This is a genomic window from Arthrobacter sp. R4-81 (genome assembly GCF_054792365.1).
Map to the genome: position 1 here is coordinate 2577685 of NZ_CP096445.1, position 57671 is coordinate 2635355.

Below are 57671 nucleotides of genomic sequence, written 5' to 3' on the forward strand. Positions count from 1 at the left end.
TCTGTTTCCTTGGCCGCGCAAGTAGCCGGCCAACTGCGTGCCGCCATCCTCAACGGAATCCTCCAACCCGACCACACCCTTCCTGCTACCCGCAGGATGGCTTCAGAATTGGGCATTTCACGGGGTGTGGTGGTCCGGGCATTCGAGCAGCTGTCCGGGGAAGGGTTCCTCGAGAGCAGCGGAGCAGGCGGGACCACGGTGGCCGTCCGGCCCGACATCCAACGACCCCCAAAAAAGGAGCAGCATCCCAGCCGTGGCCCCGAGACGGCTGACCTGATAGATCTGACTCCCGGGCGGCCATCAGGGTCACCGTTCAAGGACCGCGAATGGCGCAATGCCTGGAAAAAGGCGTTATCGGAACAGGGAAACACCCACCTGCCGCCGGCACTTGGAACGGTCGCGCTGAGGAAAGCTGTCGCAGGGCATCTGGCGGTGTCACGGGGCCTCGCCGTCGAACCTGAAGATGTCATTATCACTGGCGGAACCAGTGATGCCCTGCACCTGATTGTGTCCATGCTGCGCACCCGCGGAGCTGATCCGCGCATCCTGCTGGAGGATCCCGGCTACCCAAGAGCCCGCTGCGTCATGAGAGCCGCTGGCGCTCAGCTGCAGACTGTTCCGGTGGACGAAGACGGTCTGCGAACTTCACAGCTGGCCGCACTCACGGACATTCCGGACGCGGTTCTCATAACGCCCAGCCACCAGTATCCACTCGGGGGCCGAATGGCTGTCCAGGAACGGCTGGGGCTCCTGAAATGGGCCGACCAACACAATGTGCTCGTTCTGGAAGATGACTACGACAGCGAATTCCGTCACAGCAGAATGCCCCTTCCTGCCGTTTCCTCACTTCCCACAAATGCTGAAGTAGTACTTTTGGGAACGTTTTCCAAGAACCTGAGCCCCTGGCTGCGTTGCGGTTACCTCGTGGTTCGCGGCGAATCGGGCCGCGGGCTGAAAGCACTACGTGAAGCCCTGGACACGCCTGTGGCAGGAGTGCTGCAATCAGCCCTGGCGCATTACATCCAAGGGGGAGGACTTTCACGCCACGTCACGCGCGCGCGTCGGGAGTACTCGCACCGCCGTGCCCTGCTTATCGACCGCCTCGGGGCCCGCGAAGACTTGGAGCTCGGCGCTCTTGAGGGAGGGCTCCATGCTGTTATCCGTTTCCAGGAACCCAAGGCTACAGCTGTGGCTGCGAAAGCTCTCGAGCAGGGCATCCGAGTGGTGCCCCTGGCTGACTACTACGCCGACCGGCCCCCAATGAACGGCCTGGTCATAGGGTATGGCGCAGTCACCGACCTCCAGCTGTCCGAAGCTCTCAACCTCCTGGGAAGCCTTCTCGACGCGGACCCAGTAGCGGAAGATTAGCTGCCGTCGTCGTCAATCCAGAAAGGTGGTTACAACATCCCGCACCAGTTCGGTCCTTGCCAGTCCGAAGAAATGTGTTGTGCCGGGAAACACTGCGAGCTGCGAAGCGGGCACTCCTTCAAAGTCGCCGTTCACATCTCCCCCGCGCAGCTGAAGGAAACGCACCGCATGCTCGAGCTTGACCATGTCGCAATCACCGACGGTGATCAGTGTGGGCGCGGCAATGCCGCGGATCTTGTCGTCACTCCAGCCTGTGGCACCCGCATCGTAGCCTCCGAGCTTGTCCAAGAGCGCCTGGAGATGCTCGTGGTCCGGGTGCGGCGAAACAGCCAGATAGCGCTCTTCCATTGGGGTACCGGCAATCATATCGACTGTCATCGCAGCAACCGCTTCGGCGTTTCCGCCCCGGTCGCCGTCGGGGCGAAATGACACCGACGAGACAATGAGTTTGCGCACAAGGTCCGGACGGTTGACGGCAAGATGCAGTGCAACCGCGCCGCCGACGCTGAATCCGAACACATCGACCTCCCGGACCTGCAGATGGGCAAGGAGCCCGACGACGTCGGAGGCCAGGTCGGGGGTGTTCAGTGGACGGTCGATGTCGTTGGTTCGGCCGTGACCTTGAAAGTCCGTGGCGATGACCTTGCGTCCGGCCGACAAGCTTGGGATCAATGCCCCAAACTGCTGCTGGATATCGAACAGCCCGCCATGCAGGAGCAAGAGCGGTGTGCCGCCGGCACCATGCAGCTCGTAGTACATCTGCATTCCGTTGACTGGGGCATACCCGCTTCCGGGACCTTCGGTCACATCCGGGTGCATCGCCGCGTCCTCCACTCCCCGTCCACCGCTTCGTTTCGGGCTATCCTAGTCCGGATGCTGTCTCGGCAGCAGGGCAATCAGACGCCCCCTGCGAAGCCCCTGCTCCCTCACTTCCAGGTCCTGCAACAAACTCACCCGAAGCTGGGCACTCCTGAGTCTAGGAACTTAGGTGGAGCGCCGATTCGAGTCCCAGCCCCCGGCTTCCGCCAACCGCCCCTGTCAGTGTCCAGGACGCAGGGGTGCCGCTCAATGCAGGCATTACCTCTCCCCTGATGATGAACCTCGCGTCGCCCGGATCACCACTAGCCGACCACCAGCCGGTTGTTGGGCAGTGATGACCAGTGCGTGATGGTTCCTCGAGAATGAGAGTCGAAGCAGCGGGACGACGTTTCTTCATGACATTCCTTTATTAAGAGGCCGGACGGGTACCGTCCTCGGTTGGTAATGCACATGGTCAGTCTAGCCGATTGTCAACAATCCACAATAGGTTCGGAGGGTTGGTTTTCGCGTTTTTGTTGACAGTTGAACAGTGGGCATTTAGATTCATAGTGAATGAAATAACCGCAACTCAGCTCGAACCGATGCACTGGGCTCCGAACTGGACCCGCTAGCACCAAGGAGAAATCATGAGCAATAACCCCCAGACCATCCGGAAGCCGTCCCGGGCCATGATCAACGGCTTTGATCCGAACCGCCTCGGTGAGCTACCGGCTCAGATGCAGAAGAACATCCGACGCCGTGACCAGAGCCTCGGGCCGAGTTACCGGCTCTTCTACGACACCCCCCTGGAAATCGTTCGTGGCCAGGGCGTCATCCTGTTTGATCAGGAAGGCAATGACTACCTCGACGTTTACAACAACGTTCCCTCGGTCGGGCACGCCCACCCGAAAGTCATCGCAGCTGTCCACGAACAGATGCAGATACTGAACACCAACACCCGCTACGTCCAGGAATCGATCCTGGACTACTCGGAGCAACTGCTCTCCACGTTCCCCGCAGAACTTGGCCACGTCATGTTCACCTGCACCGGCTCCGAAGCCAACGACCTCGCCATGCGCGTAGCCAAATACGCCACCGGCAACCAAGGCATCATCGTCACCTCCGGCGCCTACCACGGCCTGACAGCCGAGGTAGCATCATTCTCCCCCTCCCTGGGCGCAGGCGTGCCCCTGGGCGCAAACGTCCGCGTCATCGACGCCCCCGACGCCCTGCGCTTCTCCTCCGATCAAGGATCCCTCGAAGACCACCTGCGCAACCAGGTCCGCGCCGCCATCGCAGACCTCCACCGGCACGGCATCGGACTCGCCGCCTTCATCGCCGACAGCATCTTCTCCTCCGACGGCGTCTTCGCCGGCCCCACAGGGTTCCTCAACCCCATCATCGAAGAAGTCCACGCCGCCGGCGGCCTCTACATCGCAGACGAAGTCCAACCAGGCTTCGGCCGCACCGGTGAGCAGTGGTGGGGCTTCCAACGCCACGGAATCGTCCCGGACATCGTCACCATCGGCAAACCCATGGGCAACGGCATCCCCGTCGCGGCAGCCATCTTCAAACCCGAACTCCTCGTAGAGTTCGGCAAGAACATCCGCTACTTCAACACCTTCGGCGGAAACTCCGTAGCCATCGCCGCCGCCCAAGCCGTCCTGGACGTCATCCGCGAGGAATCACTGATAGAAAACGCCCTCAAAGTCGGCGAAAAAATCATCACCGGACTCAAAGACCTCAGCCAAGGCCTGGACCAGGTCGCCGAAGTCCGCGGAAGCGGCTTCTTCATCGGCGTCGACCTCGTCACCGACCGAACCACACTCACCCCCAACGGCGACGCCGCCGCCACCATCGTCAACACCCTCCGCGAAGACCGCATCCTCATCTCCGCCTGCGGCGCCCAAGGCAACGTCCTCAAACTCCGCCCCCCAATGCCCTTCTCCACCACCGACGCCGACCGCCTCCTCGACGGAATAAGCCGCGCCTTCAAAACACTGCACTAAACCCGAACAGACTGGCCGTGCAGACTCACTTAAGGTTGGGCTATGAGTAGCAACCCCTCGGCACGTGACTACAGCAAGGCGTCGGTTCTTGACGCGGTTCTTTCAGAGGCGCCTTTGACTCGTAGCAGGCTTATCGAATTGACGCATTTGAGCCAGCCGACTGTGTCCCGGAAGGTGGATGAGCTTCTTCTTGACGGTTTTGTCGTCGAGCAGGGAGTGGATGCGGTAGTGCGGCGCGGCCGGCGCTCAATTTATTTGGATGTACCCGGTACAGCAGGGCACATTGTCGGCATCGCTTTCGGAGCGCGCACCACTTGTGTCCTGGTAACAGATCTGAGAGGTCGCGAGGTGAGGCACGTGATCGTTCCCAGCCTCGAGGGGAAAGATGGCGCGATCACTGCCCAGTGGCTGGTGGACTTGATTGTGGAGACAAGTGATTCCGCCGAGGGGCCTTTGCGCCAAATTGTTGCCGCACTGCCCGGCCGTTTTGTCAGTGGCAGCAACTCGTCGGCAGGATCAGAATCAAGCAAGATCTTGATGAATTCGCTGCTCCAGAAGTCGCTTGAAGACCGATTGAGAGCTCCGGTGGTCCTTGAGAGCGATGCCAGTGCGTCCCTACGCGAAATCCTGAAGGATGACTCGAGCATCGGGAATGCAGCTTTGTTCATGCTTAGTACTGTGCTGAGCTTCGCCAGTTGCAGGGATCATGAGATCGCGCAGGGGCGGACACCCGCTTTCGGTAATCTGGGCGCTGTCCTCTTTTCCGGCGTCGGCAACGAAACCCTCGATGGGCTCTTGAGCACGAAGGGGCTCCTCCGATTCGCCAAGGGTCGGGGACTGGGCCTGGCGGGCATCGAAGCGCTCTGGGCCCAACCGCACGAAGTGCAGTCCCGCGCGGAAGTGGTGGAGGCGTTTACGACGGCGATCGTGACCGCCGTCGGTGCCGTTGCAGTTACCCTGGACCCGGAATCCGTGTATTTTGTGGGGCGCTTAAGTCCGCTCGTGGACGAAGTGCTCCCCGAGGCGCGCGGGCGACTCGCGCGAAGCCTTCCCGTCGTCCCGGAGATCAGGGTCGTATCCCAAGTGGCCGGACTATCGGTGGCCCGGGGAGCAGCGTATGCGGGACTGGCTCTGGCCCAGTCCCGGCTCAGGGAATTGATGCTGACCAGCTCTTGAATTAGTCGTTTTATCGAGCACATCTAAAGCTGCAATAGTAGTACTGTTCAACAGTTGAGACATTTACTGTTCAACTGTTGACATTGAACGAAAAGCAGGGTTTTATTGCTTTACGGAACGAGAGCTGAGTCACAGCTCACATGAAGCATTAGTTACATCGCCGCCCCTCGCACATTGCATGATGACGCCGAGCGGCAGGCATTGGAAAGACTGCACCTTCGGCCGGCACTTGCCGCTGAACCCATTGAAGGGAAGCACCATGAAGACCAGAAACACGATCCAGACCGCGGCCGCAGGACTTGCTGTGCTGCTGGCCCTGACTGCCTGTGGCGGCGCGGCCACCGGCACCCAGGCCACGGACCTGCCCAAGACACAGAACACCCGTGACATCTCAGAAGGCGTCCAGCCCGACGCCGCCGCGGTCGCACTGCTGCCCGAGTCCTTCAAAACCAAGGGCGAAATCACCGTCGCGATGGACCTCAGCTCCCCGCCGATGACCTTCCTGGCGGAAGACAACTCCACCCCGATCGGACTCAACCCCGACCTCGCCCGCCTCGTCGCCAAAAAACTCGGCCTGAAGCTGAAGTTCGAAAACACCGCCTTCGACACCATCATTCCCGGCATCGACGGCGGACGCTACGACTTCACCGCCACCACCATGTCCGCCACCGAAGAACGCCTCAAGGTCCTGGACATGATCAACTACCTCAAAGGCGGCTCGGCCGTGGCAGTACCCCATGGCAACCCGCTCAAACTGACCAACGAGACGCTCTGCGGCAAGAACATCGGCGTCACCAAGGGCTCCACCCAGCAACTCAAGCACCTGCCCAACGTCTCCAAATGGACCTGCGAGGAAAAGGGCCAGCCCGCCATCAACGGCATCACCCTGCCCAACGTCCAGGAAGCCCTCACCCAGCTCGACTCCAAGCGCATCGACGGCGTCTTCTACGACGCCAGCGCCCTGGCCTGGGCCAACGAGCAGCAGCCCAACCACTTCCACATCCTCGAACCCCGCATGGACACCCGCACCAACACCAACGTCGCCATGGGCCTGAAGAAGGGCTCCCCGTTGACACCGGCCCTGCAAAAAGCCATCCAGTCGGTACTCGAAACCCCCGAATACAAAGAAGCCCTCGAGCACTGGGGCCTCAGCGAATCAGCCATCACCGAAGCCGCAATCCGCTAGTGGGTGACCCTATGTTGAAAACGATTCCCCAAGGAAGCGGAACCATAATGACCGGGACGGATTCAGCGCTCAAGCCAAGGCTCAAGCGGCGCAGCACCTTCGAGTACGTCGCCTGGGTGGTGTGCAGCCTGATCGGCATCGGCATCCTGGCTTCGGTTTCGACGAATCCGAACTTCAGGTGGGGCATTGTCGCCCAGTACTTCACCCACGACACAATCATCCGCGGGCTGATGCTCACACTCTTCCTGACCTTTGCCAGCATGGCCCTCGGAACGCTCCTGGGGCTGGGCCTGGCAATCATGAGGGGCTCGAAAATCAAGCCGATCGCGGCCACCGCGAATGTCTACATCACCCTGTTCCGCGGCACGCCGGTCCTGGTGCAGCTGATCTTCTGGTTCAACGTCTCCGCGTTGTACCCGGACCTGAGCATCGGCATCCCGTTCACCGACATCGGCACCAAAATTGACACGAACGCCCTGATGGCGCCCATCACCGCAGCATTGGTCGGCCTGACCCTGAACGAAGCCGCCTACATGGCCGAGATCATCCGTGGCGGGTTCTCCTCGGTGGGCAAGGGCCAGATCGAAGCCGCCGACTCCCTCGGCATGAGCGGTGCGATGAAGATGCGCAAGGTCATCATCCCCCAGGCCATGCCCTCCATCATCCCGGCCACCGGCAACCAGGTGATCGGCATGTTCAAGGGAACCTCCCTCGTCAGTGTCCTGGGCGTCGCGGAACTGCTCCAAAGCGCCCAGCTCATCTACGCCCGCACCTACGAAACTATCCCGCTGCTTATCGTGGCCAGCCTCTGGTACCTCGTGATGACGCTGCTGCTGAGCTACCCGCAGTCCAAGCTCGAACAGAAATACTCCCGCGCAACCTCCAGGCTCCCCCGGAAGGCCAAGAAAGTTGTTGTGTTGGACGAACCGGAAGAAGGTAACCTCCGATGAGCACCGACGGAACGATTCTTGCCCAGAAAATCCGGAAGTCTTTCGGACCCAAAACAGTCCTCAAAGACATCAACCTGGAAATCGCCAGCGGAGAGATCTGCTGCATCATCGGCCCCAGCGGCTCGGGGAAGTCCACCGTCCTGCGCTGCATCAACGGCCTGGAGACCGTCGACTCGGGTGTGCTGAAAGTCAACGGCGAGGACTTCGGCTACTACGAGACCGCGCACGCCTACCACGCACACAGTCCCAAGAAGCTCGCCGAGCAGCGCACCAGGGTGGGGATGGTGTTCCAGTCGTTCAACCTGTTTCCGAACATGACCGCCCTGGAAAACGTCATGTCCGGACCTGTCCTGGTCAAGGGCGCAGCTAAGAAACAGGCGGCCAAGCGGGCGCACGAACTGCTCGCCAGCGTTGGTCTGGCCGGGTTCGGGGACTACTACCCGGCCCAGCTCTCCGGCGGGCAGCAGCAGCGCGTCGCGATCGCCCGGTCCCTTGCGATGGATCCGGAGATCATGCTCTTTGACGAACCCACCTCCGCACTGGACCCGGAAAAGGTCGGCGAAGTCCTGGCCGTCATGAAGGACCTCGCGAAGAAGGGCGTGACCATGGTGGTGGTCACCCATGAGATGGGCTTCGCCCGCGAAGTGGCCGACTCCCTGGTCTTCATGGACGACGGCTACGTCGTCGAACGCGGCGACGCCCGCGAAGTCCTCTCCAACCCACAGGAACCCCGCACCCAGGCCTTCCTGGAACAGGTGCTCTAACCGTGGATGGAAAACTCGCCGTCATCGGCCTGGGCAGCATCGGTTCCATGGCGCTCTGGCAGGCCTCCCGGCTGTCCGACTCCGTGACGGGATTCGAAGCCCATGCTCCCGCCCATGGCCGCAGCGCCGTGGGCGGGGACACCAGGCTCTTCCGTATGCTGTACCGCGGACTGCCTGACTTCTACCCCATCCTCGAACGCTCCCGCGAACTCTGGACCGATCTCGAAGCTGAAACAGGCCAGAACATCCTCACACGCTGTGGGGGGCTTTCGATCGGAACCGCGGACGGGCCCTACATCGCGGCCTTGCTGGAGACCACCAGGGCGAACGGCGCCGAGCACCAGATCCTCAGCCGCGAAGAGATGGCCGAACGCTACCCCCAGCACAACCTCCGCCCGGATGACGTCGCCGTCTATGACCCCAACGGCGGCGCCCTGCGCACCGACCGTGCGGTCACGGCGGCAGTTGCTGCGGCCCAGGCCAACGGCGCGACAGTCCACAGCAACACCCCGATCGACAGCATCACCGAAACCGCCGACGGCGTCGTCATCACCTCAGGCGGGAAGTCCTGGACCTTCGAGAACGTCATCGTCTCCTCCGGCGGCTGGTCCCAGCGCCTGATGCCCGATTACCTGAAGGCGGCAACCCAGACCAAGCGCGTCTTCCTGACCTGGTTCGTCGCCAAAGACGGAGCCGAATTCACCCCCGAGAACTTCCCCGTCTTCATCCGGATCTACGAGGACCGCTCCATGTATGGGGCGCCCGCCGTGGATGGGGTTACGGTCAAGGCAACCCTGGACGGCCGCGGAGGACCGACGCCGGACGCCGACGCCGTGCCCAGAGAACTGTCTCCCGCAGAAATTATCGAGACCACCGAAACCGTCACCGAGTTTTTCCCCGGTCTGCTTCCCAACATCGTTCGGTCGGACGCCTTTCCAGACCTTTTCACCACGGACGGTCACCCCCTGCTCGGTAGGGTCAAAGAAGGAAGCAGGATCTACTGTGCCACAGGCTTCTCCGGTGGCGGCTTCAAAAATGCCACAGGATTCGGCGAAATCGCTGCACACGAAGCCCTCGGCAAACGATCTTTCGACGGCCTGGAGTTTGTGCGTCCCCAACGATTCAAAACCAGCTGACCTGGTAGCCCTTTCCCTTCCATCATTGAAAGCGTGACATGAGCACTTCATTTGATTCCAGTACCCTCTACACCGACCTGTTCATAGATGGCGTCTGGCAGAAGGCCAGCAGCGGGGCGACGTTCCCTGTTGAGAATCCGGCCACAAATGAAGTCATTGCCCACGTCGCCGATGGTGGTCCCGAAGATGCTGCCCTGGCCATCCAGGCAGCGGGCCGCGCCCAGGCAGCGTGGGGCAAGTCCACGCCGCGGGAACGGGCGGACATCCTGCGCCGCGCCTTTGAGCTGGTCATTGCCAACGCCGACCACCTCGCTGCGATCATGACCGCTGAGATGGGCAAGCCGCTGGCCGAGGCGAAGGGTGAGGTGGTGTACGGGGCCGAGATGCTCCGCTGGTTCTCCGAAGAGGCCGTCCGGATCGGCGGGGACAACACCACCTCGGTGGACGGCAACACCCGGATCATGATCACCAAGGAACCCGTGGGTCCCTCGGTGCTGGTGACCCCGTGGAACTTCCCGCTGGCCATGGGGGCGCGCAAGATCGCCCCCGCGGTCGCGGCCGGCTGCACCATGGTCTTCAAACCGGCCGAACTGACCCCGCTGACTTCCCTTGCCCTGGTGGACATTTTCCGCCAGGCGGGCCTTCCTGACGGTGTGCTGAACGTCGTGACCACCGCCAGCGCCGCGCCCGTGGTGGAGAACTGGACCGCCAGCGGCATCGCCCGCAAGATCAGCTTCACCGGCTCCACCGGGGTGGGGAAGATCCTGCTGAAGCAGGCTGCGGAGAACGTGATGCGTTCCTCGATGGAACTGGGCGGCAACGCCCCGTTCATCGTCCTGGCCGACGCCGACATCGAGAAGGCCGTCGACGGGGCCATGAAGGCCAAGATGCGGAACATGGGTGAAGCGTGCACCGCAGCGAACCGCTTCTTCGTGCACCGCTCAGTGGTCACCGAATTCAGCGAGAAGTTCGCCAAGAAAATGTCCGAACTGCAGGTCGGCAACGGCGCCCTGGCCGGAACCGACGTCGGTCCCCTGATCGAGCAGAAGGGCCTGGACAAGGTCGAAAGCCTCGTCGCCGACGCCCTCGCCAAGGGCGCCAGCGTCCTCACCGGCGGAAACCGTCCCGAAGGTCCCGGCTACTTCTACACCCCCACCGTCCTGACCGAGGTGAGCCTGGACGCGGACCTGATGAACACTGAGATCTTCGGGCCCGTAGCCGCGATCACCACCTTCGATAGCGAAGACGAGGTGCTGCGCGTGGCCAACGACACCGAATGGGGCCTGGTGGGCTATGTGTTCACCGAAAGCACCGCCAAGGCCCTGCGGTTCTCCGCCGAACTCGAAGTCGGAATGGTCGGCATCAACACCGGCCTCGTCTCCAACCCGATCGCCCCCTTCGGCGGCATCAAACAATCCGGACTCGGACGCGAAGGCGGAAAGATCGGCATCGAGGAATTCCTTGAATACAAATACACCGCAATAGCAATCTAGAGACCTCAGTTCAGATGAGAGGATCACTAGCAGCCAAAGGCCTGTTCAGCTTGGAGGGAAGGCCCACAGCGCAGCTGATCGCAGATCAGCTGCGCGAACAAATCATTCAGGGGGTGTTCCGCCCCGGAGAACAGATCAATGAATCCTTTCTGGCCGTCCAGTTGAACACGTCCCGGAGCCCCGTCCGGGAAGCCGTGCAGCGGCTGTGCCAGGAAGGCATCCTCACCAACCGGCGTAACCACGGCGTCTGCGTGCTCGAACTAACGGCCCAGGACAGCAAGGAAATCTACGCCGTGCGTGAGGCAGTGGAAACCAACGCTGCCGATAACCTGCTCAGCAGCAGTCCCAAGCACATCAAGGCCACCTGCCAGGCCCTGAGAACAATTCTCCGGAACATGAAAAGGCGAGTTGACGCAAACAATTGGAAAGCGGTGGCCCAACTGGACATGCAGTTCCACACCACCCTCGTCGCGGCTGCCGGTAACAGCAGAATGACGCGAATCTACAAAACCTTGGCCGCGGAATCAACCATGTGCATCCTTAACCTGGAAATCGCCTACCCACAGGCTCAGACCCTGATCCAGGAACACGAGAACATCCTCTACCTGCTCGACACCGGCAGTAGGGAAGAACTTAATAAAGCCCTCAGGCAACATATGCAAAAAGCCGTTCACGACCTCAGCACCAAGGAGAAACAAGCCGTGGCCAGCACATCTCAGGTGAACTAACGGCAAAAGAAGGTCCTGCCCTATGGGGTGGTCTACTGCACTACAGTTGACCACGCATGTAGGATGAAGGCATGGTTGAGCAGATTAAGATAGTCCATTCATCTACCGTGCAACAGGTCGCGGATGGTCTCACAGCCATGATTCTTAGTGGAGGACTCAAGCCAGGCGAACGTCTGAGGGAGAGTCTCCTCGCGGACAACCTTGGACTTTCCAGGAACACTATCCGTGAAGCCGTCCGCATAGTTCAAGCGGGCGGCCTCATTCGTCATCGCGCAAATCAGGGCGCCATCGTTTGGGACCCCACCGACGCGGAGATCATGGACGTCTACAACGCGCGATACCATCTGGAGACCACAGCCGCACGGAGTATCTCCGAAAGCACCTCGATGGACGAGGTTCACGCCGCCATGGAGGAGTTCCGGGCAGTTTTGAAGAGTGGAGACCCATTCAAGATTGTCGAGAAGGACCTTGCGGTTCACAGCGCGATAGTCGGACTCCTCGGAAGCCAGAAATTGCGGACCTTCTATCAGCAATTGGTGACTGAGCTGAGGTACTTCATGTTTGTGCTTTCTATCGAGCATCACGAGTACGAGGACCCGGATACGCTCGAATCTGAGCACCAAAACATTGTTGACGCACTTGACTCACGTGACCCAGTACTGGCGGAGAAGGTCATTTCAGACACGATCATCCAGTATCGGGAATCCATCCGAGGCATTATCGCCGAGAGGCATAAAGCAAAGTAAGTTCTGACGCGCAGCGCCGGTTAGGGTGCGGGGACGAATCCGAGTTGTTTGTCTACGATGTTTTCGAGTGGTTCGTTGTTGCAGTAGCGTTTGAGGTTGTCGACGAAGAGTTTGCCGAGGTCGTCGAGGTAGTCTTCGGTGTCGCCGCTCATGTGCGGGGTGATGATGACGTTCTCCATGCTCCAGAGCGGATGTCCGGCGGGGAGCGGTTCGGGGTCCACAACGTCCAGGGCGGCGCCGGCGATCGAGCCGGTGGCCAGCGCGTGGGTCAGGGCTGCGGTGTCCACGAGCTGGCCGCGGCCTACGTTGATGAGCCGGGCTGAGGGTTTCATCGCTGCGAGCACGTCGGCGCCTGCGAGGCCGGTGGTGTCGGCGGTCAGCGGCGCGGCGAGGACGAGGTAGTCGTAGTCTCCTGCGACGCGGGCCAGGTCCCGGGAGGAGTGGATGACGTCGAAGTCCGCGTCTCCTGGCCGGGTTGTTCTTCCGGCTCCGCTGACTTCCATGCCGACGGCGCGGAAGAGGCGGGCGATTTCGCGGCCGATGGATCCTGTGCCGACCACGAGGGCGGTTTGGCCCTGGATTTTGCGGGTGATCCGGTGCTGCCAGCGCTGTTCCTGCTGGAGACGGTAGGACCCGTGGGAGTCCTTGGCCATGTCCAGGACGAAGCCCAGGGCGAACTCGGCGATGGCCCGGCTGAGCACTCCGCGGGAGTTGGTGTAGACGACGTTGCTGTGGACGAGTTCGTCGAAGAGGAGCTGGCTGACGCCGGCGGCGGAGACGTGGATCCATTCCAGCGTGGACGCGGCGGCCCAGTTCTCCTTCAGCGCGGGTGAGAAGGAGTGCCACTGGTAGAGCACGTCCGCGCCGTCCATGGCTTCGGCGAGTCCGTCGGCTTTGGTGAGGCGGACCTCTGCGAGTTCCTGGACTTCGGCGATGCGTGGCGGGAGGGCCTCGCGGTAGAGGGCCGCGACGACCGGCCGCCTGGGCACGGGGCTCATGCTGTTACCTCGGCGCTAGTGTAGTTAGTCATGGTGTGGTCCTTTCGGTCAGGCCGCCGAGGACCTGCCAGCGGGCCTGTGACTCGCCGAGGTTGATGATGGTGTTTTTCGGTTCTGTCATTTCGCGGACCGCGTGGCGGACCCCTTCACGGCCTACCCCTGATTTTTTGAACCCGCCAAAGGGCATGGAGTCGATCCGGACGTCGGACGTCTCGTTGATGACCACGGCGCCGACGTGGAGTTTCTCCGCTACCGCCAGGGCCAGGTCGATGGACCGGGTGAAGACCCCGGCCTGGAGGCCGAACTCGGTGTTGTTCGCTTCGAACACGGCGTCCCGGACCTCGATGAACGGCAGGATGCTGACCGCCGGGCCGAAGACCTCGTCCCGGATGACCCGGGCGTCGGAGGGGACATCGGTCAGGACGGTCGGTTCGTAGTAGGCGTTCCGGCGGATCCCGCCGGTGTGGACGGTTGCCCCGGCGGCCGTGGCTTCGTCCACCCATTCCTCTACCCGCCGGGCTTCGGCTTCGGAGATGAGCGGGCCAACGTCGGTGGACCGGTCAAGCTTCGGCCCCGTGCGCAGCTCCCTCGTCCCGGCCGTGACCAGCTCCAGGACCGTATCGAACAAGGAAGTGTGGACGTAAACGCGCTGCACGGACAGGCAGTTCTGCCCCGCCACTCCGAACGCGCCGGCCACGATGGCCTTCGCCGCGGCCTGCGCGTCAGCGTCCGCGCACACGATCGTGGCGTTGTTCCCGCCGAGTTCGGAGAGGATCTTTTTCGCCCCGGCCGCGGCGGCGATCCGTTCGGCCGTCGCGGGGCCGCCGGTGAAGGAAATCAGGTCCACCCGCGGGTCAGTGACAACAGCCTCGGACACCCCGGGGCCGGTGACGATCGCGGCGATCCGTCCCGACGGGACACCCGCCTCCAGCAGCAGCTGGACAAAAGCCAGCCCGACCAAAGGGGTGCGGGTGGAGGGCTTCAGCAGGACCCCGTTGCCGCCGATGATGGCCGGGCCCAGCTTGTGCGCCACGAGGTTCAGCGGATCATTGAACGGCGTGATCGCCGCGACAATCCCCACCGGCTTCCGGTTGTACCAGCCGATCTTGCCAGCCCCGGCCATACTGTCCTCAAAACTCAGGGTCTCCCCCGCGAGCTCCTCAGAAGCAGCGGCGGAAAGCCGCAAGGTCTCGGCGCAACGCCGCACCTCACGCTCCGCCTCGGTGATGGTCTTGCTGCTCTCAGCGGCAATGATGTTGGCGAACCGCTCAGCCTGCTCCCCCAACAACACCACCGCCCGCTCCAGCGCCTCCCGGCGCAAACGGAGCGGCCACTCGTCCGCCTGAAGGTGGCGGTGGATGTGAGCCGTTGCCCGGCCCACATCCGCCGCCGTCGAACTGCACGCCAGCCCCAAAAGGAACCCATCCTCAGGATCCCGCACCTCCAGGGTCAACTCCGAGGTCTGCCACTGACCTTCGAAGAAGGCACCGCCCGGAAGTTGTATGACCTCTGCCCGCCCGTCTGCGGTTCCGGTGATTCCGGCTGATTCCTGGCCCGCGTCAAGAGCGTTTATGGATGGAAGCATGGGATTTCCTTCGTGGGCCTAGCTGAACCGGTCGATGATTTTTGCGGCTCCGCCGATGAAGGGCAGGAACCACGGCGGGCCGAAGTGGCCCGGCACCGGAGGATTCTTCAGGTCTTCCCACACATTCGAGGACTTATCGCCGGCCATGTAATGGGCCATCCGCTTACCCATGTGCGCAGCCATCTGCACGCCATGCCCGCTGTACGCCAAGGAATAGTAAAGCCCGTCGTGGATACCGGCGTGAACCATCTGGTCCATGGACAGGTCCACCAGTCCGCCCCAGATGTAGTCCACCTTGGCGTTGGAGAGGTACGGGAAGAGTTCGAGCATGGCCTTGCGGAGGATCTCCGCGCTCTTAACGTCCGAATCCGGGCTGGACAGAGCAAACCGGGCACGGCCACCGAACAGCAACCTGTTATCCGGGGTGATCCGGAAGTAGTAACAGAGCATCTTGCTGTCCGACGCCATGCGCCGGTTCGGCAGGATACGGTTGACCACGTCTTCGGGCAAAGGCTCGGTGCAGATGATGAAGCTTCCCACCGGAATCAGACGGCGCTGCAGCCAAGGCGTCACGTTGCCCGTGTAGCCGCTGGTGGCCACCAGCACCTGCTTGGCGCGGGTAATGCCCCGGGTGGTGTGCACGTCATGCACAGTCCCGGAGACCTTCTTCAGCTCGGTCACCGCAGCGTTCTCGCAAATATCAGCTCCGGCTGCAACAGCCACTCCGGCCAGGCCGTGCACGAACTTGCCCACATGCAAGCCTGCTCCCAGTGGGTCAAGCATGGCCCCCTGGTAGAAGTCGGTTCCGATTTCACTGTGGATCTCGGACTTCGGGATAACAGTGACATGGTGGTCGGCCAGGGAGGCCATCTTCTCCTGCGACCTCAGGAAGCCCTCATAGTGGGACTTATGGAAGGCCAGCGAGAGCTTCCCGTGGCGTTCGTAGTCACAGTCGATGCCATTGTCATGCACCAGCTTCTCGATGCTGTCGATGGCGTCGTTGTATTCCTGGAACATCTCCACGGCACGCGTGCTTCCATACCGCTTCACGGCCGTGCCGAAACCGATGGCCAACCCGGTAGTCGCCATTCCCCCGTTGCGTCCCGACGCGCCCCAACCCACGGTGTGGCGTTCGAAAACGGCAACGCTCGCGCCTTGCTTGGCAAATTCCAGAGCCGCTGACAGTCCGGTAAAGCCAGCGCCGATGATGGCGACGTCGACATTCTCCAGTACCGGCGTTCGCCGGTAGTCCCCGGATGGTTCGGCAGTGTCCAGCCAATAGGGGTTAAGTTTCACGGGTTGGCCTTTCGCCTCGAAGCCGGTTTAGAGACCGAGGTGCTTGTTGATCTCGTCCAGGGACTTAACTGCGTTGTAGTCATAGCCCCCGGTGATCGGGTCATAGCCACGGTCCAGCACCCAGAGGTTACGGAAGCCCATGTCATGCATCGGATGCATGTCGTAGCGGGTGTGCGAGGCGATGTGCAGGAAGTCCTCCGGCTTGGCGTTCAGGGTATCGAGCATGTACTCGAAGGCCTGGTACCGCGGCTTGTAGGCCTGCGCCTGCTCAGCGGTCAACACAGCGTGGAACTCAGCACCGAGCTTCGGAATGCTGATCTCCAGGAAGCTGTCGTCGGCGTTGGACAGAGCCACCAGCTTGTAGTTGTCGCCCATGAGCTTCAGCGGAGCCGGCACGTCATCGTGGGCACCAAAACTGCGAACAGCATCAGCGAACTCTGCGCCCGCACCAGGGGTAGGCCCAATGCCAAAAAACTTGCATACCCGGTCAAAGGAGTTCTGAAGGATCTCCTCGTAAGGCTTGTAGTCACCCAGGACCTCGTCGAACCGGTAACCGCGGAAGACCTTCTTGAAAGCAGGCCACTGCTCTTCGGGCAGACGGCCCGCGAGAAGCCGGAGGGTAGTGGAATCAGTATTCCAGTTGATCAGTGTGCCGTAGATATCAAAAGAGATGTACTTCGGCCGGTTGGAGTCTGCCATGATTCGTCCGTTCATTGAAGGTTGAGAGGCCTGCATGTGGCCTTCCGCTTTTATGAGGTGTCTGGGCTCCACGGCTTCCTTGAGTGAAGACCGGCCGCCCAACACGTCGACTCTAAATCCCCACTTCAGTTTCTGTCAACAGTTGAACAGTTGACACGAGTGCGAGGGCGATCTCACCCTAAAGCGAGACCACACGGCCATCCGCTGCGCAGTTCGAATCCTTGCGAGATCGATTGGCGTCATGTCATACTCGCTGTAGAACTGTTGAACAGTTATGCAGCTAGACATCAATCCCTACCGGCAGGAGCCCACGACATGAACGTCAGTACCGACTCCGAATTTATCGATGCCGTGGCATCGGAGAGTGGTCTCCTGGCGGAGCAGTCTCAACTCGCCGACTCGACTGTTTTTGAGCTCCTTGAACAGTCCTACGGGCTGAAAGGGACCCTTGTTCGGATCCCCACCGAGAAAGACGACACTTTCCGGCTCCGGGACGGAGAAGAAACCTATCTGGTTAAGGTGTCGCCACCTGATGAGGATCCGGTGATCGTCCACCTGCAGACGGCATGCATGGAGCATCTGGAACGGACTGCCCCCGAACTGCCGGTCCAGCGTCTTATCAGGAGCCTCGCCGGAGACCCGCAAGTCCTCATCCCCGCGCCTGGTGGACCCTTTGACCGGGTACTCCGGGTTATGCGCTTCATGCCTGGAAATTTGCTCGCCACCAACGAGGCCACAGCGGGTCAGCTTGAGTTGGTCGGCTCTAGCCTTGCCCGTCTGGGCGTTGCTTTGCAGGACTTCGATCACCCTCGTGCGGACCGATTGCTCCTGTGGGACCTCAAGCACTTTCACCGGATGCGTCCGCTGCTTGACTACGTTGATGATGAGCACAAACGCTCCCTGGCCGAAGACATCTTCGATCAGTTCGACCAGAAGGTGGTTCCGCTTCTCGACACCCTCACCTCCCAGGTTGTCCATGGGGATTTCAGCCCGTTCAATGTCCTTGTTGACCCGGACGGACTGGACTACGTGATAGGGATTATCGACTTCGGCGACGTGGTGCGAACCCCCGTGATCTTCGACATCAGCGTCACCATGGCCAACCTCCTCGGAACAAACCCGGCCAATCCATGGGAACAGGCACTTCGCATCGTGGATGGCTACCTGAGCATTCGTCCGTTGCCCGACCATGAGCTGGAGGCCCTTATCGTCTCAGCCCCGGCCCGGCTCCTCCTGCGGGCACTAATAACACAATGGCGGGCAAGTCAATTGCCTCAAAGGCGCGATTATCTCCTCTCCCACTCAAAGCCGGACTGGGACCGACTCGCCGCCACAGCCACAGCCCAGGCGCCAACCCTGCCTCTCACGCTCAACCAGACCCGCTAGCCACCAAGGAGAAATCATGGACAACTCTTCCCAGATCATCCGCAAGCCCTCCAAACCCATGGTCAACGGGTTTGATCCCAACCGCCTCGGTGAACTACCGGCTCAGATGCAAAAGAACATCCGACGCCGTGACCAGAGCCTGGGACCCGGCTACCGGCTCTTCTATGACACCCCGTTGGAAGTCGTCCGCGGCAAAGGCGTCACGCTGTTTGACCGTGACGGGAACGAGTACCTCGACGTTTACAACAACGTTCCCTCGGTCGGGCACGCCCACCCGAAAGTCATCGCAGCTGTCCACGAACAGATGCAGATACTGAACACCAACACCCGCTACGTCCAGGAATCGATCCTGGACTACTCGGAGCAACTGCTCTCCACGTTCCCCGCAGAACTTGGCCACGTCATGTTTACCTGCACCGGCTCCGAAGCCAACGACCTCGCCATGCGCGTAGCCAAATACGCCACCGGCAACCAAGGCATCATCGTCACCTCCGGCGCCTACCACGGCCTCACCACCGAAGTAGCATCATTCTCCCCCTCCCTGGGCGCAGGCGTGCCCCTGGGCGCAAACGTCCGCGTCATCGACGCCCCCGACGCCCTGCGCTTCTCCTCCGATCAAGGATCCCTCGAAGACCACCTGCGCAACCAGGTCCGCGCCGCCATCGCAGACCTCCACCGGCACGGCATCGGACTCGCCGCCTTCATCGCCGACAGCATCTTCTCCTCCGACGGCGTCTTCGCCGGCCCCACAGGGTTCCTCAACCCCATCATCGAAGAAGTCCACGCCGCCGGCGGCCTCTACATCGCAGACGAAGTCCAACCAGGCTTCGGCCGCACCGGTGCCCAATGGTGGGGCTTCCAACGCCACGGAATCGTCCCGGACATCGTCACCATCGGCAAACCCATGGGCAACGGCATCCCCGTCGCGGCAGCCATCTTCAAACCCGAACTCCTCGTAGAGTTCGGCAAGAACATCCGCTACTTCAACACCTTCGGCGGAAACTCCGTAGCCATCGCCGCCGCCCAAGCCGTCCTGGACGTCATCCGCGAGGAATCACTGATAGAAAACGCCCTCAAAGTCGGCGAAAAAATCATCACCGAACTGAAGCACCTCACCCAGGGTCTGGACCAGGTTGCCGAAGTCCGCGGAAGCGGCTTATTCGTAGGAGTCGATATGGTGACCGATCGCTCCACGCTGACCCCTGATGGCGATACAGCCGCCGGGATCGTGAATAAGCTCAGGGAAGAACGGATCCTCATCTCCGCCTGTGGCGCTCAAGGCAATGTTCTGAAACTCCGCCCCCCGCTGCCGTTCTCCAGCAGCGACGCCGACCGCCTCCTCGAAGCACTGGGACGGGCCTTCAAAACACTGCGCTAGGGGCGGGCTCCCAGGGCTCAGGCCTAAAGTTTGATAGCCCAGAAGGGGTGCCCTCCAATTGGAAGGCACCCCTTCTTTCAACAAGTGCTGCCCTCCACCGAAGCCGGGCTTGTTTTTCATCCACGATTGTTGGTTCACCACAAGGAGAATCTTGAACACCTTCTTTTCCACTACGGGCAGCAAGCGCGTCAAGCGCGGTATGGCTGAGATGCTCAAGGGAGGCGTCATTATGGACGTCGTTAACGTCGAGCAGGCCCGCATCGCCGAAGACGCCGGTGCCGTTGCAGTTATGGCGCTCGAACGCGTTCCGGCCGATATCCGTGCCCAGGGCGGCGTGTCCCGCATGTCCGATCCTGACATGATCGACAAGATCATCGAAGCGGTGTCCGTGCCGGTCATGGCCAAGGCCCGCATCGGCCACTTTGTGGAGGCGCAGGTCCTGCAGTCCCTCGGAGTGGACTACATTGACGAGTCCGAGGTCCTGACCCCGGCGGACTACACCAACCACATCGACAAGTGGGAATTCACTGTTCCCTTCGTCTGCGGTGCCACCAACCTCGGTGAGGCGCTGCGGCGCATCAACGAGGGCGCGGCGATGATCCGGTCCAAGGGCGAGGCCGGCACCGGCGACGTTTCCAACGCCACCACCCACATGCGCCAGATCCGTGCCGAGCTCCGCCGGCTCTCCTCGCTGCCCGAGGATGAGCTGTACGTGGCCGCCAAGGAACTGCAGGCACCGTACGAACTGGTCAAGGAAGTAGCGCTTTCGGGCAAGCTTCCTGTGGCCCTGTTCACCGCCGGTGGCATCGCCACCCCCGCTGACGCGGCCATGATGATGCAGCTTGGCGCCGACGGCGTGTTCGTCGGCTCGGGTATCTTCAAGTCCGGGAACCCGGCCCAGCGCGCCGCGGCCGTCGTGAAGGCCACCACCTTCTTCGACGACCCGGACGTCATCGCCAAGGCCTCCCGCGGCCTGGGCGAGGCAATGGTCGGCATCAACGTGGACGAGATCCCGCAGCCGCACCGCCTCGCCGAACGCGGCTGGTAGCGTTCGGGCGCTTCTCAAGCAGCGTGGCGCTTGGCGCCCCGCTTCTTGAGCCTCTGCGCCCTCTCTTATTAAGCCGAGAGAGTTAGGCGCCATTGTCGCCAGACTTAATTTACGACGGCGGTCGGTCACCAAAGGTGACTGGCCGCCGTCGTCCGTTAACCCACTAGGTAGAGGAGGGGGAACTTGGGCCTGCACCACGGTTTCCCGCCGCGATAAACTGGATTGATCATGACCGGTGCCCAGCTCCGTCTTCTGGCGTGGTTCGTCATCCCAGCCACCCTCCTCTCGGCATGCGTGCCGGCTGTCAGCCTCGATGAGGCTGCCACCGATCGACCGAGCCAGACCGCCTCGGCACCGGCGGCCGCTGTCGATAACGTGACTGCTCCTCCCCCGCCTCCTTCCCCCACCCCGACACTGGTTCCCACGCCGCCCCCGGCCCCCCAGCCGTTCGCCCTCAACCTCTACCAGGAGGGGGACTACGTGCCGCAGTACACCTTTGAGTGGTGTGTGGCGGCGAGCATCCAGATGATGCACAACCTCATCGACGACACGGGAGCCGGCACATGGGCCGATAGCGTTCAGCAGGGCGAGCTGTGGGAGATGGCCCGGGCACGGTCGTCCAACTCGTTCAACGGCGCCAACCCCCTGGGCTGGGCGCAGGTGCTGAACGAAGTTGGAATGGGACCGTACACGGTCGTTAGCATCGCCGACTACGAGGAAGCACTGCAGACGGCTGCTCGCGCCATCGTCGAGACGGACCGGCCGGTCGGGCTGGTCCTGTGGCGTGGTCGCCATGTCTCAGTGATGAGCGGTTTCGAGTCACTCGGCCATCCGGGCCAGTTCCGGGAGTTCGCCATCACGGGCATCCGAGTCCAGGATCCGCTCTACCCGTACGGCGGCGATCCGTGGGGACCCTCCCCTGCACCCAACTCCCTGCTCACTCCTGAGCAGTTGGCCACGCAATTCGTCGTCCGCGAGCCCCGACGCTGGAGCAGTAATCTACCCACCGGTTACATGCTGGTGCTGCCGGTCCACAGTGCCTGACAATCCACAAAGTTGGTCATCATGACGGTCAGTTTCAACCACACCATCGTCTATGCAACGGACAAGCGCCGATCGGCGGAGTTCCTCACAAACGTGCTCGGTCTGCCGAAACCCCAAGCAATGTGGTCATTTATGACCGTGCCCCTCGACCACGGCGTGGCCCTCGATTTCGCCACGGCGGACCGGCCCATCACTCCGCAGCACTACGCCTTCCTGGTCAGCGAAGAGGACTTCGACGGACTCTTCGCAAGGATCCAGACCCAGGGCATCCCCTACTGGGCAGACCCGGGACGGTCCCGCCCACAGCAGATCAACCACAACGACGGCGGACGTGGAGTCTACTTCGCGGATCCTGACGGTCATTTCCTTGAGGCGATCACGCGGCCATACGGATCGGGTGCTACGTGAGTCCCAGCTTCGCAAAGGGTCACCCATGGCCGGTCTCCTTCGGGTAAACCTTCCTCAATCCCACCATTGGCCAATGACCTGTTGTTCTGAGTCATAGAGGTTTAGCCTCTCTCGTATGGATGAACCACATTCGCTGGCAGTTGTGGTTGCGCATCCGGACGACGATGCCTACGGTTGCGCGGGCTCGATTGCCATGCATGAGAACGATCCGGGGTTCCGGTTCTGTCTGCTTCTTGCGACCGACGGTGGGGCCGGGCAGATCGCCGAGGGCGTCCCAACCACGCCTCACGAGCTAGGTGCGTGGCGCCGGAAGGAAAGCGTCAATGCCTGGCGGGCCCACGGCACAATTCCGGACCGGCACGAATGGCTGGACTACGCGGACGGGCATGTGGCGGAAGTGGGTTTCGAGGAGCTGGTACGGAGGATTCTGGCGATCCTCCTGCAGGAACGCCCACAGGTAGTGGTGACTTTTGGGCCCGACGGAATCACCGGACACCGGGACCATATCGCCGTCGGCAGGGCTACAGATGAAGCCTTCACACGGGCGCGACAGGTGCCGGGCCCTGGTCTGAAACGACTCGTCCATGGGGCCTTGCGCGCGTCAACCTTCGAACGCTGGAACCGGACGCGACAACAACAGGGCCTGGAGCCTTGGGACCCTGCCCGCGAGTATCATCTGCGTCCGGTGCCTGATGAACTGATCGATATTGACGTGGACACGAGCCACGTAGCGCACCGGATAGTCGCCGGCCTGCTAGAGCACAAATCCCAGCGGCACGTCATCGTGGACCCCGGGGTGAACGAGCGCCGGTGGGCCAGAATCGTATCCAGGGAATCCTCGGTCATGGCGTGGCCTCCGAGGCCGCCCGGCAGTCCATTGCTGTCAGACCTTTTTGAGGGGCTCTGACTCGTCTCAACCTTCCTGGCCGAAGCACTTAACGGCGGTCCCGGAACCGACCTCCCCCACCACCGGCCCCCACCACCGTTGAGACGAGATGAACTCAGGCGGTGATCTACCGGCCCGGACCGCTCTATACAGCACGGGCCCACACGGGGTATTTTCGATGTAGGCCTCCTGCGTGTCAGCGTTCTTCCGCAGAGGAACCACTCCCGGCGTTGTGCACCGCCTGGAGGTAGCGCTGCTGTAGCCTCACGGCGGCCCATCGTGCACCCCAGGAAAGAGCCTGACATGGCGACCTCCCGTTTCCAGAAGTTCCTTCACGACGCCACCTCCCCCGCTCCCCACACGGAATTCCCCCTGGGGGCATGATCATGTCACTTGGATCACCGGGCTTCCGCAGTGACGGCGCCGGCCAACCGCCCCGCGTGCTGCCCGTGATGTGCTTCAACTGCGGCACCGATCGCCGTCTCAGCATCTCAGCGGTCACGCATTTTCCTGATCATCCTGCCGATGTGGTCATGGTGTCCTACACGTGCAGCCGATGCGGACGCTTCGACGAACACCCTGCCGGGGTTGCCGACGTGTCCTTGGTCCTGGCCAACACTGATCAGACAGGTGAAGTGCTCATATTCGGCGGCGATTACATGCATTGCGGACAACCAATGGAAAAGGCAGGCTCGGAACTGCGCAGACTGTCTGCTCCCTTATCCACAGAAGGCGCTGCCGCTGACGCCCTGGACGTCTACCTCTCCACCCGCGTTCTCAGATGCGCCTGCGGCTTCCAAATGGAACTGCCCGAATGATGCTCCGCTAAAACGCCCTGACCTTCGGGCCGGCAGAAAACGGCACCTCACGACGGCGGATCCCGCCGTCGTGAGGAAAATGCCCGTTTTTGGGTACTTCTCCTTTAGGAACAGTTACGGCCACTGTCAGGAGGATGTGTGAGCGAGATGCTACCGGTGTCCCGGTCAAAGAGGGCACCAGGAATCAACGGGACAGTGGGTGGAGTGCTGGTGCTGGCGTTGCTGTCCATCCTGGGTTGCGCACCCGAGGGAAGCGGAGCCGCCGAGGCGGCCTCGTCGTTCCGCGAGGAAATCACTTCCGGAAACACGGCCGCCGCTTGCTCGATGTTGGGGCGGGAGACCCTGGAGAAAGCGGGCGGGGAAAGCACATGTGAGGAGCAACTGAAATCCTTGGATTTGGACGACGCCGGAGCACCGGTGCGGACTGAAATCTATGGGCGGAACGCAATCGTCGAGTTCGAAAATGATGCCGTGTTCCTCAATTCCTCGGGCTCCGGCTGGAAAATCACTGGCGCCGGCTGCACGCCCCAAGGAGAACAGCCATACAAGTGCGAAGTAGGAGGCGAGTAGGCATGCGCTGGAGCTTTGCGCTTTACCTGATCCTGATACTGGGCGGGCTGGTTTACATGGCCGCCGTCGGGCTTGCCCACGGATAGGGGAAGAACGTGAAAACAGCTATCAGAAACAACGGCTTGAGCCTCTTCTTCGGAGTGATCTTCCTGCTGGCCCTGCTCGGACAAGGCCTGTCCGGTCACTTGCTGTTCAACGAAGAGCAGATATCCGCCGGGCTCGAGGAAATCAGCCTCGCCCAATACCTGACCTCATCGAGCTTTGCAGTGGATGTCTCCGAGAACTGGCAGTCCGAGTACCTGCAGTTCCTGCTGTACATCATGGCCACCATCTGGCTGGTCCAAAAAGGATCGCCCGAATCAAAAGAACTGGACCAGACCGGCCCTGAATCAGATGAAGATCAACTCGTCGGCGAGCACAGCAACGAGAAGTCACCGGCCTGGGCCAGGATCAATGGCTGGCGCCAAGTACTCTTCGCAAACTCATTGGGCCTGACCATGGGCGTGATTTTCGTCCTGTCCTGGCTGGTCCAGTCCTTTACCGGGAACAGCGCCTATAACGAAGAACAGCTGGCCAACTTCCAGGACCCCGTTCCCTGGAGGGAGTATCTGGCCTCTCCGGAATTCTGGAACAGAACCCTGCAGAACTGGCAGTCTGAATTCCTTGCCGTGGGGTCCATGGTGGTGCTCTCGATCTATCTTCGCCAACGGGGTTCACCGGAGTCCAAACCTGTCGGAGCGGCCCACGACGATACCGCCTCAACCGGCTGAACTTGGAAACGCCACGGCTACCCACAGCCTTGGCATGTCATCTGCGTCGCTACCTTCGATGAGGGTTACCGGACGAGAGCGTCCAACGCACAGCACCCCTAAAAGGTTCCTATTGTTCCCCAGATGACGGCCCTTGCTCACAAATCCTGTCACACCGGTCACATCGCCTTGTCACCTCACGTGACAGGTTTTCTAGGCTGGAGGAGTCATCATTCGCGAGCCAAGGAGACCTAATGCCACATTCGTCAGATTCCGCCGCCGTCCCCAACGACGCTCACAGCCCGCCCGGCAAGAAGGCAACCAGGCAAGGCAAGGCCAGCCTTCTTAGCAATCTCGGGGCCGACCTCCCCGCATCCCTGGTGGTCTTCCTTGTCGCGCTCCCCCTCTCGCTCGGTATTGCCGCTGCTTCCGGAGCACCGATCATGGCGGGGCTCATCGCAGCAGCCATCGGCGGACTTGTCGCGGGCAGCCTGGGTGGCTCCCCATTGCAGGTGAGCGGCCCGGCTGCCGGCCTCACCGTCGTCGTTGCCGGTCTGGTTGACGAGTTCGGCTGGCAAGTGACCTGCGCGATCACCGCTGGAGCCGGGGTCGTGCAGTTGTTGCTGGGCATCAGCCGCGTTGGGCGGGCCGCACTGGCAGTATCGCCCGTGGTGGTCAAAGCCATGCTCGCCGGTATTGGCATCACGATCATCCTGCAGCAGATTCACGTACTGCTCGGCGGCCATGCTGCTGGTTCCGCCGTAGAGAACCTGACTGGCCTGCCAGCAGCCGTCATCAACGTGGAGCTGCATTCTGCACTGCTCGGTTTGGCGGTTGTGGCCGTCCTCCTCGGCTGGAAGTACCTGCCAGCCGCGGTGCATAGGATCCCCGGACCCCTGGCAGCCGTCGTCGTGGTCACTGCACTGTCCGTGCCGGTGGCACCCAACGTCGAGCGCATCAGCTTCAGCGGTTCGCTGTTCGACGCAGTTGCCTTGCCCAGCTTGCCAGACGGTAACTGGCGTGCCGCCGCCATGGCCGTCATTACCGTGGCCCTGATCGCGAGCATCGAATCCCTGCTGTCCGCAGTTGCCGTGGACAAGATGCATGCCGGCGCGCGCACCAACCTTAACCGCGAGCTCGTGGGGCAAGGCTCCGCCAACCTGGTTTCCGGTATGCTCGGCGGCCTCCCGGTTACCGGTGTGATTGTCCGCAGCGCCACCAATGTTGAGGCCGGCGCCAAGAGCCGGGTATCGGCCATACTGCACGGCGTCTGGGTTCTCGTGTTCTCTGCCCTGTTCGCCGGCCTTATCCAGTTGATTCCGCTGTCAGTGCTGGCGGGCCTGTTGCTGGTCATCGGTGCGAAGCTCATCAAGGTCGCCGACATAAAAACAAGCCTGCGCACCGGTGACCTTCTCGTCTACGTAGTCACCCTGGCTTGCGTCGTCATACTCAATCTGCTCGAAGGCGTCATCATCGGGCTGGCCCTCGCAGCTCTCTGCGTGCTGTGGCGCGTGCTCCGGGCGCAGATCCACGCACACGCACCCTCAGCCGGCTCCCTGCCGTGGCGCGTCACCATCGCAGGGTCCTGCAGCTTCTTCGCCCTGCCGCGACTCAATCGCGTACTCCATTCTGTGCCCGCAGGCGAGGATGCGGTCGTCGAGCTCAATGCCGACTACCTCGACCACGCCTTCCGTGAGGCCTTGGTTGCCTGGCAGATGCAGCATCGGAATACCGGAGCTTCCGTAACTCTCGAGGAGCACGGCACCACCGCGTTCCGCGATGCCGCGGACAACACTCCCCAGCGGCAGGACCCCCGGGAGTTCCCGCTGCCGCCCCGGACTTCCTGGCAGCCGGCACGGCCGGGCGCTGCTCATCAAGCGGGGCACGACGACGGCGCGTCGCTGCCACTGCGGTCGATCCTCCTGGGCATCGATAAATACCATCGCCGGCACGCGGACAAGGTGCGCCCGCTGGTGCAGGACCTCACTGAAGGTCAGAACCCGGACACACTGTTCGTCGCCTGCGTGGACTCGAGGGTCAATCCGAACCTCATCACCAGCAGCGGCCCCGGCGACCTCCTGACACTCCGGAATATCGGGAACGTCGTGTGTAGTGACGGTCGGGATGCCTCGATTGATTCGGCATTGTCCTTCGCCGTCAAAGGGTTGTCCGTTGACTCGATCGTGGTCTGTGGACACTCCAACTGTGGCGCCATGAAGGCTGTTGTTGCCGACGCGGAGGGGGCTTCTACAGCCGCTTTGGGTGCCGGCTTTGATGCATGGCTGGAGCACGCACGGCCGAGCTATCGTGAGCTCCTTGGCGGTCACCCTGTGGCGGTGGCTGCTGAGGCGCAGGGGTACAGCCGCCTCGACCAGCTCAGCATGGTGAACGTCGCGGTTCAGCTCCGGAAGCTGGAAGAGCACCCAGTCACCGGTCCGGCCATGGCTTCTGGTGATCTGCAAGCCACAGGTCTGTTCTACGACATCCCTACGGCGCGCGTAGTCTTGGTGACTCCGCAGGGCATCGAGCAACTGGATCCAAGCATGGCGGTTCGCTAGGCCCTCACGTGATGTGCCAGTTCGCGGTGCCACACTGACCGTCGTCGTTGTTGCCGGCTGCCAAGACGGACCCATCCGCGCGAAGTCCGAGCGTGTGGGTGGAGCCGGCAGCGACGGCGACGACGTCACTCCACGACGAGACGTCGCACTCCCGTCGCTGTTCCAACGGGCTGCGAGGACGGTATCGTCTGCGCGCAGTCCCACGGTGTGTGATCGGCCAGTGTTCGATGCGTATGGACGTTTCCGACTGCTACTGCGACGATGCCGCTCCACCCGTCGACCCGGCACTCCCCGCTTCAGAAATGCCCGCAGTCAGCACCAGTCCATCCGCCGTCACCCCAACAGAATGACGACGCCCGGCGGCGATAACAGAGCGAGTGTCTTCTCTGGTCACCTGTAGATCGTCTCAGAAGTTACGGTACGGAAGCGGGGGTGAGTGCCAACGTGCAGCTACTGGCACGGACGCTGTTGGCCGCACTTGACGGCCTGGCGCTTCGATATCTCGCGGTCTCCAGCAATTACAGGGGCCGGCTTGTGCTGTGGCGCAGTACAAGCCGGGGTGGCAGGATTTCCGTGACCGGAGCGGCTGTTCCGCCTTGCATCCTGAGCTTGAGCCGCTCAGCTCCGCGGCGCCCGATTTCGTAGCTGACGTTGTCAATGGTGGTAAGTGCGATGCGACCGATGCTGGCGATCGAGGTGTTGTCGTACCCCACGATCGAGACCCTTTGCGGAACAGGAAGGCCGAGGCTATCGGCTGCAGTAAGGGCGCCAACGGCCATCATGTCGTTTGCAGCAAAGATGGCAGTGGGCCGGTCAGGCCGTTTCATCAGTTCCAGGCAGGCCGCGGCTCCGCTGTGCTCGGTCATTTCTTCGGCCGCGGCGATCATGATGTGGTCCGCCAGCCCGTGGCCGGCCATAGCCTGCCGGTAACCCTCGTTGCGGCGTTGCGCGGCTTCGCTTCTGGTTCCGTAGATATGCGCGATTCTGCGGTGGCCAAGGTCAATAAGGTGTTCGACGGCGAGCCTGGCTCCCAGGTGGTCGTCATTGACCACCAAATCCGCGTGAGACATGGATCGCGATGGCGAGCCAAGCACCACTGTTGGAATACTCTTGGCTGCCTTTTCAAGCAGATCTGCCTCGTCGACGTCTCCGGCTATGACCAACGCGTCCACACGCAATTGCAGGAAGGGACTGATCCGGCTCTCTCCCGGGAATGTGAAGAAGTGCGGATCCCCGACGATCATCCGGAGATGCTCTTCCTTCAGCCCTTCCCTCAGTCCCCTCGCCAGGTCCACATACCAGGGGTTGGAGAGATCGTCGACCAACAGCCCGATGATGCCCGTCCGCCCACCGGCAAGGGAACGGGCAGCAGCGCTAGGCAGATATCCAAGTTCCTTGATGGCTGCTAACACAGCGTCCCGCTTTTCGGCGCGGACTTGGGGGGAGTCCTGAAGCACCAGTGACACCAGGGACCTGGAGACCTTTGCCCGTTCCGCCACATCGTTGATGGTGACCTTCGCTGGCCGCTGCCTGTTGTTCCTGGTTTCGATGGCGGCTCCCCTCCCCCTGTGAATTCGTCTGGATCATTTGATAGCCAGACTACCCGCCACTTTGTATTGACAAACATTCATTCCCCAGATTACCTTTCACTTGGAGCGCTCCAAGTAGGAGCCACATCATACTGTGACAGGAGTTCCACCATGATTCAAGAGATTGGCGTGGCCGTTATTGGTGCCGGTATGGCTGGCCGGGCGCATGCCCAGGCCTACGCAACTGCCCCAGCGCTTTATGCCCCTTCGCTCCCACCGATCCGCCGGATCGCCATCGCCGACGTCAACCCTGAAGCTGCTCAGCTTGCCGCCCGAAGGTTCGGATACTCCCGCGCCGAAACCTCCTGGGAAGCCATCGCAGAGGACCCTTCCATTCATGCGGTGAGTGTCGTCGTCGCCAATCACCTCCACAGACCGATCGTGGAGGGACTGCTGGCCGCAGGCAAGCACGTGCTCTGCGAGAAGCCGCTCGCGGATACGGAAGCCGACGCACGGGCAATGGCCACAGCGGCTCAGCAGTCAGGAAGGGTGGCCCGGTTGGGATTCACCTACCGGCGAACCCCGGCAATCAACGCCATCAAGGGGCTCATTGATTCAGGCAGCCTCGGCAGGGTCCTGCATTTCAGCGGCAGGTACTGGACAGACTATGCAGCAGATCCCGCGGTCGCCCTGAGCTGGCGCTTCACAGGGGCACCGGGCAGCGGTGCACTGGCGGACATCGGAAGCCACATCACCGATGTCGCCGAATTCCTTGGCGGCCCGGCCCTCAGTGTCCAGGGCGGGCGTCTGTCCACCGTAATTGCCACCAGACCGTTTCCGCGGGGAAATGCCAGCGGCCATGGCAACAAGGATGTCAGTGCTGAAAGGGGCGACGTCGGCAACGAGGACCATGCGAACTTCTCCCTACAGCTCGAGTCAGCCCCGGCGACCATCGACGTTTCACGGGTGGCTTACGGCCACCCGAACACCCTGACCTTCGAGGTCTTCTGCGAAAACGGCTCGGCCAGCTTCGACCAGCGCAGGACCGGTGAATTTCTGCTGGCTGACTCCACAACGGCAGGGCCTGATAACGGATTCCGCCACGTTCTTCTCGGACCTGAACATCCGTACATCTCGGGCGGACTGGCGATGGACACACCGGGCGTGGGCTTCGGCGTCAACGATTCCTTCGCGTTCCAGGCCCGGGCGTTTCTTGACGAAGTCGCCGGCTTCAGCGAAGACGAATCGCTGCCGCGGTGCGCCAGCTTCAATGAGGGGCTCCACAATATGCAGGTCCTCGCCGGTGTGGTTGAGTCGGCCAACGCCGGAGGAAAGACAGTGGTGCTCTCATGAAGCTGGGCGTCTACACCGCGATCCTTCACGACCGGGATCTGTCGTCGGCCTTGGAAACCATCTCCGCAGTGGGTCTGGAGGGAGCCGAAATCAACTCGGGTGGATTCATTGGAACCCCGCACCTGCCGGTCGATGAGCTCCTGGCGTCAGCAGCAGCCCGCGCCCGTTACCTGGACCTGTTTGTTGCCGCCGGAGTTGAGCTGACCGGCTTTAACGTCAACGGGAACCCCCTGCACCCGGACCCCGCTGTGCAGCACAAGCACTCCGAGGACCTCAAGCGTTCAATCGACTTGGCCGGCCTCCTCGGAGTGAAGCGCGTCGTCGCAATGTCCGGGTTACCCGGCGGCCATCCTGGCGCGACGGCCCCCAACTGGGCAGTCAATCCGTGGGACAGCGCCTATCTGGACATCCTTGACTACCAATGGGACCTCGCGGTCCCCTATTGGCGGGACATTGACGCCAGGGCAGCTCAGGCGGACGTTAAGGTCGCCATCGAAATGCACCCGCACAACATTGTGTTCAATCCCGCGACCCTGCTGCGCCTTATCGAACGCACGGACGCAACACATGTCGGAGCGGAGATGGACCCCAGCCACCTGTTCTGGCAAGGCATCGACCCCATCGCAGCAACCCGCGCCTTGGGGGATGTGGTCTTCCACGCTGCCGCAAAGGACACCCGCATCAATCCTGCCTGCGCCATCAACGGGGTACTGGATGACCGGTTTCGCAGGCTTGGGGCCCAAGAAGAACGCACGAACATCGGCGGCCGGTACTTCGTCAATGAGTGGCCCCGGAATTCCAGCTGGGACTTCGTCTCCGTCGGAAAAGGACACCCCGTGGAATTCTGGTCCAACTTCCTGGCCGTCCTCCAGGAAATTGACCCCGACATGGCAGTCAACATCGAACATGAGGATGCCGAGCTGGGCCGCGTTGAAGGCTTGGAATTCGCGGCCGCAACGCTGAACCGGGCCCGCGCCACCGTCCTGTCCATGTGACCTGGGTGCCGCCTGGGCCGGGGCTCCCTTCCTTGGCGGGCTCGCCTAACCAAACAAAAAGTGCACACCAACAAAGGAGTTCGTTGTGAAAATCATGAAACAGAAACTGGGAGCCATATCAGTGCTGGCCGCCGCCACACTGTTACTGGGTGCCTGTTCGGGAACCGGTGGCCGTCCGGTCGAGAGCGGCGCTTCAGGAGGCGGGCAAGTGGCCTCCACGGAACGTATCAAAGTTGCTTTCATTACCCATGCCGGTCCAGGTGACACGTTCTGGGACGTCGTCCGGAAAGGTGCAGAGGAAGCCGCTGCAAAGGACAATGTGGAGCTGCTTTACACCGCCGATCCGGAAGGTGGCAAGCAGGCCCAACTCGTCCAGCAGGCCATCGACCAGAAAGTTGCCGGCATAGCCGTAACGCTCGCGAAGCCCGATGCTTTGCGCGACGTCCTCAAGAAAGCCCAGGAAGCAGGCATCCCCGTGGTCAGCATCAACTCCGGGGCGGATGTTTTCGCCGAGGTCGGCGCTTTTACACACTTCGGTTCCGACGAGAAGCAGGCAGGACGCGCTGTTGGGGAACGTCTCGCCGCCGAGGGGATCCAGCACCCGGTCTGCATGGTCCACGAGCAAGGCAACGTGGGCTTGGAAGACCGATGTGCCGGTATCAAGGAGAAGCTCCCCGCCACCGAGAACCTCTATGTGCAGGGAACGGACATGACCCAGGTGGAATCCACCCTCACGGCGAAAATCCAGGCAACCTCGAGCGCCGACGTCGTCGTCGCCCTTGGCGCACCCTTCACCGTGACCTCCATGCGTGTGGTTGAATCCACCGGCAACAAAGTCAAAGTTGCCTCAGTGGATATCAGCGCCGACCTCGCCCAGGCCATTCTTGATGACAAGCTTCTCTTCGGAGTAGACCAGCAGCCATGGCTTCAGGGCTACGGTGCTGTGGATGCCCTCTGGCAGAACAAACGCGGCGGCTTTAAGATCGGCGGCGGCGCTGCGGTCCTGACAGGACCGAGCATCATTGACAAGACCAACGCCAAGGACGTCATCGCCTTCGGCAAAGAAGGCATCCGCTAAATCCCCCAGCGGTTCCGGGCGATGATCATCGCCCGGAACTGCTCCTTTGTGTGACAGTCGTCCGGCAGCAGTGATTCGCTGGCCCGTCGGCGACGAATCTTGACCATGCGATTTCAAAGTTCAATCTTCGGGTCTGGCGGCGAGGATCCGATCAGCCCTGAGCTGCAGGATGCCGAGCGACTCCTGGATCAGGGGGGATGCGATGCTGCCCCTGCGCACCGCAGCGACAATTCGGCGCGCAGGCTTCCCCTTGCCAGTAATGCGCAGTCGAACCACGTTTTCGGCACCACGCAGGGGTGCCAATCGCGGCAGCAGGCCCACCCCCAGCCCTGCACCAACGAAGGCGATCTGGGTTTCCCATTCAACGGCCTCATGGGCAATCCGCGGCGTCACCCCGACGGCCGTGAACGCCGCGGTGAACAGGGAATGGTAGGTGGAACCGGCGGCCTCGGTGATCCAGGGTTCCGACGCCAACTCTTCGAGCGTCACCGATTCCCGCGATGCCAACGGATGGTCGGAGGGGATGATCACGTCAAGCGGATCGTCGAGCAGAACGGTCTGCTCGAAGCGCGGATCGTCCTCAACATAGGTGTCGGACTGCATGGCGACGATGACCGCGAGGTCGATTCGCTCGGCAACCAACAAGTCGAAGCAGCGGGCCGGATTTGCCTCGAGTACCTGCACCTCCAGCAGGGGGCGCGTTGAGCGCAGGGTGGCCGCCAGTGGCGCGAGCAACTGGGCGGCCGCCGTGGAGAATCCACCAAGACCGAAACGGGACTGCACCTGGTCGCCGGCCTCCATCGCAGCAGCGCGCAGGCTCTCCCATTCGGCAATGAGGGTGTCCGAGCCCTCCACGAGAAAGCGGCCCGTGGTGGTCAGCCGCACACCCCTGCCGTCCTTCGTCAGCAGCTGCAATCCAAGCACGCGCTGTAGCTCCCGCAATTGCGCTGAGACGGCGGAAGGAGAATAACCTGTGAGCTCCGCGGTTGCGCCTATGGTGCCGGATCGGGCAAACACCCGGAGTGTGATGAGCCTTGGATCGATCATGCAACTATTGTGCACGGTTATCAGCCAAATGTTGCGCTTTTGCTGCAGATCGATCGGCCCTAATCTCGTGAATACAAGGTTTTCGACAACGCCGCTTGCACCGACGCAAGCCGTGGTCGCAACGCATCGCCCGCTTATCCACGCCTCCCGGGAGGAAACACATGTCTGCTCCAGTCTTGCCCCTCAATTCACGCGGAAAACTCGCCTCATCATTGCCTGCCGAGCAGCTGGCGGAAATCAACGAGTTGTTCGATTTCCGGCGCGTGGGATATTCCCTCGATGCCCCCTTCTACACCGACCCGACGATTTTCAACATCGACATGCAGGCCATTTTTGGCCAGCACTGGATCTTTGCCGGCAGCATCGCCGAACTCCCGGAGCCGGGCGACTACATCACCGTCGACTACGGGCCCTACTCCCTGATCGTGCTGCGCAAGGACGACGGCGGCGTGAACGTCCTGCACAACGTGTGCCGCCACCGCGGCGCCCGCGTCCTGACTGAGCCCGCGGGGTCAACGGGAAACCTGGTCTGCGGCTACCACTCCTGGACCTACTCCCCCGAAGGCAATCTGATCCATGCCTCGGCGCCTGGGGAGACCAAGTTCGACAAGGGCTGCTTCGGCCTCAAGCGCGCCCACAGCCGCGTGGTGGCCGGACTCATCTTCGTCTGTATTGCGGACGAACCGCCGGCGGATTTTGACGAAACCTCTAAGATTTTCGAGCCTTACCTCGCACCCCACGATCTGTCGAAGACGAAAATCGCCTATCAGCAGAACATCGTCGAGGAGGGCAACTGGAAGCTCGTCATGGAGAACAACCGTGAGTGCTACCACTGCGACGGCCACCCGGAGCTCGCCTGCTCCCTCTTTCCCACCTGGGGCCTGACGGAGGGCCTGATCCCGGCCCACCTTGAAGAAGTATGGGACCGCAACAAGCAAGCACAGTCCTCGCTCGAGGAACGTTGCCGCCGCTATGGCCTTCCCTACGAGGTCGTCGAGGAGCTCGACACACGCATCGCGGGTATCCGCATCTCACGGGAATCACTCGACGGAGAAGGCGAATCGTTCTCGCCCGATGGGCGCCGGCTCTCCAAAAAGCTGCTCGGCGACTTGCCGGATTTCCGCCTTGGCCGCTGCTCGATGCACCTGCAGCCCAACAGCTGGTTCCATTTCCAAGGGGACCACGTCATCACCTTCGCCGTCTTCCCCGTTAACGAACACCAGACGCTGGTACGCACCACCTGGCTGGTGGCAGACGACGCCGAGGAAGGCGTCGACTACGATCTGGAGAAACTCACCTACACCTGGAAGCAGACAAATCTGCAGGACAAGGCGTTCGTGGAGCTGTGCCAGAAGGGCGCCGGCAGCCCCGCCTACGAGCCCGGCCCGTACATGAAGAGCGAATACCAGGTTGAGGCGTTCATCAACTGGTACGTGCAGCGTGTCCAGGAGCACCTGGCATGACGGAACTCCTCACTGAGACGGTAGTCCACGAACCACATCGCATCCGCGGTCTTGAGATGCCGTGGAACAGGGTCATGGGCAGCACCGAGGGACCAGCCAGTGCGGCCCGTGCCCTGGGTCCCTGGCATCCGCAGGAGTTCATGGCCGAATGCGTCGAGGTTGTTCCCGAAGTGGGCGGCATGATGACCTTCGTGTTCCGCCGCTCCGACGGTGCGCCCCTGGCGTTCCGTGCTGGCCAGTACGTCAATGTTGCCTTCCCCGTGAATGGCGAGGACCAGGATCCGGCGGACCGCAGCTACTCGCTGTCCAGCGCACCCACCAAGCCGTGGACCTTCGACATCACGGTCAAACGCGATGCCACGGGTCTGGTCTCACCATGGGTGCACGAGAACATCAAACCCGGCACCGTCCTTGAGATGCTCGGACCGGTGGGGGCATTCCACCTGCCCGATGCAGACCGGCGGGCACGGTACCTCCTGCTGGCCGCCGGAGCAGGCATCACCCCCATCATGTCCATGGTGCGGACCATCCACTCCCTTCCCGGACAGGCCGATGTGGTGGTGCTTTACCACGGAGCTGCGGCCGAAGACTTTGCCTTCAACAAGGAGCTCGCCTACATCGCCTCCGTGGACTCGCGCATCAAGGTCTTCTACTCCCTGGGCGACCGCGGCAAACCCGAGGACTGGGAAGGGCTCAGCGGAAGGCTGACGGCCGCCATGCTCGACCACGTGGCCCCCGATGCCAACGGCCGCCAGGTCTATGCCTGCGGCCCCGAGGGCTACCTGAACACTGCCACTGAGCTCCTCGGGAAGGTGGGCGTCGACGACACGTCCATCCACATGGAGTTCTTTACGGGAGATCGCCAGACGATCCTTGAATACCAGGCGGAGCTCGCGCTGGCGGCCGACATTGCAGAGGAAATCGCGGAGGAAATCGCCGATTCCGCCGAGGAGTACTACGAAAGCCAGCCCACGGCGTTTGGACTCTACGAGCCAGGGTACGACGCCGAGGGAACCCTGAAGGCCACGGGTCTGCCGCTGGAAACAGCCGATCCGGCCGTATCAGAAGCTTCCGACGCTGGTTCGGACGTTGAGCAGGAGGCTGTTACTCCTGACGCTTCGAGCTTCGACACGGTCGGAACGGGAAGCCTCACCCTGTCATTCCTGCGGACCGGCATCAATGTGCGTGTCGACCCTGCCGAACACATCCTCGGGGTGGCCCAGCGTGCGGGCGTGAGGATCGGAGCGAACTGCAAGGAAGGCATGTGCGGCTCTTGCAAGGTCGTCAAGCTTTCCGGGGAGGTCGAGATGAACCACCAGGGCGGGATCCGGGCACGGGAGATCGATGCAGGCAAGTTCCTGCCCTGCTGCTCCACCGCGCTGACTGATTTGGTGATCGATGCCTAGCCGTTTCCAGCTGCGCTAGGGCCGGTCAGACCTGCCAGCGCCACCAGCGTGACTGCTCCGGTTCCGGCGTCGGTTCCGACGCCGGTTCCGGCTCCTCGCCCAAGGCCAGCGCGGCCTCGACGATGTCGTCCGCTGTGAGCGTCATGACGGCCTCACGATCGAGCGCGTCGAGACTTTGTTCCTCGTCGAGCGACAGCCGCAGCGCCTGGCGGTTGAGCGCCTGCTCGAACAGCGTGCGGGCGAACCGTGCGTTGCCGGACTCCTCGCCCGCGTGAAGCCCTTTGAAAATGCGGCGCAGCATCTGGTCGGCACCCGGCTCCAGTGTGTACTCGTGCTGGGCCAGCATCTGATGAAAGATCGTCTGGAGTGCGTCGACGGAGTAGTCGGGGAACGTGATCTCACGGGCGAACCGGGAGCGCAGTCCGGGGTTCGAGAGCAAGAAGGACTCCATCAGCCGCGGGTACCCGGCCACGATCACTACCAGGCGGTGGCGGTGGTCCTCCATCCGCTTGAGCAGGACCTCGATCGCCTCGGGGCCAAAGTCCATCCGGCCGTCCTCGGGGGCCAGCGCGTAGGCCTCGTCGATGAACAGGACGCCGTCCAGCGCACGCCGGATCACCCGGTCCGTCTTGATGGCGGTCGCGCCGACGTATTGCCCCACCAGGCCCGAACGGTCAACCTCCACCAGGTGGCCTTTCTGCAACAGTCCGACCGCGCGGTACATCTCGGCCAGGAGCCGCGCCACGGTGGTCTTCCCCGTGCCCGGGTTTCCGAGGAACACCAGATGCTGTGATGTGGCCACCTCCGGCAGGCCGTGCGTCTTACGGCGGGCCTGGACCTGGAGCAGTGCGACGAGGGCCCGCACCTGCTCCTTTACGGTCTCCAGTCCGACCAGCGCGTCGAGCTCGGCCTGCACCTCGGACAGCGGTCGCGCCGGCCCGGGCCTCGCACCAAGGAGATCGCCCACCAGGTCGTCGACGCGCTCTGAACCGGGCAGCTTGAGCTGATCGGCCAGATGGCCGATGGTTTCGCGCAGGTCGTCGAGCGGATGGCGGCTGGGAGCCATGCATCCACTTTAGTACTCGATCCCACCGGAAAGGCATCCCTCCGCCGTACGCCGGCGAAGGGATGCCTGAGCAGGGTGACTACGCCCCGCCGTCGTGCCTAGTTCCGAAAGGTAACCCCGCTATGACCCCGGACCTTTCCCTGACGTGGCACCCTGGACCGCCAGTTCATCGGGAGCCTCACCGCCCATGTCCGGAGAGGAGTGCGCCGCCATGGCGTGAGCGGGGGGCGAAACGAGTCCGGTGGCAGCAGGGGATCCCGTTGAGGCTGAGCCCTCCGAAGGGTCCACGGAGGCAGGCGCCGCATGCGCGGCCAGCACACCGGTCTGGTGCCTGATCTTCAACCGGTAGAGGAGCGCCCCGCCGCCGGTGACGGCGCCGACAAACAGGACACCGCCCCACTGCAGGTACCACTCAAACGGGGGCACCGAGTTGTAGATTTCCGGGCGGGGCCAGATCAGGTTCACGGTCATGGCGCCGCCCCACAGCACCGCCATAATGTTCACGGGCAGCCCCCACTTGCCCAGGCTGAAGCCGGGCTCGGTGTCGTCGTCCGCGAGCGGCCACTTCTTCTGGAACCGCTTGCGGAGCAGCGGAACGGTGACCAGCAGGTAGGACAGGTAGATCAGGACGATACTGATGCTCGAAAGAATGGTGAAGATGGCCGGCTGGGAGACGTTGACGATCAATGGAATGATGGCAATGATTCCGATAACGATGGCCGCCACCGTTGGCGTCTTCCGCTCCGGATGGACCTTGCTGAGCTGGCGGCTAAAGGGCAGGTTGTTGTCCCGGGCCATGGCAAACATCATGCGGATGGCAGCGGCGTGAACGGCCAGGGTACAGACGGTCACGGCCACGACGATGCACACCAGGAACGCCTTGCCGAAGGGGCCTCCCAACACGGAGAGCACGATGTACTGCAAGCCGCCGTCGGCAGCGCCCAGCTTGGGGTCGTTGAGGTCGGGTGCGGCCAGGAGTCCGCCAAGGAGAATCAGGCCGCCGAGGATGAAGGACGCCGTGATTGCACGAAGGATGGCCTTGGGGGCTGTCTTTTTCGGGTCCTTCGTCTCCTCGCCGAGGGAACTGGCGGTGTCAAAGCCATACATCACGTAACCCGAGGCCATGGCGCCGATGAGGAACACCCCGAAGAAGCCAAGGTCGTGGTCCATGCCGTAGCCTGCGGTGCTGAAAAGGACTTCCGGCCCCCGCACCACATGCCAGGCAAGGGCCAGGATGAGGAGCACGGCCGCAGCGAGCTCCACGAAAACGCCGATGCTGTTAATTTTGGTCATCAGCTTCACGCCGAAGGCGTTAATGATGGTGGAAATGGAGATCATGATGCTGGCGAGCAGCACGCCGTTGAGGGCGAAATCGTAGGTGCCGGTGCCGTCGCCGATGATCTGGAAACCGGACCAGATCTGGGGCAGGGTGAGCTGCAGTGCAAGAGCCACGGCTCCGAGCGCCACGATCGAGGAGATGAGCAGCAGCCATCCGGCCAGCCAGGCGAACGTCCCTGACGAGAGCCGCTTCGCCCAGTTGTACACCGAACCCGCCACAGGGTAGCGGCCGGCCAGCTCAGCGAAGCAGAGCGCCACCATCAGCTGGCCGGCGAAAACGAGGGGCCAAGACCACGCGTAGGCAGGGCCGGCCATGGAAAAACCAAAGTAGAAGAGTTGGAATACGCCGGTGAGGATGGAGATGTAACTGACGCCTGCCGCGAAGCTGGCGAACTTGCCGATGCTGCGGTCCAGGGTCTGGGCATAGCCGAATTCGTCCATGCCGCTTGCGTCTGCACGCTTTGTGGGTTCTAACATCTGAGCTCCTAAGTGAGAAAAGCACGATGGTGATGACCCGCGGCCGCCATTGGACGCGGGTTTATATCAGGGCCGGGCACCGCGCTGGGCAGCGCCCGGCCGTTCCCCCAATAGCCGTTGCCTATTCGGCCGGAACCGCCCCCGTTCCGTCCGGAGACGAGCCGAACCAGCCGCTGGGTGCCGGCTGGATGTTCTGCCAGATATGTTTTGCCTCGCGGTATTCGTTGAGGCCCGCGCTGCCAAGTTCACGGCCAATGCCGGACTTGCCGAAACCGCCCCACTCCGCCTGCGGGACGTACGGGTGGTAGTCATTGATCCACACTGTTCCGTGCCGGAGGGCCCCCGCAACGCGCTGCGCTTTCGACGCGTCAGATGTCCAGACCGCCCCCGCCAGGCCATACTCCGTGTCGTTGGCTATGGCAACGGCCTCGGCTTCGGTACGGAACGTCTCCACCGTTAGCACCGGGCCGAATGACTCCTCCCGCAGCACGCTCATACCCGAGCGGCAGTTACCGAGCACGGTGGGCGGGTAGAAGAATCCGTCCGCGAGCGTCCCGTCGTCGGGGAGGTAGCCGCCGCACAGGAGCTCGGCGCCCTCCGCGATTCCGGCCTGGACGTAGGCGTGAACCTGTTCGCGGTGCTTGGCGGAAATCAGCGGGCCCGTTTCTGCGTCGGGATCAAACGGCCCGCCCATCCGGATCCTTTTCGCCCGTTCCACCACCTCGGCAACGAAGCGCTCCGCAATTGTCTCCTCGACGACGAGCCTCGCCCCGGCCGAGCAGACCTGGCCGGAGTGCAGGAAAACAGCTGTCAGGGCATTGTCGACGGCGGCGTCCCAGTCGGCGTCCGCGAAGACGACGTTGGGGTTCTTTCCGCCGAGCTCGAAGGCGACGCGCTTCACAGTCTCCGCGGCGGCCGCCATGATCGTCTGGCCCGTGGCCAGGCTTCCGGTCAGGGAGACGAGATCCACACGCGGGTCGGAACTCAAGGGAGGACCTACCCTCGATCCGCTTCCCGTGACCAGGTTTGCGACGCCGGCGGGAACCCCGGCCTCTGCCAGCGTTTCCATAAGCAGGATGGAAGTCGACGGCGTGAGCTCGCTGGGCTTGAGCACAAAGGAGTTTCCGGCGACGAGTGCCGGTGCCACTTTCCAGGCCGCCTGGAGGAGCGGGTAGTTCCATGGTGCGATGAGGGAACAGACGCCAAGCGGTTCGTAGACCACGCGGCTGATGGCATTCGGCCGGCCCGTATCGATGACCCTGCCCGCATCGAGGCCTGCTATCTTGCCGTAGTAGCGGAAGCATGCGGCAATGTCGTCAATATCGTATTCGGCCTCGACAAGGCGCTTGCCTGTGTCCAGCGCCTCGGCGCGGGCATACGCCGCCTTGTCCCGCTCAAGCAGCCCGGCGATGCGAAGCAGGACTTCGCCGCGTTCGATGTCCGTCAGCCGGCGCCACGCACCGCCGTCGAACGTTGCCCGGGCACTGGCGATTGCCCGCTCCGCGTCCTCGACGGTGGACGAGGCGACAACTGCAACCTCGCGGCCGTCCGCAGGGCAGCGCACAACTGTTGTCCCGCCGTCGGATGCCTGGTGCCAGGCGCCGTCAATGTACAGGCCCTTGACGGCATCCTGCGTCTTCCCCGTGTCGTGGGTTTGTTCAACTGTGGCGGTCATTGTTTCTCCTTCTCCGGTCCATTGATCATGCCTGGGCCCTAGCCGCGGGGGCAGGTGCAGTACCGGCACTGTTACGCTCTGTGCCGTCCTTTTCAAGGGGAGAGATCCCGTGGCGGTAGAACTCGGCATGCTGGGCGGCCAGCGGCGCCTTCCCCGAGATCAGATCGGCGGCCTTCTCGGCGAGCATCATAACGGGGGCGTAGATGTTGCCGTTGGTCACGTACGGCATGGCCGAGGCATCCACAACGCGGAGGCCCTGGGTTCCATGGACTGACATGTCAAGCGGGTTCACCACCGCCATCGGATCGGAATCCGGGCCCATCTTGGCGGTGCAGGAAGGATGCAGGGCCGTTTCGGCGTCCCGGGCCACCCAGTCCAGGATTTCGGCGTCAGTCCGGACGCTTTGCCCGGGTGAGAGCTCCCCGCCACTGAAGGGCATCATGGCGGACTGGCCCAGGATATCGCGGGCCACGTGGATGGCCTCCACCCATTCGCGCCGGTCCTGCTCAGTGGAGAGGTAGTTGAAGAGCATGGACGGATGGACGGTGGGGTCGGTGGACTTGATCTTCAGGGTGCCGCGGGCATCGGAGTACATGGGGCCGATGTGCACCTGGTAGCCGTGCTTTGCGTCCGCCTTCTGGCCGTCGTAGCGCACAGCCACGGGCAGGAAGTGGAACATCAGGTTGGGGTACGCAACGTCCTCGTTGGAGCGGACGAACCCGCCGCCTTCGAAGTGGTTCGTAGCCGCTGGGCCCTTGCGTCCCAGCAGCCACTGCAAGCCGATGAGGGGGTAACGCCAGAGGTCCAGGTTCGGCTGCATCGACACCGGCTGGGTGCAGGCGTGCTGGATGTAGACCTCAAGGTGGTCCTGCAGGTTCTCCCCCACGCCGGGTAGGTTGACGACAGGCTTGATACCCAGGGAGTCCAGGTGTGCGGCTTCGCCCACGCCGGAGAGCTGCAGCAGCTGCGGGGTGTTGATGGCGCCGCCTGACAGGATGACCTCGCCGGCATTGACCAGATGGGTCTGTCCGTTGCGGCGGTAGGTGACGCCGGTGGCCATGGTGCCCTTGAAGTTGACCTTGGTGACCATCGCCCGGGTCAGGACCGTCAGGTTGGGACGGCTGGTGTTAGGGCGGATGTGGGCCCTTGAAGCTGAGAGGCGCTGGCCCTTGTGGACGTTGCGGTCAAAGGCCGCAAAGCCCTCCTGGCGGTAGCCATTGACGTCGTCCGTCAGGGGGTAGCCGGCTTCCTGGGCGGCCTTGAAGAACGCCTGGAAGAGCGGGTTGGTGGCCGGTCCGCGCTCCAAGACCAGCGGGCCGTCGTGTCCGCGCAGTTCGTCGTCCGGGTCCGCTGCCAAGGCGTTTTCCATCTTATTGAAGTAGGGCAGGCAGTGGGCGAAGTCCCACGTTTCCATTCCAGAGTCGGCGCCCCAGCGCTCGTAGTCCAGGGGATTGCCGCGCTGGAAGATCATGCCGTTGATGGAGCTTGAGCCGCCCAGGACCTTGCCGCGGGCATGGGCCACGCGGCGGCCGCCCATGAAGGGCTCCGGGTCCGATTCGTACCGCCAGTCATAGAGCGGATTGCCGCTGGGAAACGTCAGCGCGGCGGGCATCTGGATGAAAAGGTCCCAGGGGTAGTCGCTGCGTCCGGCTTCGAGGACGAGGACGCTGCTCTGGCCTCCTTCGCTCAGCCGGTTGGCGAGAACGGAACCCGCGCTTCCGCCGCCGACGATGACGTAGTCGTAGTGGGTTTTTGTCATGCTGGAAACTCTCCTTCTAGCTGTATGCAGAACTTGCCGCTGGAGCTGGTGGTCCTTCGTGCGGGGGCTGGCGATAGATCGCCATGCCCCGGAAAAGCCTTGTAGATCCCTGAGTTATTGGATACGCACCGCTACGGGCAATAGGCCGATAACGACCTGAATGCGGCGGTGTGGTGTAGGTCATATCCATGCACAGTAGTGCACCTTGAACAAGTGTTCAATAGTTCGACTGAACAAATGTTCAAGATTTAACGACGACGAAACAACGGACCGCAAAATGGTTGGGAATACTGCGCCCCGCCATTGAATATGACGAGCGTTGGTCATGAAAAGACCAGGGCAGGGCCTTGCCGCGGCGGACGGTTTCGACGTCCGCGAATGAGTGTTGGAGCGCTAAGCGGCGAGTGCGATCTCTTCGGTGCGGGCGATGCTCCGCCGGATGGATTCCTTGTCAACACCAAGGAGCACTGTTAACCACATCCCGTTTTGCACGACGACGATGTCAGCTGCCCGTTCCCTGCACGCCTCAGTGGAAAGCTCGGGCCTGGCATTTCGGATGAGCGTGGCGAGCCCGTCGAGATAGCGCTCGAACGCTGCCGCATTGATGGATGCAAAGTCTTCATGGGCTTGAGCAAGCGCCCACAGATGGAGACGCAGGGACAGGTACTGGGTGGTCAGGAGGTCCGGGCCAGCGACGCGACGGAGGGCCTTCCGGAGCTGTTCTTCGGGGGGTAACTCCGGGTCAGGCGCGACGAGCATCAGGTCATGCTGGTCAATCCGGTGCAGGGCTGCACGGATAAGGCTCAACTTGTCTTCGTAGTAGTAGTTCACGAGCCCGAGTGCGACGCCGGCTTCACGGGCCACTGCCCGCATATTGACTCCTGCGATGCCGTGGCGTGACAGCAGACCCAGTGCCGCTTCAAGGATGCGCGACTGCCTGTCGACCTGTTCGCCGGACTTCACGGTGTTGGTATCCACTTGGCCAGACTATGGCCAAAGCCGTGGTGGCGCATCTTGCCTCCAGGGCAATGGGGGATGTCATCCCCTCTAAACGGTGAGCCTCCCGAAAACATACCGAATCCGAGCCCGAGCTTCGCCGACGGACGTGGAGGACGTGTGGGGGTCGCCGTCCCGACGTCCATCGGCGAAGTGACGGTGCTGATTAGAGCTTGGTCTGGAAGAAGTCCGTGAGCTTGTTGAAGGGGATAAGGCCGACGCGGTCGTAAAGATCTACGTGGCCCGCTCCGGGGACCCAGAAGAGTTCCTTCGGGCCTGTGGCGAGCCGGTAGGCCTCTTCACTGAACTCCCTCGAATGAGCCTGGTCACCGGCGATGAAAAGCAGCGGCCGCGGCGAGAGGAGGTCCATATCCGCGAACGGGTGGAAGTTCATGAACTTGGGGTTGGTGGCCAGGGTGGGATGCGTGGTGGTGTTGGGGTGGTATCCGCGGGCGGTGCGGTAGAAGTCGTAGAACTCCCGGTCCACTGCTGTAGATTCCGGGGTGAGGACGTCGGGTGTTCCCCCGGTGTACTGGATCGCGCCGCCGGCGAACTCGAGGTCCCGCTGCGCAGCTGCCTGCGCGATGATGTCCTTGCGCTGTTCCAGGGTGACGGATTTGCGCAGTCCGTCGCGGTTGGCGGCGCCCATGTCGTACATGCTCACCGTGGCGATGGCCTTGATCCTGGGATCGAGCTTCGCGGCGCTGAGCACAAAGCTGCCGCTGCCGCAGATCCCGATGGCCCCGACACGTTCCTTATCCACAAACGGCTGTGCCCTCAGGTAATCGACGGCGGCGCTGAAGTCTTCGGCATAGACGTCGGGTAAGACCGCGTTGCCGGGTTTCCCTGCACTCTCTCCCCAGAACGAGAGGTCGAAGGAAAGAGTGACGTATCCCTGCTCGGCCATCTTGGTCGCATAGAGGTTGGCGCTCTGTTCCTTTACAGCGCCCATGGGATGCCCCACCACCAGCGCCGGGCCGGGTGTCCTGCGGTCCAGATTGGTCGGGACAAACAGGTTGCCCACTACCTTCATCTGGAATTGGTTCTTGAACGAGATTTTCCGCACCGTGACGCGGTCGCTGGTGTAGAAGTTGTCTGCCCCATTGGAGGTATCGCCGGGTTCCAGATCCTTGCGGGAAGCGGGAGCGGCGAAAGCCTGATCCGCTCCTGCCAGCCCTGCTGCGCCGGAGAGGCCGACGGCCGCCGCGCCGGCACCTGTTAGCTTAATCAGGTTCCGGCGGGAGAAGCCCGCAACCTGGATCCCGTGAGTCGTGGTGTTGTGTGCGGTGGAGTCCGTGCTCATGTATTCATCCTCGTGTTCGTCGGTTACGTAACTTGATGGACTTCGTCGTCCCTTCGAGCACACCACACCCCCACCACCTGTGGGAGTCCCTCTTGTGAGGGGTACTGTCAGGGCCCCCGGGAACTCTGCTGGACTGCTGTCATGCCCGCTCGGGATCAAATTGCCGGCACGAACGCCTGGTTTCCTCCGGCTTAGGGCTGAGAAGTAAGAGATTCCAGAGTCGCCCTGGCCCCGCCATTGTGGAGATTGTTCAGAGCTTCGGTGTAGGCCCGGACGAACTGCTCGTTGTCGATCAGGTCGCCGAAGACTTGGCGGTTGGAGATGAACGCCAAGGGCTCCTCGCGTTGGCGTGCACCAGCTGCCATCAGCGGTTCTTTTAGCCGGTCGACGATGTCGATGGTGTTTCCTTGCTCATCAATACCTTCGGCGTAACGCGCCCAACTGGCCACTATGGCGGCCGAGCGGTGTATTTCCCCGCCCCGTTCCAGGTTCGTGTGGATGACAGGCAGCAACCATTTGGGGATGCGGTCGGAACTTTCGGCGCACAGTCGGGCGAGGGTGTCCCTGATGTGCTCGTTGGAGAAACGCTCAATGAGAGTTCGCTTGTAGCTGTCGAGGTCTATTCCCGGTACGGGCTCCAATGTGGGGGTTGCTTCCTTGTCCATGTAGTCGAGCAGGAACCGGGCAAACAATGGGTCCTGGGCGGCTTCGTGGGCATAGGTGTGGCCGGCGAGGTGGCCGAAATAGCACATGCCTTGGTGGCTGGCGTTGAGCAGGCGGAGTTTCATCAGCTCGTACGGTTCTACGTCGGTGACAAGTTGGACGCCGGCGTCCTCCAACGCGGGCCGGCCGAGGCTGAAGTGGTCTTCGAGGACCCATTGTTCGAACGGTTCGCAGATAACCGGCCAGGCGTCATCGACACCATATTCCCGTGATGCGGCCAGGCGGTCCTCGCCGGTGGTGGCGGGGGTGATGCGGTCGACCATGCTGTTGGGGAAAGGGACATTCCGCCGTACCCACGCGCCAAGTTCCGGGTCTTTGAGGGCTGCAAAGGCGGTAAACATTTCCAGGGCAACGTTGCCGTTGCCCTGGATGTTGTCGCAGGACATCACGGTGAAGGGGGCCAGTCCGCGCTGCCTTCGGCGGGCGAGGGCTGCAGTGATGAGACCGAAGGTCGTCCGAGGCACGGCTCCTGGTTGAAGGTCGTGGACGACGTCGGGGTTGTCCGCGTCGAATTCTCCGGTGACGTGGTGGAAGTTGTATCCACCTTCGGTGACGGTAAGGGAGACGATACGAATGTTGGGAGAGGCCATCTTCTCAATTACCGCTTCGGGGTTGTCCGGGGCGAAGAGGTAGTTGATGATTGAGCCAATAATTCTGGCCTGTCTGGTCCCGTCGGCACGCTTCACGGTGAGGGTGTAAAGGCAGTCCTGGCTGTCCATGACCTTCTTCATGTGGACGTCGCCGGGCAGGACCCCGACTCCACAGATGGCCCAGTCAAGGGCTTTTCCGGCATTCATGAGCCGGTCCAGGTACATGGCCTGATGCGCGCGGTGGAAGCCGCCGACTCCGAAGTGGACAATTCCCTCTGTCAGTTTTGACCTGTTGTATCTCGGTTGGCTGATCGGGCCCGGAACGCCGGGCAGGGTGTAGTTACTCAGGAGTGGCATGGGTGCCTACGCTTCGAGGAAGGACGATGGGATTGCCAGCGGGCCCAGATCAGCCAGTCCCGGCGGGTCTGCGCCCGGGCGGGAGCAGGTGATGCCAGCAGCTTCGTTTGCATACCGTGCCAAGGCATGAAGCTGGTCCTGGGTAATCCCGTGGAGGCGCTCGCGGGCTGCCGCGCCGAGTGCGTTAAGTTGTACGAGCCCGGAAATCAGCGTGGCCATAAAGGAGTCTCCTGCTCCGACGGTATCTGCCACCGCCACCTTGTCACCTGTGATATCAACCCTGCCGGACTGGCTGAGGAGGACCGGGCCGTCGGCACCGCGGGTCAATGCCACCAGGGCCGGGCCCAGAGCCAGCCATGCGTTCATCGATTCCTCCAGGGTCCTGTCCGGGTAGAGCCAGCGCAGATCCTCATCGCTGGCTTTGACGATGTCGCTGGAGGCGACAAAGCCCTCCGCCTGCTTCCGGGCAATGGCCCTGTCTGGGCTGATTGCAGGCCTGCAGTTGGGGTCGAAGCTGATCGTGGCGTGGTGGCGGGCCTCTTCGATCAGTCCCATAACCGAGGTGCTGCCCGGGGGCAGAATGGTGGCAATGGACCCGGTATGGACGTGCATGGAACTTTTCGCTGCTGCCAGGATGGGGACGGAGGCGCCGTTTATGTCCCAGCTGATGGCGAAGGTATACCTGGCGGCTCCTGTGTCATCCAAAGTCGCCACAGCTGTTGAGGTGGGTTGAGAACCGCCGACGATGGTTTCGACACCGTTGTTCTCCAGGTGCTCGGCGATCAACTGGCCAAAAGCGTCATCGGCGAAGTGCGTGACGATCTGGGTCTGAAGGCCCAGCCGGGCGCAGCCGACGGCAACATTCAGAGGGCTGCCGCCCGGATGGGTCTCGCATGCCGCCTTCCCTCGGCGGGGGTCTTCGATGATGTCGACAAGTGATTCACCGATGACAGTGACCAGGGCTTTACTGTCGGAGAGCTTTGCTTGGTGGTCGTTCCCTTGTGATGACATGGCTGCTTCCTCGCAGGTCGGTGCTTGGATTGGGCTGTTGATGCTGGGATTCAGCGGCCCGGGTAGACGACTGCTTTGAGCTGACCGGTCTGTTTGCCGGCTTTAAGCGCGTCCTCGGATTCAGTAAGGGGGAACCTGCCGGTTACCAGAATGTCCAGGTCCACTTTCCCGTCGGCGATGAGTTGGATGGCCAGGGGCCAGGTGTTGGTGTAGCGGAACACGCCCGAGAGCCAGATTTCGCGGTTTTGAATGTAGGAGACGGGAAGCTCGACGTCATCCGCCCCCAGGCCGACGAGGATGACCCTGCCTGCAGGGCTTACGGCCTTGATGCCTGAACGGACCGCCTGGGGCGCGCCGGATGCATCAATGAACGCGTCGACATCGAGCCCCTCGACCGTGTCGGTCTTGGGGTTGAGCGCATGCGTTGCCCCGTGTTCGAGGGCGAAGGCGAGCCGGTCTTCGGCGATGTCGGAAACGTAGATTTCGGCCGCACCGAAGGCACGGGCAGCTTGCGCCGCAATGATGCCGATGGGCCCGGCACCGGCAATCAGAACCCGGCTGCCGGGCTTGATGTCGGCGCGTTCGCAGGCCCACAGACCGACGGAGAGCGGCTCGATAAGAGCGGCTGCCTCGTCACTGACGCTGTCCGGGATGTGATAGGCGAAATCGGACTGGATGGCCACGTATTCCGCGAACGCGCCGTCGATGGGCGGGGTGGCGTAGAACTCGATGTCCGGGCAGAGGTTGTAGCGGCCGGCTTTGCACTGTTTGCAGGTGCGGCAGGGGCGCTGAGGCTCTACCGCGACACGCTGGCCGATGCGGAAGGGGTCGACGGCGGTGCCGACGGCGGCGATCCGGCCGGAGAGTTCGTGGCCGAGGATCAGCGGATGGTCCACAACGTAGTCACCGATACGGCCGTGCTCGTAGTAGTGGACATCGCTGCCGCAGACCCCGACGGCGGCGACCTGCACCAGGACCTGGTCGGCGTCGAGCTTCGGGAGGGGCAGGGTTTCCATGGCCATATCGCCCTGGCGCCTCAAGACGGACGCCCGCATCGTCTGGGGAAGCGCTGCCCTTTCGGCTGACGGAGCCTGGGTTATAGGTGTTGTCATTAGGAGAAATCCTCTGTGTATGGGAGCGGTGATGTGCGGTTACTTGACCGCACCGAGGGAGAGGCCTTGGACGAGTTTGTCCTGGGCGGCGAACCCTGCAAACAGAACGGGAAGGGAGATCACGACGGCCGCGGCGCAAACTTTCGCCAGGAACAGGCCCTGGCTGGAAACGAAGCCGGTCAGGAAGACCGGCGCCGTCCCGGCCATGACGCCGGTGAGGACCCGGGCCAGGAGCAGTTCGTTCCAGCTGAAGATGAAGCAGATCAGAGCAGTGGCGGCGATGCCGGGCATCGCCACGGGAGCCACCACCGCGCGGAGTGTCAGGAGGAGGCCTGCTCCGTCGATTTGAGATGCTTCGAGCATTTCCACCGGGACTTCAGCAAGGAAGGAGCGCATCATCCACACTGCGATGGGCAGGTTCATGGACGTGTACATCAGGATCAGGAACCAGATGTTGTCCAGCCCGCCGATGGTTTTTGCGAAGAGGAACAATGGCAGGACAGCCGCGACGATTGGCAGCATTTTGGTGGAGAGGAAGAAGAACATGACGTCTGTCCACTTTTTGATCGGCCTGATCGAAAGCGCGTAGGCGGCCGGGATGGCCAGGACCAGCACCAGGACGGTGGACAGGACAGAGGCCGTAGCCGAGTTGATCAGCGGGGGCCACGGGCTGACGCCGGAACTGGCGCCGAAGAACTCCTCGTAGGCATCAAGGGTCAGGGGCGCGAAAAGGGATGGCGGATTCGTCGCGGCGTCCGTCTCGGAGTGGAAGGACGTCAGGACCATCCACAGGACCGGGGCGACAAACAGCAGGGCCAGCAGCCAGGCGGCCATGCCTGCGGCGGTGTTGTTTCGGGTGGGATCCATCCGCGACTTGCCGCGGCCGGATGTGAACAACCCGCGCCGGCCGGGGCCGGTGTTCAGGGCCGTGGGCGATGTTGAACGGGCATGGTCCGAGTTGCTGGGTGCGGCAGGAGTGTGGATGCTCATCGTGCTGCCTCCTTCTTGAAGAGCGAGAAAACGGTGCGGAGCGCGAAGGTGGCAACGATGATCGTGCCGATGACAACCACGACGCCGGTAGCTGAGGCCAGGCCGTATTCGTTGGCGAAGTAGAACGTCTGGTAGATGGAGTACGGCAGGTTCGCTGTGCCCAGGCCGCCGGACGTGAGGGTAAAGACGGCGTCGAAGTTCTGGACGATGTAGATGGCGCCAAGCAGGCCGCCCAGTTCCAGGTACTGGCGAAGGTGCGGCAACGTCAAGTGGCGGAAGATTTCCCAAGGGCTTGCGCCGTCCATCTGGGCAGCTTCCACCGTGTCCATGGGACGGGACTGCAGACCGGCCAGCAGAATGAGCATCATGAAAGGCGTCCACTGCCAGACCAGGGAAAGGATAACGGCCGTCAACGGAGCCTGTGAGAGTAGGTCCGGCTGAGGTGGTGTGTTGCTTCCAAAGAGTGACCAGATCCAGGTCAGGATTCCGTTGATCAGCCCGTATGTCGGGTTCAGGAGGGCATGCTTCCACACCAAGGCGGCAGCAACCGGAACCACCAGGAACGGGGCAATCAGCAGCGTGCGGGCAAGTCCGCGGCCGATGAACTTCTTGTCCAGCAGCAGTGCCAGGACCAGCCCGATGAGCAGGCTGGCCAGGACAACCGAGACCGTGAGGATGACGGTGGTGAAGATGGCTTGGCGCAGGTCCGCGTTGGTGAGGACTTCCACGTAGTTGCTTAAACCGGCGAACCCCGTCTGGTCCGGGCGCAGGCTGTTCCAGTTCATAAAGGAAATGATCAGGGTGGCAGCGAAGGGAAGCTGCGTGACGATGATGAGGAAGATCAGGGCAGGCAGCAGCGGCGCGCGCCGTGCCCACGCCGCGGCGCGTTCACGGGCCCTGGCGTCTTTGGAAGGTTTGAGGGGGCTGTGTCCTTGACGGGCCACGCGCGCTGTTGCGGTAGTCATCATGTTCTCCTGCCGTTCTGTGGCCCGCCCGCAGGCGGGCCACAGCTCCGGTTGGTGGGTGGTTACTTCTTGTACTTGTCGCCGATTTTCTGAGCGGCTTCCTGGCCCTTGGCCAGCGCGTCCTCAACAGTCCCCTGTCCGGCGATGGCCGAACTCACGCCCTGCGAGACAGTTGTGCCGAGGTCGGCGAATTCAGGAATTCCGACAAACTGGATGCCGACGACCGGACGTTCCTGCACGCCCGGGTTCTTCGGGTCTGCGTTTTCAATGGCGGAACGTTCTGCTTCGAAGAACGGGGCTGCCTTCTGGAATTCGGCGTTCTCGTACGTGGAGATGCGCTTGCCGGACGGAACCTTGGCCCAACCCAGCTTCGACGCCACCAGTTCTTCATACTTCTTGGAACTGGCCCACGCGATGAACTTGCCAGCAGCATCCTGCTTTTTGGACGCTGCCTGCACGCCCCAGGACCAGGTCCAGAGCCAACCTGAGGAATCCGTCTCCTTCACGGGAGCCTGGGCGTAACCGATTTTTCCCTTTACGGGCGATCCATCGGCTTCGAGGGCGCCTGCTGCGGAGGTGGCGTCGTACCACATGGCCACCTTGCTCTGGCTCATGTTGTTCAGGCATTCTGTGAACCCTGCCTGCGCCGCGCCGGCTTCACCGTGCTTCTTCACCAGATCCACATAGAACTTGGTGGCTTCGACGAATTCCGGGGAGTTAACCTGGGCATTCCAGTCTTTGTCGAACCAGGTGCCGCCGAAGGTGTTCACCACGGTGGTCAACGGGGCGAAGACCTGCCCCCAACCCGGCTGGCCGCGGAGGCAGATGCCCTTCATGCCCGGCTCGGCACCATCAGCCTGGGCTGCAAGTTCGGCCACCTGGTCCCAGGTGGGCTTCTCCGGCATGGTCAGGCCCTTGGCGTCCAGGATGTCCTTGCGATACATCAGGAAGGAAGACTCGCCGTAGAACGGTTCGCCGTAGAGCTTGCCGTCCTCTCCCGTCAGGGATGCCGTGTAGGCGGGAAGGATATCCTCCTGGTTGAACTCGGCGTCGTTGGCCACGCTATCCAGCGGTGCCAGCCATTTGTTCGCGGAATAGAACGGGATCTCATAGTTCGAAAGGGAGGCGACGTCGTACTGGCCGGCCTGGCTGGAGAATTCCTGGCTGATCTTGGCGCGTACATCGTTCTCCGGCAGGATCGTGTAGTTGACCTTGATGCCGGTTTCCTTGGTGAAGTTATCGGCAGTGAGCTTCTGCAGGTCCTCCATCTGGGGGTTGTTCACCATCAGGACGTTGATACTGTTCTGGTCACCGGCAGACGTGCCTCCGCCGGCGCCCGAACAGGCTGAGGCAGCCAGGGCCAGTGTCAGGGCACCAGCGGCGAGGGTGGCAGCGCGAATTTTCGGGCGCATTTAAGGACTCCTTTGTTCTTCAGGGGGTGCACAACCCATCCGCTGACTGCTGTGTCAGGCGGTGGGCTGAAGCGCGAGGCAAAGACTAAGTAGGGGGACATGCCTCGCTGATGTACTTCAAGACTAGGCGTGTGGGATAGGGCACAACTAGCGCCCCTCTTTCCAATTTCTGATACAAATTTTCCGGCTGTGGCAATGGCATCAGCGCTATCATAGGAACGAGCGGCATCCGTCCTGTCCACAGTTCATAAGCATTATTTTCGAAGATTTGAGCATGATATTGGAGACTTGCCATGGCCACAGCCATTTCAGTTGACGCCGGCTCCGTCGATGGCGCTGCGGCCAGGCTTGCCGAACGCCTTCTCGGGATGCAGGCCAACCGTGAGGTCATCCCGACCGATCCAAACCACTCCGTAAGATGGCATGAACACGACTATCCGAGTCCCATTGCACGCTGGAACTACCACCCCGAATATGAGATCCACCTGATTCGCAAGGGAACAGGAAAATTCATCGTGGGTGACCACATCGGCACCTTTGAAGCGGGCCATGTTGCCCTCATCGGGTCCGGACTCCCCCACGACTGGGTCAGCGACCTCCAGCCCGGTGAGGTCCTGGAACGGCGAGACGCCGTCATCCAGTTCGACGGTAAATGGGTCCAGCAGTGCGCCGCCCTGATACCCGAGCTGGCCGAACTCCATTTGCTCCTGGATCAGTCATCGCGGGGGATCCAGTTCCTGGGCCAGACAGCGCAGAATGCAGCGGTGTCCATAGAAGCCATGGGCGTATCTGACGGGCTGTCCCGGCTACGTCACCTGTTCGAACTGTTCGCTGTCCTGGCCCACGCCCCGCTTGAAGACCGTCTCTACCTCGCAGATGAGTGGTTCCGGCCCCAGCTGGACCGACAGGCCGCCGCCGTCGTCGATATAATTCTCGAATACGTCTTCAACAACCACACCGGCGACGTCAGAATGTCTGAAGCGGCGTCCCTGGTAGGAATGTCCGAGCCAACTTTTTCGAAGTATTTCAAGCGCGCCACCGGCCAGAACTTCAGCGACCTCGTGCGCAAACTACGCCTTGCCCACGCCCGACGCCTCCTCGAAGCCACGGACACTCCCATTTCCACCATCTGCTACGAAGTCGGCTTCTCCAACCTGTCCAACTTCAACCGGCATTTCCTCAACGACACCGGAGAAACCCCTAGAGACTTCCGCCGGCGCGTCCAGAGCTGACCATCCCACTTGTCAGCTTGCCTATGTGGGAAACGCGGTTCTTCGCGCGGCAACTGCGACGAAGAGAGCAGCAGCAGCAAGCCCGGCCATGACGATCGGCAGGACTAAACCATCGAAGTTGCTGATCAAGACTGCACCTGCCACAGCGGCGGCAAAGATTGCAAGGTTGAAGGCTACGCCAAGCATCGAGTTGGCGACGTCGGCATTTTCGCCGCTTGCCGCACTGATGGCCGTCTGCAGTTGGGCTGCTGCGCCTCCGAAGGCGATGCCCCACAGGACGATCGCTACAAGGACTGCCGCCAATGACCCGTTACCCACAACGAAGATTACGCCGGCCACAATGAAGGACCCGAGGCTCAGCAGAACCAGGCGTCGGAGGCCTTTGTCGATCACTGCACCGGTGAACGCAATTCCGGCGATGGCCGCCACACCGAACGTCAGGAGTGCGACGTCGACCGAGAGCTGAGAGCCTGCCGTGCGGAGATAGGAGCCAATGTACGTGTACATGATGTTGTGCCCAAGCATCCACGCGACGATGATGGCCAGGACTGCTGCGACGCCCGGGATGCCGAAGACGCGGACCAGCGGCACACGAGTCCCTTTCCTTTGACCTGGTGCATCCGGCACAAGGATGGCGGCGAGCAGGACGGTGACGATCGTCAGGATCGAGAGCACGCCGAAGGACCAACGCCAGTCAAAGGTCGTACCAAGCCACGAACCGAAGGGCGTTCCCACTGCCAGGCCTATGGGCGTTCCAAGGGATGCAACAGACAAGGCACGGCCGGAATGTTCAGGAGCTGTGATGCGCCGGGCGTAGCCGGCGAGCATCCCCCACAGCAGGCCGGAAAATGCACCCGCCAGGAACCGCGCTCCCAGGGAGAGCATGATGTCAGCGGAGAACCCCGTAATGAGGTTCGCTGCCAGGAAACCGAGGATTCCAAAAATGAAAACAGGCTTCCGGCGTATGCCACGTGTCACGGTGATTGCGGGTATTGCCGCAATCACTGTTCCCAGGGCGTAGGCACTGACGAACTGTCCGGCGGTCCCCTCAGTGATGTTCAGCCCCGAAGCGATCTGCGGCAATAGGCCGGCGGGCATGGTTTCGGTGGCAATTAAAATGAATCCCATCAGGGCCATGACCAGCAGGGCTGCCCAGGGAAAGCGCCCGGCCCGGACGGAAAGATCGCCCTCCCGTGGCGATGCCTTCGTATCCTCAAAGGTGCCGAGATTTTCGTGGGTCAGGCCCTCGAAGGGTGCTTCGCCCACGGGATCCTGAAGGGTTGCTCGAGTCAAAACGGCTCCGTTCTTAGGGAGAGTATTCGGAGTGGCTGGGGCTCCCGCTCAGTCTGAGGAGGCCAACGTGGCGGTGAATTCGCCCGTCCGGTCCCGGATCGAGGCGAGGTCGTCAAACGATCCGACCCGCACGATTCCAGGGAAGTACCCGACGTGCTCGTAGTAGAGAACGAGGGCCTGGTCAGGCGCGTAGTAGCCGATGGTCAGTGGATCTGCATCATCACCGGCGGGTACGCCGCCGAGCGAAAGGGGCTCCGGAAGCTTTGCGATTTTTTCTTGCCCACCGTGATCGCTGAAGGAGAGCGTCAGCGGAAGCTGCTCGATCAGGGAGCGTGCGGCCGAGTTGCCTGAGAGGGTTCCGGTCACGGCCTCGCCATCGATCCGGATGGTGATCCTGGTGCTGTCTGCGGCGCTGGCGGAGGACGGACCTGGCGAGGACGCGGATGACACGGCGGCCGCCGAAGTTAGTTCTGGCTGGGAGGGCGCCGGCGTCGTGGCGGAGCCAGGACCGTTCGAAGGTGTGCTGCACCCTGCCAGGGGCAACGCCGGCACGATGATCGCAGCCAAGATGAGTTTCTTCAGGCGCATGGGAGATGGTTCCCCTTCGAGTCAGGTGAAAGTTTGGTCCATTCCAGCAAAGCAGTCGGCAAACAACAGGGGGAGCCTCTGTTGTTACGGGCACTGGGAGGGACCCCTAAAACGGTGAACCGTCCCGCCAATGAAAGTTCATTCCACACAGGACGGCCCCAAAGCTGCTACCGCTCCTACGCGGTGTAGCCACCATCGACAGGAAGCGCGACGCCGGTAACGCAGCTGGCGGCACCGCTGCAGAGCCACAGCACAGCAGTGGCGATCCTCATGCCGGTCATCCTTGGATCCTGCTTCCCGTGTAGTCGGCCAGCGAGCCGAGGAGCGCCGCCTGGAAACGTTCATCGTTTACGGCCTGATGCGGTAAATCAACCGCCCAGGCCGATGCATCTCCGCCGTAAGGACGAAGGGAGCGACGACCTTCACCGGTAAGAGGGACGGCCCGCCGATAACGCCGGCGTTGTGGATTACTGCGTCAAAAGCGCCCCAAGGTGTTTGCTTGCTTGACCAGACGACGTAAGTCGTCGGGCTTGGCCAGGTCACCCACCACAGCCTGTGCGCCCCGGTCGAGGAGGTCATGAACGGCAGGCAGCCGGTGGGCGGTGCGGGCATGTGCGACGACGTCGTGGCCGTCGTCAAGCAGCGCTTCGGCAGCGGCGCGTCCTAGCCCGTCGCTGGAACCGGTAACGAGGATGCGGGACACTTTTCTCCTTGCTGTTAGGGCGCTCAGTCGAGCGGTGTCACGAAGGTGCGGAAGTCCTTCCCATCGCTATAGATGCCCCAGAGTGTCTCGGACAGGGCAGCCGGCTCGTGGGCGGGGTCGCCTCCACCTATCCCCAACGGAATAATGAGCTGCGCAACATGGATTCCTTCGGGCGCCAGAGCGTCGTGCAGCATCTGAGCGTACGCGGATTCTGCGGCAAACGCGGCGGAGGTGCCGGCGTACTTGTGATTGGGCCGCACGGCGCTGGAGCCATTGATGAACAGGGCTGTTCCTCTGCCGAGGGCGCGCATGCCGGGAAGTACCGCCTTGACCGCGGCTGCCGCGCCCAGCGCAGAGAATTCGAGCGCCCAGCGCAATTCTTCGTGTGTCGTATCAAGAACGGGCCGCAGATATTCCCTGGATGGCACGGGGCTGTACTGGAGGACTTCGACGACGCCCAGTTCCTCGGCGACCCTGGTGAGGGCGGCGTTGAGCGACTCAGTATCGCGGACGTCGGCGGCGTAACCGCGGGCGGTGATTCCGTCGTCGGCTAATTCCGCGGCGAGCGCATCGACCTTTTCCTGGGTACGGGAAAGGAGAGCAACGTTGAAGCCTTCGGCGCCGAAGCGCCGGGCGGAGGCGAGGCCAAGGCCAGGTCCTGCACCGATGATCGCGATCGTAGTCTTCATGGTGTTCTTCCTTCTTGCACGTAGGCAGGACGAAATGTCCCGCTGATCGGGGCCTAAAGGCTGCACTCTTGTACGGTGCAGCTCGGAGTGTCATGGGGCGTTCAGCGGCGGCAGCACCGCCGTCGTCAGCCGTCCGTGTGTGTCCTTTCGGGTGCCGGCCGGACGGAGTCTCCGTATTCGCTCGCCGCCCACGACGCAAGTAGTTGCATGCGCTCAGCCGACGGGGACCCGGGCTCCGCGGTATAGATCGTGAGTGTCAGGCCGGGCTCAGCAGCCATCTCCAGGCCTTCGAACGCGAGGGTCATCTCTCCGACCACCGGGTGATTGAACGTCTTGAAGCCAGTGCCGTGGTGCCGGACGTTGTGGGCACCCCATCGTTTGCGGAACTCCTCGCTGCGGGTTCCCAACTCACCAATGAGGTCATGGAGCTCCTTGTTGTGCGGGTCCCGGCCCGCCTCCGTGCGGAGGATGGAGACAGTCACCTCCGCGAAAGCATCCCAGTCCGGGTAGAACTCATAGGCACGCTCATCAAGGAAGGTGAACCGGGCGATGTTTGGCGGATGGCCCGGCATGTCATAGCAATACTTGTAGAAGGCGCGTGCCAAGGGATTGACCGCCAACAGATCCATACGGCCATTGCGAACAAATGCCGGACCAGCCGTGATCGCATCGAGCGCCCACTGCAGGCTCTGGTGCGGCACATAGGACTTCGAGGTCCGCCGCCGCGGCGGTCGTGCAACCGGG

General features: G+C 62.2%; 53 protein-coding genes (2 of these 53 only partly in view). 26 read left to right on the top strand and 27 right to left on the bottom strand.

Going from position 1 to position 57671, the window contains the following annotated elements; all coding sequences use genetic code 11:
* On the top strand, nt 1-1368 hold the 3' portion of the coding sequence (gene pdxR, locus M1E05_RS12100) for a MocR-like pyridoxine biosynthesis transcription factor PdxR (protein WP_461163078.1). It extends 42 nt beyond the left edge of the window; the window shows 1368 of its 1410 coding nt (coding positions 43-1410); the start codon falls outside the window, past its left edge; it ends in the stop codon at nt 1366-1368.
* A 12-nt stretch (nt 1369-1380) separates the two neighbouring features.
* On the opposite strand, the gene M1E05_RS12105 is transcribed toward pdxR, so the two are convergent.
* Nucleotides 1381-2187 (bottom strand): alpha/beta fold hydrolase, encoded by an 807-nt coding sequence (locus tag M1E05_RS12105; protein WP_461163079.1) that lies wholly within the window; start codon nt 2185-2187, stop codon nt 1381-1383.
* A 626-nt stretch (nt 2188-2813) separates the two neighbouring features.
* Between M1E05_RS12105 and M1E05_RS12110 the strand changes: the two genes are divergently transcribed.
* From M1E05_RS12110 to M1E05_RS12150, 9 genes are all read left to right on the top strand, one after another.
* Complete coding sequence (locus tag M1E05_RS12110) at nt 2814-4175, top strand: aspartate aminotransferase family protein (RefSeq protein ID WP_461163080.1); 1362 nt, start codon at nt 2814-2816, stop codon at nt 4173-4175.
* A gap of 42 nt (nt 4176-4217) precedes the next feature.
* Nucleotides 4218-5351 (top strand): ROK family transcriptional regulator, encoded by a 1134-nt coding sequence (locus tag M1E05_RS12115; RefSeq protein ID WP_458114199.1) that lies wholly within the window; start codon nt 4218-4220, stop codon nt 5349-5351.
* Nucleotides 5352-5610: 259 nt separating this feature from the next.
* Nucleotides 5611-6537: an ABC transporter substrate-binding protein gene (locus M1E05_RS12120; RefSeq protein WP_458114200.1), complete on the top strand. Its 927-nt coding sequence runs from the start codon at nt 5611-5613 to the stop codon at nt 6535-6537.
* 47 nt (nt 6538-6584) lie between these two features.
* Complete coding sequence (locus M1E05_RS12125) at nt 6585-7487, top strand: amino acid ABC transporter permease (protein ID WP_458114201.1); 903 nt, start codon at nt 6585-6587, stop codon at nt 7485-7487.
* Complete coding sequence (locus M1E05_RS12130) at nt 7484-8251, top strand: amino acid ABC transporter ATP-binding protein (RefSeq protein WP_461163081.1); 768 nt, start codon at nt 7484-7486, stop codon at nt 8249-8251. Before M1E05_RS12125 ends, M1E05_RS12130 begins: the two co-directional genes overlap by 4 nt.
* 2 nt (nt 8252-8253) lie before the next feature.
* Nucleotides 8254-9387 (top strand): N-methyl-L-tryptophan oxidase, encoded by a 1134-nt coding sequence (gene solA, locus M1E05_RS12135; protein ID WP_461163082.1) that lies wholly within the window; start codon nt 8254-8256, stop codon nt 9385-9387.
* A 38-nt stretch (nt 9388-9425) separates the two neighbouring features.
* Nucleotides 9426-10880, top strand: coding sequence for an NAD-dependent succinate-semialdehyde dehydrogenase (locus M1E05_RS12140; RefSeq protein WP_461163083.1), 1455 nt, complete (start codon nt 9426-9428; stop codon nt 10878-10880).
* A gap of 14 nt (nt 10881-10894) precedes the next feature.
* Entirely contained in the window at nt 10895-11608 is a 714-nt protein-coding gene (locus M1E05_RS12145; protein ID WP_461163084.1) for a GntR family transcriptional regulator, read from the top strand.
* Nucleotides 11609-11679: 71 nt separating this feature from the next.
* The gene (locus tag M1E05_RS12150; protein ID WP_458114205.1) at nt 11680-12354 is read left to right on the top strand and encodes a GntR family transcriptional regulator; all 675 of its coding nucleotides are present in this window, start codon (nt 11680-11682) and stop codon (nt 12352-12354) included.
* A gap of 20 nt (nt 12355-12374) precedes the next feature.
* On the opposite strand, the gene M1E05_RS12155 is transcribed toward M1E05_RS12150, so the two are convergent.
* From M1E05_RS12155 to M1E05_RS12170, 4 genes are read right to left on the bottom strand one after another with little or no spacing between them, the layout of a single operon-like run.
* Nucleotides 12375-13352, bottom strand: coding sequence for a D-2-hydroxyacid dehydrogenase (locus M1E05_RS12155; protein WP_461163085.1), 978 nt, complete (start codon nt 13350-13352; stop codon nt 12375-12377).
* A 28-nt stretch (nt 13353-13380) separates the two neighbouring features.
* On the bottom strand, nt 13381-14937 hold the full coding sequence (locus tag M1E05_RS12160; protein WP_461163086.1) for an aldehyde dehydrogenase family protein: 1557 nt from the start codon (nt 14935-14937) through the stop codon (nt 13381-13383).
* Nucleotides 14938-14955: 18 nt separating this feature from the next.
* Nucleotides 14956-16233, bottom strand: a complete 1278-nt coding sequence (locus tag M1E05_RS12165) for an NAD(P)/FAD-dependent oxidoreductase (protein WP_461163087.1) — start codon at nt 16231-16233, stop codon at nt 14956-14958.
* A gap of 27 nt (nt 16234-16260) precedes the next feature.
* A complete protein-coding gene (locus tag M1E05_RS12170) occupies nt 16261-16932 on the bottom strand; it encodes a haloacid dehalogenase type II (RefSeq protein WP_458114209.1) in 672 nt (223 codons plus the stop codon).
* A gap of 315 nt (nt 16933-17247) precedes the next feature.
* On the opposite strand from M1E05_RS12170, the gene M1E05_RS12175 reads away from it, so the two are divergent.
* The 10 genes from M1E05_RS12175 (at nt 17248) to M1E05_RS12220 (ending at nt 27777) form a co-directional block, all read left to right on the top strand.
* Nucleotides 17248-18318, top strand: a complete 1071-nt coding sequence (locus M1E05_RS12175) for a phosphotransferase (protein WP_461163088.1) — start codon at nt 17248-17250, stop codon at nt 18316-18318.
* Nucleotides 18319-18334: 16 nt separating this feature from the next.
* Nucleotides 18335-19696 carry an aspartate aminotransferase family protein gene (locus M1E05_RS12180; RefSeq protein ID WP_461163089.1) on the top strand — a complete coding sequence of 454 codons (1362 nt, stop codon included), beginning with the start codon at nt 18335-18337 and terminating at the stop codon, nt 19694-19696.
* A gap of 199 nt (nt 19697-19895) precedes the next feature.
* The gene (gene pdxS / locus M1E05_RS12185; RefSeq protein WP_461165238.1) at nt 19896-20744 is read left to right on the top strand and encodes a pyridoxal 5'-phosphate synthase lyase subunit PdxS; all 849 of its coding nucleotides are present in this window, start codon (nt 19896-19898) and stop codon (nt 20742-20744) included.
* Between the two features lie 228 nt (nt 20745-20972).
* On the top strand, nt 20973-21788 hold the full coding sequence (locus M1E05_RS12190; RefSeq protein ID WP_461163090.1) for a hypothetical protein: 816 nt from the start codon (nt 20973-20975) through the stop codon (nt 21786-21788).
* Nucleotides 21789-21809: 21 nt separating this feature from the next.
* Entirely contained in the window at nt 21810-22196 is a 387-nt protein-coding gene (locus tag M1E05_RS12195) for a VOC family protein (protein ID WP_461163091.1), read from the top strand.
* Between the two features lie 115 nt (nt 22197-22311).
* Nucleotides 22312-23103 carry a PIG-L deacetylase family protein gene (locus M1E05_RS12200; protein WP_458114214.1) on the top strand — a complete coding sequence of 264 codons (792 nt, stop codon included), beginning with the start codon at nt 22312-22314 and terminating at the stop codon, nt 23101-23103.
* A gap of 365 nt (nt 23104-23468) precedes the next feature.
* Nucleotides 23469-23900, top strand: coding sequence for a hypothetical protein (locus tag M1E05_RS12205; RefSeq protein WP_461163092.1), 432 nt, complete (start codon nt 23469-23471; stop codon nt 23898-23900).
* Nucleotides 23901-24038: 138 nt separating this feature from the next.
* Nucleotides 24039-24470: a hypothetical protein gene (locus M1E05_RS12210; RefSeq protein ID WP_458114216.1), complete on the top strand. Its 432-nt coding sequence runs from the start codon at nt 24039-24041 to the stop codon at nt 24468-24470.
* Between the two features lie 95 nt (nt 24471-24565).
* Nucleotides 24566-25240, top strand: coding sequence for a DUF6766 family protein (locus M1E05_RS12215; protein ID WP_461163093.1), 675 nt, complete (start codon nt 24566-24568; stop codon nt 25238-25240).
* A gap of 233 nt (nt 25241-25473) precedes the next feature.
* Nucleotides 25474-27777, top strand: coding sequence for a SulP family inorganic anion transporter (locus M1E05_RS12220; RefSeq protein WP_458114218.1), 2304 nt, complete (start codon nt 25474-25476; stop codon nt 27775-27777).
* Between the two features lie 4 nt (nt 27778-27781).
* Here M1E05_RS12220 and M1E05_RS12225 read toward each other — a convergent pair whose 3' ends face one another.
* The 3 genes from M1E05_RS12225 to M1E05_RS12235 form a co-directional block, all read right to left on the bottom strand.
* A complete protein-coding gene (locus M1E05_RS12225) occupies nt 27782-27943 on the bottom strand; it encodes a hypothetical protein (protein WP_461163094.1) in 162 nt (53 codons plus the stop codon).
* 84 nt (nt 27944-28027) lie between these two features.
* On the bottom strand, nt 28028-28171 hold the full coding sequence (locus tag M1E05_RS12230) for a hypothetical protein (RefSeq protein ID WP_458114220.1): 144 nt from the start codon (nt 28169-28171) through the stop codon (nt 28028-28030).
* Nucleotides 28172-28295: 124 nt separating this feature from the next.
* Nucleotides 28296-29276, bottom strand: a complete 981-nt coding sequence (locus M1E05_RS12235) for a LacI family DNA-binding transcriptional regulator (RefSeq protein ID WP_458114221.1) — start codon at nt 29274-29276, stop codon at nt 28296-28298.
* 201 nt (nt 29277-29477) lie between these two features.
* Here M1E05_RS12235 and M1E05_RS12240 point away from each other — a divergent pair, with 201 nt between their 5' ends.
* From M1E05_RS12240 to M1E05_RS12250, 3 genes are all read left to right on the top strand, one after another.
* Nucleotides 29478-30659, top strand: coding sequence for a Gfo/Idh/MocA family protein (locus tag M1E05_RS12240; protein ID WP_458114222.1), 1182 nt, complete (start codon nt 29478-29480; stop codon nt 30657-30659).
* Nucleotides 30656-31654, top strand: coding sequence for a sugar phosphate isomerase/epimerase family protein (locus M1E05_RS12245; protein WP_461163095.1), 999 nt, complete (start codon nt 30656-30658; stop codon nt 31652-31654). The genes M1E05_RS12240 and M1E05_RS12245 overlap by 4 nt, the downstream gene beginning before the upstream one ends.
* A 94-nt stretch (nt 31655-31748) precedes the next feature.
* Nucleotides 31749-32732 (top strand): substrate-binding domain-containing protein, encoded by a 984-nt coding sequence (locus M1E05_RS12250; protein ID WP_458114483.1) that lies wholly within the window; start codon nt 31749-31751, stop codon nt 32730-32732.
* Between the two features lie 120 nt (nt 32733-32852).
* Here M1E05_RS12250 and M1E05_RS12255 read toward each other — a convergent pair whose 3' ends face one another.
* Complete coding sequence (locus tag M1E05_RS12255; RefSeq protein ID WP_458114224.1) at nt 32853-33779, bottom strand: LysR family transcriptional regulator; 927 nt, start codon at nt 33777-33779, stop codon at nt 32853-32855.
* A 161-nt stretch (nt 33780-33940) separates the two neighbouring features.
* Between M1E05_RS12255 and M1E05_RS12260 the strand changes: the two genes are divergently transcribed.
* On the top strand, nt 33941-35242 hold the full coding sequence (locus M1E05_RS12260; protein ID WP_461163096.1) for an aromatic ring-hydroxylating oxygenase subunit alpha: 1302 nt from the start codon (nt 33941-33943) through the stop codon (nt 35240-35242).
* Nucleotides 35239-36648 (top strand): ferredoxin reductase, encoded by a 1410-nt coding sequence (locus M1E05_RS12265; RefSeq protein WP_461163097.1) that lies wholly within the window; start codon nt 35239-35241, stop codon nt 36646-36648. Before M1E05_RS12260 ends, M1E05_RS12265 begins: the two co-directional genes overlap by 4 nt.
* Nucleotides 36649-36673: 25 nt before the next feature.
* On the opposite strand, the gene M1E05_RS12270 is transcribed toward M1E05_RS12265, so the two are convergent.
* From M1E05_RS12270 to M1E05_RS12325, 12 genes are all read right to left on the bottom strand, one after another.
* Nucleotides 36674-37714 carry an AAA family ATPase gene (locus M1E05_RS12270; protein ID WP_461163098.1) on the bottom strand — a complete coding sequence of 347 codons (1041 nt, stop codon included), beginning with the start codon at nt 37712-37714 and terminating at the stop codon, nt 36674-36676.
* A gap of 120 nt (nt 37715-37834) precedes the next feature.
* Nucleotides 37835-39529, bottom strand: coding sequence for an APC family permease (locus M1E05_RS12275; protein WP_461163099.1), 1695 nt, complete (start codon nt 39527-39529; stop codon nt 37835-37837).
* A gap of 121 nt (nt 39530-39650) precedes the next feature.
* Nucleotides 39651-41204, bottom strand: coding sequence for an aldehyde dehydrogenase family protein (locus tag M1E05_RS12280; RefSeq protein WP_461163100.1), 1554 nt, complete (start codon nt 41202-41204; stop codon nt 39651-39653).
* A gap of 25 nt (nt 41205-41229) precedes the next feature.
* Nucleotides 41230-42963: a choline dehydrogenase gene (gene betA, locus M1E05_RS12285; RefSeq protein ID WP_461163101.1), complete on the bottom strand. Its 1734-nt coding sequence runs from the start codon at nt 42961-42963 to the stop codon at nt 41230-41232.
* 393 nt (nt 42964-43356) lie between these two features.
* A complete protein-coding gene (locus M1E05_RS12290; RefSeq protein WP_458114231.1) occupies nt 43357-43941 on the bottom strand; it encodes a TetR/AcrR family transcriptional regulator in 585 nt (194 codons plus the stop codon).
* 184 nt (nt 43942-44125) lie between these two features.
* The gene (locus tag M1E05_RS12295) at nt 44126-45262 is read right to left on the bottom strand and encodes an alpha/beta hydrolase (protein WP_458114233.1); all 1137 of its coding nucleotides are present in this window, start codon (nt 45260-45262) and stop codon (nt 44126-44128) included.
* A 191-nt stretch (nt 45263-45453) separates the two neighbouring features.
* Nucleotides 45454-46932, bottom strand: a complete 1479-nt coding sequence (locus tag M1E05_RS12300) for a mannitol dehydrogenase family protein (RefSeq protein ID WP_461163102.1) — start codon at nt 46930-46932, stop codon at nt 45454-45456.
* A 6-nt stretch (nt 46933-46938) separates the two neighbouring features.
* A complete protein-coding gene (locus M1E05_RS12305; protein ID WP_458114235.1) occupies nt 46939-47943 on the bottom strand; it encodes a carbohydrate kinase family protein in 1005 nt (334 codons plus the stop codon).
* A 50-nt stretch (nt 47944-47993) separates the two neighbouring features.
* On the bottom strand, nt 47994-49055 hold the full coding sequence (locus tag M1E05_RS12310) for an NAD(P)-dependent alcohol dehydrogenase (protein WP_461163103.1): 1062 nt from the start codon (nt 49053-49055) through the stop codon (nt 47994-47996).
* 39 nt (nt 49056-49094) lie between these two features.
* A complete protein-coding gene (locus M1E05_RS12315; protein WP_458114237.1) occupies nt 49095-50045 on the bottom strand; it encodes a carbohydrate ABC transporter permease in 951 nt (316 codons plus the stop codon).
* The gene (locus M1E05_RS12320) at nt 50042-51010 is read right to left on the bottom strand and encodes a carbohydrate ABC transporter permease (RefSeq protein WP_461163104.1); all 969 of its coding nucleotides are present in this window, start codon (nt 51008-51010) and stop codon (nt 50042-50044) included. The genes M1E05_RS12315 and M1E05_RS12320 overlap by 4 nt, the downstream gene beginning before the upstream one ends.
* A 62-nt stretch (nt 51011-51072) precedes the next feature.
* The gene (locus M1E05_RS12325) at nt 51073-52422 is read right to left on the bottom strand and encodes an ABC transporter substrate-binding protein (protein ID WP_458114239.1); all 1350 of its coding nucleotides are present in this window, start codon (nt 52420-52422) and stop codon (nt 51073-51075) included.
* A 293-nt stretch (nt 52423-52715) separates the two neighbouring features.
* Here M1E05_RS12325 and M1E05_RS12330 point away from each other — a divergent pair, with 293 nt between their 5' ends.
* Nucleotides 52716-53654: an AraC family transcriptional regulator gene (locus M1E05_RS12330; protein WP_458114240.1), complete on the top strand. Its 939-nt coding sequence runs from the start codon at nt 52716-52718 to the stop codon at nt 53652-53654.
* A 21-nt stretch (nt 53655-53675) separates the two neighbouring features.
* On the opposite strand, the gene M1E05_RS12335 is transcribed toward M1E05_RS12330, so the two are convergent.
* The 6 genes from M1E05_RS12335 to M1E05_RS12360 form a co-directional block, all read right to left on the bottom strand.
* Nucleotides 53676-54947 (bottom strand): MFS transporter, encoded by a 1272-nt coding sequence (locus M1E05_RS12335; RefSeq protein ID WP_458114241.1) that lies wholly within the window; start codon nt 54945-54947, stop codon nt 53676-53678.
* 48 nt (nt 54948-54995) lie between these two features.
* Nucleotides 54996-55535 carry a cyclophilin-like fold protein gene (locus tag M1E05_RS12340; protein ID WP_461163105.1) on the bottom strand — a complete coding sequence of 180 codons (540 nt, stop codon included), beginning with the start codon at nt 55533-55535 and terminating at the stop codon, nt 54996-54998.
* 176 nt (nt 55536-55711) lie between these two features.
* Nucleotides 55712-55807, bottom strand: coding sequence for an SDR family oxidoreductase (locus M1E05_RS12345; RefSeq protein WP_458114243.1), 96 nt, complete (start codon nt 55805-55807; stop codon nt 55712-55714).
* A gap of 203 nt (nt 55808-56010) precedes the next feature.
* Nucleotides 56011-56238: an SDR family NAD(P)-dependent oxidoreductase gene (locus M1E05_RS12350; protein WP_461163106.1), complete on the bottom strand. Its 228-nt coding sequence runs from the start codon at nt 56236-56238 to the stop codon at nt 56011-56013.
* Between the two features lie 23 nt (nt 56239-56261).
* The gene (locus M1E05_RS12355; RefSeq protein WP_458114245.1) at nt 56262-56927 is read right to left on the bottom strand and encodes an SDR family NAD(P)-dependent oxidoreductase; all 666 of its coding nucleotides are present in this window, start codon (nt 56925-56927) and stop codon (nt 56262-56264) included.
* A gap of 125 nt (nt 56928-57052) precedes the next feature.
* Nucleotides 57053-57671: the 3' portion of a helix-turn-helix transcriptional regulator gene (locus M1E05_RS12360; protein ID WP_461163107.1), read on the bottom strand. It continues 278 nt past the right edge of the window; the window shows 619 of its 897 coding nt (coding positions 279-897); its start codon lies beyond the right edge, outside the window; its stop codon occupies nt 57053-57055.

What these genes read in the sequence shown, in the direction of transcription:
- M1E05_RS12105 (WP_461163079.1), bottom strand. Translation starts at nt 2,187, where the DNA reads ATGCACCCGGATGTGACCGAAGGTCCCGGAAGCGGGTATGCCCCAGTC.
- M1E05_RS12310 (WP_461163103.1), bottom strand. Translation starts at nt 49,055, where the DNA reads ATGACAACACCTATAACCCAGGCTCCGTCAGCCGAAAGGGCAGCGCTT.
- M1E05_RS12130 (WP_461163081.1), top strand. Translation starts at nt 7,484, where the DNA reads ATGAGCACCGACGGAACGATTCTTGCCCAGAAAATCCGGAAGTCTTTC.
- M1E05_RS12190 (WP_461163090.1), top strand. Translation starts at nt 20,973, where the DNA reads ATGACCGGTGCCCAGCTCCGTCTTCTGGCGTGGTTCGTCATCCCAGCC.
- M1E05_RS12270 (WP_461163098.1), bottom strand. Translation starts at nt 37,714, where the DNA reads ATGGCTCCCAGCCGCCATCCGCTCGACGACCTGCGCGAAACCATCGGC.
- M1E05_RS12220 (WP_458114218.1), top strand. Translation starts at nt 25,474, where the DNA reads ATGCCACATTCGTCAGATTCCGCCGCCGTCCCCAACGACGCTCACAGC.
- M1E05_RS12320 (WP_461163104.1), bottom strand. Translation starts at nt 51,010, where the DNA reads ATGACTACCGCAACAGCGCGCGTGGCCCGTCAAGGACACAGCCCCCTC.
- M1E05_RS12300 (WP_461163102.1), bottom strand. Translation starts at nt 46,932, where the DNA reads ATGCCACTCCTGAGTAACTACACCCTGCCCGGCGTTCCGGGCCCGATC.
- M1E05_RS12330 (WP_458114240.1), top strand. Translation starts at nt 52,716, where the DNA reads ATGGCCACAGCCATTTCAGTTGACGCCGGCTCCGTCGATGGCGCTGCG.
- M1E05_RS12170 (WP_458114209.1), bottom strand. Translation starts at nt 16,932, where the DNA reads ATGGCAGACTCCAACCGGCCGAAGTACATCTCTTTTGATATCTACGGC.
- M1E05_RS12145 (WP_461163084.1), top strand. Translation starts at nt 10,895, where the DNA reads ATGAGAGGATCACTAGCAGCCAAAGGCCTGTTCAGCTTGGAGGGAAGG.
- M1E05_RS12120 (WP_458114200.1), top strand. Translation starts at nt 5,611, where the DNA reads ATGAAGACCAGAAACACGATCCAGACCGCGGCCGCAGGACTTGCTGTG.
- M1E05_RS12150 (WP_458114205.1), top strand. Translation starts at nt 11,680, where the DNA reads ATGGTTGAGCAGATTAAGATAGTCCATTCATCTACCGTGCAACAGGTC.
- M1E05_RS12275 (WP_461163099.1), bottom strand. Translation starts at nt 39,529, where the DNA reads ATGTTAGAACCCACAAAGCGTGCAGACGCAAGCGGCATGGACGAATTC.
- M1E05_RS12175 (WP_461163088.1), top strand. Translation starts at nt 17,248, where the DNA reads ATGAACGTCAGTACCGACTCCGAATTTATCGATGCCGTGGCATCGGAG.
- M1E05_RS12240 (WP_458114222.1), top strand. Translation starts at nt 29,478, where the DNA reads ATGATTCAAGAGATTGGCGTGGCCGTTATTGGTGCCGGTATGGCTGGC.
- M1E05_RS12200 (WP_458114214.1), top strand. Translation starts at nt 22,312, where the DNA reads ATGGATGAACCACATTCGCTGGCAGTTGTGGTTGCGCATCCGGACGAC.
- M1E05_RS12345 (WP_458114243.1), bottom strand. Translation starts at nt 55,807, where the DNA reads ATGAGGATCGCCACTGCTGTGCTGTGGCTCTGCAGCGGTGCCGCCAGC.
- M1E05_RS12155 (WP_461163085.1), bottom strand. Translation starts at nt 13,352, where the DNA reads ATGAGCCCCGTGCCCAGGCGGCCGGTCGTCGCGGCCCTCTACCGCGAG.
- M1E05_RS12260 (WP_461163096.1), top strand. Translation starts at nt 33,941, where the DNA reads ATGTCTGCTCCAGTCTTGCCCCTCAATTCACGCGGAAAACTCGCCTCA.
- M1E05_RS12325 (WP_458114239.1), bottom strand. Translation starts at nt 52,422, where the DNA reads ATGCGCCCGAAAATTCGCGCTGCCACCCTCGCCGCTGGTGCCCTGACA.
- M1E05_RS12305 (WP_458114235.1), bottom strand. Translation starts at nt 47,943, where the DNA reads ATGTCATCACAAGGGAACGACCACCAAGCAAAGCTCTCCGACAGTAAA.
- M1E05_RS12140 (WP_461163083.1), top strand. Translation starts at nt 9,426, where the DNA reads ATGAGCACTTCATTTGATTCCAGTACCCTCTACACCGACCTGTTCATA.
- M1E05_RS12295 (WP_458114233.1), bottom strand. Translation starts at nt 45,262, where the DNA reads ATGAGCACGGACTCCACCGCACACAACACCACGACTCACGGGATCCAG.
- M1E05_RS12340 (WP_461163105.1), bottom strand. Translation starts at nt 55,535, where the DNA reads ATGCGCCTGAAGAAACTCATCTTGGCTGCGATCATCGTGCCGGCGTTG.
- M1E05_RS12245 (WP_461163095.1), top strand. Translation starts at nt 30,656, where the DNA reads ATGAAGCTGGGCGTCTACACCGCGATCCTTCACGACCGGGATCTGTCG.
- M1E05_RS12115 (WP_458114199.1), top strand. Translation starts at nt 4,218, where the DNA reads ATGAGTAGCAACCCCTCGGCACGTGACTACAGCAAGGCGTCGGTTCTT.
- M1E05_RS12160 (WP_461163086.1), bottom strand. Translation starts at nt 14,937, where the DNA reads ATGCTTCCATCCATAAACGCTCTTGACGCGGGCCAGGAATCAGCCGGA.
- M1E05_RS12250 (WP_458114483.1), top strand. Translation starts at nt 31,749, where the DNA reads ATGAAACAGAAACTGGGAGCCATATCAGTGCTGGCCGCCGCCACACTG.
- M1E05_RS12315 (WP_458114237.1), bottom strand. Translation starts at nt 50,045, where the DNA reads ATGAGCATCCACACTCCTGCCGCACCCAGCAACTCGGACCATGCCCGT.
- pdxS (WP_461165238.1), top strand. Translation starts at nt 19,896, where the DNA reads ATGGCTGAGATGCTCAAGGGAGGCGTCATTATGGACGTCGTTAACGTC.
- M1E05_RS12110 (WP_461163080.1), top strand. Translation starts at nt 2,814, where the DNA reads ATGAGCAATAACCCCCAGACCATCCGGAAGCCGTCCCGGGCCATGATC.
- M1E05_RS12280 (WP_461163100.1), bottom strand. Translation starts at nt 41,204, where the DNA reads ATGACCGCCACAGTTGAACAAACCCACGACACGGGGAAGACGCAGGAT.
- M1E05_RS12205 (WP_461163092.1), top strand. Translation starts at nt 23,469, where the DNA reads ATGTCACTTGGATCACCGGGCTTCCGCAGTGACGGCGCCGGCCAACCG.
- M1E05_RS12180 (WP_461163089.1), top strand. Translation starts at nt 18,335, where the DNA reads ATGGACAACTCTTCCCAGATCATCCGCAAGCCCTCCAAACCCATGGTC.
- M1E05_RS12195 (WP_461163091.1), top strand. Translation starts at nt 21,810, where the DNA reads ATGACGGTCAGTTTCAACCACACCATCGTCTATGCAACGGACAAGCGC.
- betA (WP_461163101.1), bottom strand. Translation starts at nt 42,963, where the DNA reads ATGACAAAAACCCACTACGACTACGTCATCGTCGGCGGCGGAAGCGCG.
- M1E05_RS12355 (WP_458114245.1), bottom strand. Translation starts at nt 56,927, where the DNA reads ATGAAGACTACGATCGCGATCATCGGTGCAGGACCTGGCCTTGGCCTC.
- M1E05_RS12265 (WP_461163097.1), top strand. Translation starts at nt 35,239, where the DNA reads ATGACGGAACTCCTCACTGAGACGGTAGTCCACGAACCACATCGCATC.
- M1E05_RS12255 (WP_458114224.1), bottom strand. Translation starts at nt 33,779, where the DNA reads ATGATCGATCCAAGGCTCATCACACTCCGGGTGTTTGCCCGATCCGGC.
- M1E05_RS12125 (WP_458114201.1), top strand. Translation starts at nt 6,585, where the DNA reads ATGACCGGGACGGATTCAGCGCTCAAGCCAAGGCTCAAGCGGCGCAGC.